43 protein-coding genes and 5 pseudogenes (2 of these 48 running past the window's edge) are annotated in these 57,671 nt (G+C 70.7%); 33 read left to right on the top strand and 15 right to left on the bottom strand.

Annotated features, from left to right (window positions below; all coding sequences use genetic code 11):
* The 10 genes from ABZ098_RS17240 to ABZ098_RS17195 form a co-directional block, all read left to right on the top strand.
* Positions 1-185: the end of a fumarylacetoacetate hydrolase family protein gene (locus ABZ098_RS17240; RefSeq protein ID WP_356592329.1), read on the top strand. Its footprint begins 805 nt before the window's first position; the window shows 185 of its 990 coding nt (coding positions 806-990); its start codon lies off the left edge, out of view; the stop codon is at positions 183-185.
* Positions 182-1,153: a cyclase family protein gene (locus ABZ098_RS17235; RefSeq protein WP_356591829.1), complete on the top strand. Its 972-nt coding sequence runs from the start codon at positions 182-184 to the stop codon at positions 1,151-1,153. Before ABZ098_RS17240 ends, ABZ098_RS17235 begins: the two co-directional genes overlap by 4 nt.
* A 113-nt stretch (positions 1,154-1,266) precedes the next feature.
* Positions 1,267-2,406 (top strand): FAD-dependent oxidoreductase, encoded by a 1,140-nt coding sequence (locus ABZ098_RS17230; RefSeq protein WP_356591827.1) that lies wholly within the window; start codon positions 1,267-1,269, stop codon positions 2,404-2,406.
* Entirely contained in the window at positions 2,403-3,422 is a 1,020-nt protein-coding gene (locus ABZ098_RS17225) for an amidohydrolase family protein (RefSeq protein WP_356591825.1), read from the top strand. Before ABZ098_RS17230 ends, ABZ098_RS17225 begins: the two co-directional genes overlap by 4 nt.
* A gap of 10 nt (positions 3,423-3,432) precedes the next feature.
* A complete protein-coding gene (locus ABZ098_RS17220) occupies positions 3,433-4,371 on the top strand; it encodes a VOC family protein (protein ID WP_356591823.1) in 939 nt (312 codons plus the stop codon).
* A gap of 92 nt (positions 4,372-4,463) precedes the next feature.
* Complete coding sequence (locus tag ABZ098_RS17215) at positions 4,464-5,429, top strand: fumarylacetoacetate hydrolase family protein (protein WP_356591821.1); 966 nt, start codon at positions 4,464-4,466, stop codon at positions 5,427-5,429.
* A 507-nt stretch (positions 5,430-5,936) separates the two neighbouring features.
* A complete protein-coding gene (locus tag ABZ098_RS17210; RefSeq protein WP_356591819.1) occupies positions 5,937-7,490 on the top strand; it encodes a serine/threonine-protein kinase in 1,554 nt (517 codons plus the stop codon).
* 311 nt (positions 7,491-7,801) lie between these two features.
* Positions 7,802-8,770, top strand: a complete 969-nt coding sequence (locus ABZ098_RS17205; RefSeq protein ID WP_356459481.1) for a PaaX family transcriptional regulator C-terminal domain-containing protein — start codon at positions 7,802-7,804, stop codon at positions 8,768-8,770.
* A gap of 427 nt (positions 8,771-9,197) precedes the next feature.
* Positions 9,198-10,082, top strand: a complete 885-nt coding sequence (locus ABZ098_RS17200) for an alpha/beta hydrolase (RefSeq protein WP_356591817.1) — start codon at positions 9,198-9,200, stop codon at positions 10,080-10,082.
* A gap of 310 nt (positions 10,083-10,392) precedes the next feature.
* A complete protein-coding gene (locus tag ABZ098_RS17195; protein WP_356591815.1) occupies positions 10,393-11,631 on the top strand; it encodes a glycoside hydrolase family 5 protein in 1,239 nt (412 codons plus the stop codon).
* Positions 11,632-12,065: 434 nt separating this feature from the next.
* Here ABZ098_RS17195 and ABZ098_RS17190 read toward each other — a convergent pair.
* Positions 12,066-12,251: pseudogene (locus ABZ098_RS17190) on the bottom strand (IS630 family transposase); the annotation flags it as partial.
* 233 nt (positions 12,252-12,484) lie between these two features.
* A complete protein-coding gene (locus ABZ098_RS17185) occupies positions 12,485-14,305 on the bottom strand; it encodes a rhamnogalacturonan lyase (protein ID WP_356592327.1) in 1,821 nt (606 codons plus the stop codon).
* 758 nt (positions 14,306-15,063) lie between these two features.
* Here ABZ098_RS17185 and ABZ098_RS17180 point away from each other — a divergent pair.
* From ABZ098_RS17180 to ABZ098_RS17140, 9 genes and pseudogenes are all read left to right on the top strand, one after another.
* Positions 15,064-16,122, top strand: a complete 1,059-nt coding sequence (locus ABZ098_RS17180; RefSeq protein WP_356591813.1) for a glycosyl hydrolase 53 family protein — start codon at positions 15,064-15,066, stop codon at positions 16,120-16,122.
* Positions 16,123-16,191: 69 nt separating this feature from the next.
* Entirely contained in the window at positions 16,192-17,262 is a 1,071-nt protein-coding gene (locus tag ABZ098_RS17175; RefSeq protein ID WP_356591811.1) for a rhamnogalacturonan acetylesterase, read from the top strand.
* Positions 17,263-17,332: 70 nt separating this feature from the next.
* A complete protein-coding gene (locus tag ABZ098_RS17170; RefSeq protein WP_356591809.1) occupies positions 17,333-18,187 on the top strand; it encodes an SGNH/GDSL hydrolase family protein in 855 nt (284 codons plus the stop codon).
* Positions 18,188-18,907: 720 nt separating this feature from the next.
* Positions 18,908-20,257 carry a right-handed parallel beta-helix repeat-containing protein gene (locus ABZ098_RS17165; protein WP_356591807.1) on the top strand — a complete coding sequence of 450 codons (1,350 nt, stop codon included), beginning with the start codon at positions 18,908-18,910 and terminating at the stop codon, positions 20,255-20,257.
* Between the two features lie 343 nt (positions 20,258-20,600).
* Positions 20,601-21,386 (top strand): annotated as a pseudogene (locus ABZ098_RS17160) (family 43 glycosylhydrolase); the annotation flags it as partial.
* Positions 21,387-22,064: 678 nt separating this feature from the next.
* A pseudogene (locus ABZ098_RS17155) lies at positions 22,065-22,430 on the top strand (carbohydrate-binding protein); the annotation flags it as partial.
* 100 nt (positions 22,431-22,530) lie between these two features.
* A complete protein-coding gene (locus ABZ098_RS17150; protein WP_356591805.1) occupies positions 22,531-24,483 on the top strand; it encodes a glycosyl hydrolase 53 family protein in 1,953 nt (650 codons plus the stop codon).
* 105 nt (positions 24,484-24,588) lie between these two features.
* Positions 24,589-25,902 (top strand): RICIN domain-containing protein, encoded by a 1,314-nt coding sequence (locus tag ABZ098_RS17145; protein WP_356591803.1) that lies wholly within the window; start codon positions 24,589-24,591, stop codon positions 25,900-25,902.
* Between the two features lie 417 nt (positions 25,903-26,319).
* Positions 26,320-27,708, top strand: coding sequence for an MFS transporter (locus ABZ098_RS17140; RefSeq protein ID WP_356591801.1), 1,389 nt, complete (start codon positions 26,320-26,322; stop codon positions 27,706-27,708).
* A 49-nt stretch (positions 27,709-27,757) separates the two neighbouring features.
* Here the strand turns inward: ABZ098_RS17140 and ABZ098_RS17135 are convergent, their stop codons facing one another.
* The 4 genes from ABZ098_RS17135 to lnt all read right to left on the bottom strand — a co-directional run bounded on the left by ABZ098_RS17135 (position 27,758) and on the right by lnt (position 32,765).
* Positions 27,758-29,677: a GAF domain-containing protein gene (locus tag ABZ098_RS17135; RefSeq protein WP_356591799.1), complete on the bottom strand. Its 1,920-nt coding sequence runs from the start codon at positions 29,675-29,677 to the stop codon at positions 27,758-27,760.
* Positions 29,678-29,750: 73 nt separating this feature from the next.
* Positions 29,751-30,551, bottom strand: a complete 801-nt coding sequence (locus ABZ098_RS17130; RefSeq protein WP_356591797.1) for a 3-hydroxybutyrate dehydrogenase — start codon at positions 30,549-30,551, stop codon at positions 29,751-29,753.
* A gap of 54 nt (positions 30,552-30,605) precedes the next feature.
* Entirely contained in the window at positions 30,606-31,085 is a 480-nt protein-coding gene (locus ABZ098_RS17125; protein WP_356591795.1) for an NUDIX domain-containing protein, read from the bottom strand.
* 66 nt (positions 31,086-31,151) lie between these two features.
* Complete coding sequence (gene lnt, locus ABZ098_RS17120; RefSeq protein WP_356591793.1) at positions 31,152-32,765, bottom strand: apolipoprotein N-acyltransferase; 1,614 nt, start codon at positions 32,763-32,765, stop codon at positions 31,152-31,154.
* A gap of 229 nt (positions 32,766-32,994) precedes the next feature.
* On the opposite strand from lnt, the gene ABZ098_RS17115 reads away from it, so the two are divergent.
* A complete protein-coding gene (locus ABZ098_RS17115; RefSeq protein WP_356591791.1) occupies positions 32,995-34,023 on the top strand; it encodes a hypothetical protein in 1,029 nt (342 codons plus the stop codon).
* Positions 34,024-34,038: 15 nt separating this feature from the next.
* On the opposite strand, the gene ABZ098_RS17110 is transcribed toward ABZ098_RS17115, so the two are convergent.
* Together ABZ098_RS17110 and ABZ098_RS17105 are read right to left on the bottom strand one after the other, a co-directional pair.
* Complete coding sequence (locus ABZ098_RS17110) at positions 34,039-34,587, bottom strand: hypothetical protein (RefSeq protein ID WP_356591787.1); 549 nt, start codon at positions 34,585-34,587, stop codon at positions 34,039-34,041.
* Between the two features lie 89 nt (positions 34,588-34,676).
* Complete coding sequence (locus ABZ098_RS17105; protein ID WP_356591777.1) at positions 34,677-35,465, bottom strand: aspartate/glutamate racemase family protein; 789 nt, start codon at positions 35,463-35,465, stop codon at positions 34,677-34,679.
* Positions 35,466-35,504: 39 nt separating this feature from the next.
* Between ABZ098_RS17105 and ABZ098_RS17100 the strand changes: the two genes are divergently transcribed.
* Positions 35,505-36,701, top strand: a complete 1,197-nt coding sequence (locus tag ABZ098_RS17100) for a glycosyltransferase (RefSeq protein ID WP_356591775.1) — start codon at positions 35,505-35,507, stop codon at positions 36,699-36,701.
* Positions 36,702-36,705: 4 nt separating this feature from the next.
* On the opposite strand, the gene ABZ098_RS17095 is transcribed toward ABZ098_RS17100, so the two are convergent.
* Positions 36,706-37,911, bottom strand: a complete 1,206-nt coding sequence (locus tag ABZ098_RS17095) for a TerD family protein (RefSeq protein ID WP_356592325.1) — start codon at positions 37,909-37,911, stop codon at positions 36,706-36,708.
* Positions 37,912-38,209: 298 nt separating this feature from the next.
* Here ABZ098_RS17095 and ABZ098_RS17090 point away from each other — a divergent pair, with 298 nt between their 5' ends.
* From ABZ098_RS17090 to ABZ098_RS17075, 4 genes are all read left to right on the top strand, one after another.
* On the top strand, positions 38,210-38,647 hold the full coding sequence (locus ABZ098_RS17090; RefSeq protein ID WP_356591773.1) for a DUF6643 family protein: 438 nt from the start codon (positions 38,210-38,212) through the stop codon (positions 38,645-38,647).
* Between the two features lie 42 nt (positions 38,648-38,689).
* Positions 38,690-39,514 (top strand): MOSC N-terminal beta barrel domain-containing protein, encoded by an 825-nt coding sequence (locus ABZ098_RS17085; protein ID WP_356591771.1) that lies wholly within the window; start codon positions 38,690-38,692, stop codon positions 39,512-39,514.
* Positions 39,515-39,736: 222 nt separating this feature from the next.
* Positions 39,737-40,342 carry a hypothetical protein gene (locus ABZ098_RS17080; protein ID WP_356591769.1) on the top strand — a complete coding sequence of 202 codons (606 nt, stop codon included), beginning with the start codon at positions 39,737-39,739 and terminating at the stop codon, positions 40,340-40,342.
* Between the two features lie 111 nt (positions 40,343-40,453).
* On the top strand, positions 40,454-42,889 hold the full coding sequence (locus ABZ098_RS17075) for a right-handed parallel beta-helix repeat-containing protein (RefSeq protein ID WP_356591767.1): 2,436 nt from the start codon (positions 40,454-40,456) through the stop codon (positions 42,887-42,889).
* On the opposite strand, the gene ABZ098_RS17070 is transcribed toward ABZ098_RS17075, so the two are convergent.
* Positions 42,859-45,195, bottom strand: coding sequence for a hypothetical protein (locus ABZ098_RS17070; RefSeq protein WP_356591765.1), 2,337 nt, complete (start codon positions 45,193-45,195; stop codon positions 42,859-42,861). The two genes, ABZ098_RS17075 and ABZ098_RS17070, sit on opposite strands and share 31 nt — an antisense overlap.
* A 292-nt stretch (positions 45,196-45,487) precedes the next feature.
* Between ABZ098_RS17070 and ABZ098_RS17065 the strand changes: the two genes are divergently transcribed.
* Both ABZ098_RS17065 and ABZ098_RS17060 read left to right on the top strand, forming a co-directional pair.
* Complete coding sequence (locus ABZ098_RS17065; RefSeq protein WP_031060176.1) at positions 45,488-46,318, top strand: DeoR/GlpR family DNA-binding transcription regulator; 831 nt, start codon at positions 45,488-45,490, stop codon at positions 46,316-46,318.
* 50 nt (positions 46,319-46,368) lie between these two features.
* A complete protein-coding gene (locus ABZ098_RS17060) occupies positions 46,369-46,839 on the top strand; it encodes an SRPBCC family protein (RefSeq protein WP_356591763.1) in 471 nt (156 codons plus the stop codon).
* 111 nt (positions 46,840-46,950) lie between these two features.
* Here the strand turns inward: ABZ098_RS17060 and ABZ098_RS17055 are convergent, their stop codons facing one another.
* Positions 46,951-48,600 (bottom strand): serine hydrolase, encoded by a 1,650-nt coding sequence (locus ABZ098_RS17055; RefSeq protein ID WP_356591761.1) that lies wholly within the window; start codon positions 48,598-48,600, stop codon positions 46,951-46,953.
* Between the two features lie 195 nt (positions 48,601-48,795).
* Positions 48,796-49,920: a PLP-dependent cysteine synthase family protein gene (locus ABZ098_RS17050; protein WP_356591759.1), complete on the bottom strand. Its 1,125-nt coding sequence runs from the start codon at positions 49,918-49,920 to the stop codon at positions 48,796-48,798.
* Positions 49,921-50,274: 354 nt separating this feature from the next.
* Between ABZ098_RS17050 and ABZ098_RS17045 the strand changes: the two genes are divergently transcribed.
* Positions 50,275-50,598: a hypothetical protein gene (locus tag ABZ098_RS17045; protein WP_356591757.1), complete on the top strand. Its 324-nt coding sequence runs from the start codon at positions 50,275-50,277 to the stop codon at positions 50,596-50,598.
* A 185-nt stretch (positions 50,599-50,783) separates the two neighbouring features.
* The gene (locus tag ABZ098_RS17040; protein WP_356591755.1) at positions 50,784-51,305 is read left to right on the top strand and encodes an ATP-binding protein; all 522 of its coding nucleotides are present in this window, start codon (positions 50,784-50,786) and stop codon (positions 51,303-51,305) included.
* Between the two features lie 590 nt (positions 51,306-51,895).
* Here ABZ098_RS17040 and ABZ098_RS17035 read toward each other — a convergent pair.
* The 3 genes and pseudogenes from ABZ098_RS17035 to ABZ098_RS17025 form a co-directional block, all read right to left on the bottom strand.
* Entirely contained in the window at positions 51,896-54,457 is a 2,562-nt protein-coding gene (locus tag ABZ098_RS17035) for an FtsX-like permease family protein (RefSeq protein WP_356591753.1), read from the bottom strand.
* A 191-nt stretch (positions 54,458-54,648) separates the two neighbouring features.
* Positions 54,649-55,413 (bottom strand): annotated as a pseudogene (locus ABZ098_RS17030) (ABC transporter ATP-binding protein); the annotation flags it as partial.
* The gene (locus ABZ098_RS17025; RefSeq protein WP_356591752.1) at positions 55,410-55,703 is read right to left on the bottom strand and encodes an SHOCT domain-containing protein; all 294 of its coding nucleotides are present in this window, start codon (positions 55,701-55,703) and stop codon (positions 55,410-55,412) included. The pseudogene ABZ098_RS17030 and the gene ABZ098_RS17025, both read right to left, overlap by 4 nt.
* 186 nt (positions 55,704-55,889) lie before the next feature.
* On the opposite strand from ABZ098_RS17025, the gene ABZ098_RS17020 reads away from it, so the two are divergent.
* From ABZ098_RS17020 to ABZ098_RS17005, 4 genes and pseudogenes are all read left to right on the top strand, one after another.
* Positions 55,890-56,453 carry a TetR/AcrR family transcriptional regulator gene (locus ABZ098_RS17020; protein WP_356591750.1) on the top strand — a complete coding sequence of 188 codons (564 nt, stop codon included), beginning with the start codon at positions 55,890-55,892 and terminating at the stop codon, positions 56,451-56,453.
* Between the two features lie 12 nt (positions 56,454-56,465).
* Positions 56,466-56,859, top strand: a pseudogene (locus ABZ098_RS17015) (cupin domain-containing protein).
* Positions 56,860-56,869: 10 nt separating this feature from the next.
* Positions 56,870-57,454 carry a DUF4865 family protein gene (locus ABZ098_RS17010; protein ID WP_356591748.1) on the top strand — a complete coding sequence of 195 codons (585 nt, stop codon included), beginning with the start codon at positions 56,870-56,872 and terminating at the stop codon, positions 57,452-57,454.
* A protein-coding gene (locus tag ABZ098_RS17005; protein WP_356591746.1) for a phosphotriesterase crosses the window boundary here: on the top strand, positions 57,448-57,671 show its beginning. The gene runs 709 nt beyond the window's last position; 224 of the gene's 933 nt are visible here — the first part of the coding sequence; its start codon is at positions 57,448-57,450; the stop codon falls past the right edge of the window. The genes ABZ098_RS17010 and ABZ098_RS17005 overlap by 7 nt, the downstream gene beginning before the upstream one ends.

The following is a 57,671-nucleotide window of genomic DNA, read 5'->3' as shown; positions in this document are numbered from 1 at the left end:
CACGGTTGGTCTCGTACATCTCCCGGACCGCCCGGCTGCTCCCCGGCGACCTCGTCCTCACCGGCAGCCCGGCCGGCAACGGCATCCACTGGGGCCGCCTGCTGCGCGACGGCGACGTGATGGACTGCTCGGTCACCGGGCTCGGCGCCCAGCGCACCCGCTGTGTCGCGGAGGAGGTCCGATGAGCGCCGACCGTATCGACCGTACGGATCCCGAGGCGGCGATCGCCGAGGCCGCGAAGGCGTACTCGAACTGGCGCCGTTGGGGCGAGGACGACGTGCTCGGCACGCTCAACTTCCTCGACGAGGCCAAGCGCCGCGAGGGCGCGGCCCTGATCCGCGACGGCGTCAGCTTCTCCTTGTCCCAGGCCTTCGACATGGACGGCCCGCAGAAGGGCTGGCGGCGGCGTACGAACCCGGTGCACACGATGCTCGCCACCGGCACCGACGCGGCTCTGGGCGGCCAGGGCTTTCCGCACGGTTTCGGTGGCGCCGACGATGTGATCGCCATGCCCCTGCAGTGCTCCACCCAGTGGGACGGGCTCGGGCACATCTTCGATCACGGCACCGCATGGAACGGCCGCCCGGCGGAGAGGGTCGTCACCTGCGAAGGCGACCTGGTCACCGGCATCGAGCACATGGCACCGCACGTCGCCGGGCGAGGCGTCCTCCTCGACGTGGGCCTGGTCATCGGCCACGACGGCGAACTGCCCGACGGCTTCGCCATCACCGAGGAGCACCTGACCGCAACAGCCGAGGCGCACGGCGTGACCGTCGGTCGTGGCGACCTGGTTCTCGTGCGCACCGGACGGCTGGCCCGCGCCCGTCGGGAAGGCTGGGGCGACTACGCGGGCGGACCGGCGCCGGGACTGAGCTTCAGTACGGCCGGCTGGCTGCACCGGAGCGAGATCGCCGGGATCGCCACCGACACCTGGGGCTTCGAGGTGCGGCCCAACGAGTTCGACCACGCCTTCCAGCCGCTGCACCAGGTCGCCATCCCCCACATCGGTCTGCTCATCGGTGAGATGTGGGACCTCGACGCCCTCGCCGCGCATTGTGCCGCCGACGGCCGGTACGCGTTCTGGCTCACCGCCGCGCCCCTGCCCATCACCGGGTCCGTCGGCTCGCCGGTGAATCCCATCGCCGTCAAGTAACGGCCTGGGCTGCCGGGCAGGCCGCGCCCGGACGGCTGCGCCACTCTCGACCGCCCGGTCGGCAACACCCCCCTGCCGTTCGAAGTCGCGCGGCACCATCTCAGGGAGAACCCATGAACGACCCCCGTGCCCGCACCGTCCTCGTCATAGGCGGCGGCGCGTCCGGCAACGCCGTGACCGTGCTGCTGCGACGGGCAGGCATCGCCGTGGAACTCGTCGAGGCCAAGCCCGACTGGAACGTGCTCGGCTCGGGCATCACCCTCCAGGGCAACGCGCTGCATGTACTGCGCGAAGTCGGCGTATGGGACGAGGTCCGGGAGAGCGGTTACGCCGTCGACGCCGTCGTCATGGCCGCGCCCGACGGGACCGTGTTCCATGTCCAGCAGCACTTCCGCACCGGTGGGGACGACCTGCCCACGATCTTCGGCATGCAGCGGCCACGGCTCCAGGAGATCCTGTGTGAGGCCGTTCGCGAGAGCGGCGCGGCGGTACGCCTCGGCACCACCGCCGAGGAACTGGTCCAGGACGCGTCAGGCGTCACCGCCCGGTTCAGCGACGGCACCGAGGGCCGCTACGACCTTGTCATCGCCGCCGACGGCGTCGGCTCCCGCACGCGCGCGATGATCGGCATCAGCGACAAGCCCGAACCGACCGGCATGGCCATCTGGCGCGTCCCCGTGCCCCGCCCCGAGAGCGTGGAGCGCATGACCCTGGCCTACGGCGGCCCGTGCTACATCGCCGGCTACTGCCCCACCAGCAAGAACACCATCTACGCCTACCTCGCCGAGGCCAACCGCGACCGTGCCTCCATCGACCCGGCCTCGTACGCGGACGAGATGCGCCGGCTGGCCGCGCCCTACGGGGGTGCGTGGCCGGAGATCGCCGCGAGCATCACCGACCCCGCCGAGGTCAACTACACCTGGTTCGAGCGGCTGCTCGTCGAGGGCTCCTGGCACCGCGGCCGGGTCGTCCTGATCGGTGACGCGGCCCATGTCTGCCCTCCCACGCTCGCCCAGGGCGCGGCCATGTCGCTGGAGGACGCCTCCGTACTGGCCGAGATGCTGAGTGAGGAGCAGGACTGGAGTTCCCTCGACGCCCTGTTGACCGGCTTCCACGAACGCCGGATCAACCGCGTGCGCATGGTGGTCGAGGCATCCGTGCAACTCGGTCAGTGGCAGCTGGACGGCGCCCGTGACGCCGACGCACCCGGTCTGATGGCCCGCACGATGTCCGTCCTCAAGGAGACCCCGTGAACCCCGTGAGTCACCGGAACAGCGCACCCACGATCGACGTCCACGCGCACCTCCTGCTCCCTCAGGTCGAGGAAGCCGTCGCCGGGCACCCCGGTCTGGCCGCGGCCCGCGACCTCGACGCCCGCCGCAACGGCCCCGAGGCCATCGCCGTCAGTGGACCGATGTTCCGGGACCGGTTCCCGAGGCTGACCGACGTCAAGGCCCGGCTCGCCGCGATGGACGCCTCCGGGGTCGACATCCAGCTGGTCTCGCCGTCCCCGTCGCACTACCACTACTGGGCCGACGAGGACCTGGCCCGTACGGTGTGGGAACTGGCCAACGAGGGCACCGCCGCGCACGTCGCCCAGGCCCCGCAGCGGCTGCACGGCCTCGGCCTCGTCCCGCTCCAGCACCCGGACCTCGCCGTCGAAGCCCTCGACCACGCCCTCGGCCTGGGCCTGCGCGGTGTCGAGATCTCCAGCCACGCACCGGGACGCGAACTGTCGGACCCCGCCTACGAGCCGCTGTGGACACGGGCCGGGGAAAGCGGCGCGATCCTCTTCCTGCATCCCTTCGGCTGCACGCTCGACGAGCGCCTCAACCGCTGGTACCTGTCCAACACCGTCGGTCAGCCCACCGAGAACGCCGTCGCCCTGTCCCATCTGATCTTCTCCGGAGTCCTGGACCGGCACCCGGGGTTGCGCATCGTCGCCGCCCACGGCGGCGGCTATCTGCCCACCCACATCGGCCGCTCCGACCACGCCTGGCTCGCCCGCACCGACACCCGCGGCTGCGCGCACCCGCCCAGCAGCTACCTCAAGCAGCTGTACTTCGACTCCCTCGTCCACGACCCGGACGTCCTGCGCGAGCTGATCCGGGTGGCCGGCCCCGACCGGGTCCTGCTCGGCTCCGACTTCCCCTTCGACATGGGCACCGACGACCCGCTCGGCGCGCTGCACGACGTCACGGACCTGCCCGCCCCCCACTTCCACGCCGTACGCGGCGGCAACGCGGCAGCACTGCTGCGTCTCACCTGAGGAGCCCGACATGACCAACCGTCTGCTCACCCACCTGCGGCACGTCGACCTCGCCGTGCCGGACTACGACAAGCAGCTCGACTTCTACGCCGGCGTCTGGGGCCTGACCAAGGTCGCCGAGGACTCCGGCATCTCCTTCCTGGCCGCCGAGGGCTCCCCCGAGCAGTACGTCGTCCGGCTGCGCAAGGCCGAGGAGAAGCGCCTCGACCTCATCTCCTACGGCGCGGCGAACCCCGCCGACGTGGACACGCTCGCCGAGCAACTCCTCGCGGGTGGAGTGCGGTTGATCTCCCAGCCGGGCAAGGTCGACACCCCCGGCGGCGGCTACGGCTTCCGCTTCTTCGACATCGACGGCCGCACCATCGAGGTCTCCGCCGACGTCGAGGCGCGCCGGCACCGTCGTATCGAGGAGAAGGAGTCCATCCCGGTCCGTCTCTCGCACGTCGTCCTGAACTCCCCCGACATCAACGCCACCCGCGCCTGGTACGAGCAGCACCTCGACTTCCGGCTGTCCGACACGATGACCTTGCCGCACATGGGCGACGTCATGCACTTCATGCGCATCAGCAACCAGCACCACTCCATGGCCATCGCCAGCGGCCCGCACGCCTCCCTGCAGCACCTCTCCTTCGAGATGCGCGGCATCGACGAGTACATGCGCGGCTCCGGCCGCGTGATGCGTTCCGGCGCCCGCAAGATCTGGGGCCCCGGGCGGCACATGGCGGGCGACAACACCTTCACGTACTTCCTCGACCCGCACGGCAACACCGTGGAGTACACCACCGAGCTCGAACAGCTGGACGAGGACACCTGGCACCCGCACATCTACGACCTGACGAAGCCCGAGAACGCCGACCAGTGGGGCACGTCCAACCCGATGAACGAGATGGTCGCCAAGGAGATGCTCAACGACGTCGACCGCGGCGTCTTCGTCGCTCCGCCGGTATGACCCCATGACACCGGGGGCCCGCCGCACTCCCCCGCCTGCCATGCCGCCGGGCCCCCGGCCTGTGTCAACCCACCCAGCTCCCTAGGAAAGCCATGCGTTTCGCCACGTACGAACAGCACGGCCGCAGCCGCCTCGCCACCGTCGAGGACGACGGCACCCTCTCCCCCTGCCCCAGCACGGGGACACTCCTCGCCCTGATCCAGGCCGGTCCCGAGGCACTGCGCGAGGCGGGCACCGCAAGCCTGGACGTGCCGCGAGGGCCGCACGTCTCCCAGGTGCGACTGCAGCCGCCGCTCCAACCGCCTTCCGTACGCGACTTCGTCACGTTCGAGGAACACGTCGAAGGTGTACGACGCAGCATCGACGGAGTCTCGGGCGCCCCGGACGCCTGGTACGACGCGCCCACCTTCTACTTCACCAACCCCTACGCGGTCATCGGCGCTCACGACGACGTCCCCGTGCCGCCCGGAAGCCGGGCACTGGACTTCGAACTCGAAGTCGCCGCGGTCATCGGCCGCGAGGGCCGCGACCTCACCCCCGAGCAGGCCCGCGACCACATCATCGGCTACACCATCTACAACGACTGGTCCGCCCGCGACCTCCAGTCCCGCGAGATGCAGGTCGGCCTGGGCCCCTGCAAGGGCAAGGACACCGCCACCACCCTCGGCCCCTACCTCGTCACCGCGGACGAACTGGAGCCCTTCCGCGACAGCGACGGATTCCTGCGCCTGGCGCTGACCGCCGAGATCAACGGCGAGGTCGTCGGCAGGGACCTGCTGTCCAACATGAGCTGGACCTTCGAGGAGATGACCGCATACGCGTCAAGGGGCACTTACGTACGCCCCGGCGACGTACTCGGCTCCGGCACCTGCGGCAACGGCGGCTGCCTCGCCGAACTCTGGGGCGTACGCGGCCGCCAGGACCCGCCACCGCTCAAGCCCGGCGACACCGTCACCCTCACCGTCGAGGGCATCGGCACCGTCTCCAACACCGTGGTGCCGGGTGCCGAACCGGTGGCCGTCCCTCGCGCCCGTACGCGCCCGCGAACGCGTCCGTGAACCGCGCACACCCAACGCTTCCTGAACCACGTGGCAGGTCAACGCATCGCTGGGTCCGCGGCGATCTCCGGCTCCATGGCACACCAGATGCACGGACGAGACGGCGGGCGTTCTGACGCTGCTCCGTTTCTACTCTCCTCGAACCGGACGAGGTGGCCGTGGATGAGTCCGCGCGGAGCTGTGCGGTCCACTGCTCAGTGACCCGGGGCCCGCACGGCCGCAGCTCTTCCGGACGTGACGTATCGCGTCCGCCTCCGTGCCTGAGCACACAGTTCGCAGCGCGGTCCAGGTCGCCGGTTCGGACCCGAGTGGGTGGCACTCACGAGCCTGCTGGAAGGCCGGCTCGCCCGCGGTGAGGGGGCTCGGGCTGCCAGAAGTTTCGCTGAGAATAGTGTGTTGCGGATGTAAAAGGTGATGCTTGGCGCGGACACCACGGATGCGGTGCTTGGTTGTGCTGGTCCGGGGGCTGAACCTGATCGGCAGTGCACATGGAAGAGGGCACGGGGCGTGGAATTGCTGGACGAGTCTGATCCGGGGACCGTCGGGGGTTATCCCCTGCTGGCGCGGCTCGGTGAGGGTGGCATGGGGCGGGTGTATCTGTCCCGGACGGTGTCGGGGCGTCCGCTGGCGCTCAAGACGGTGCGCGCCGAGTTCGGACGGGAGCCGGGGTTCGAGGAGCGGTTCGCGCGGGAAATCCGCAACAGCGACCAGGTGCGCTCCCCTTGGACGCCTGCGGTGGTGGACTACAGCCCGGTGGGCCGGCGCCCCCAGTGGCTCGCCACCGAGTACGTGGCCGCGCCGTCCCTGGCGGAGTGGGTACGGCAGTACGGCCCGCTGCCCGAGCAGAACGTACTGGCACTGGCGGCCGAGCTTTTCGGGGCGCTGGGAGCGGTACACGGGGCCGAGCTGGCCCACCGGGATGTCAAGCCGTCCAATGTGCTGCTGGGCCGCCGTAGTCCGTTGCTCATCGATTTCGGGATCGCGCGCGCGAGGGAGGACACGCGTCACACGAGGACCGGCGGTGTGATCGGTACCCCCGGCTATCTGGCGCCGGAGCAGGCGAGCGCCGGGGAATCGGGTGCGCCCGGTGATGTGTTCTCGCTGGCTGCGGTGCTGGTGTACGCGGCAACGGGCCAGGGCCCGTTTTCCCGCCCCAACGAGGAGTTCTCGCCTGCGGTGCTGCTCTACCGCATCGTGCATCAGGAGCCGAACCTCGACGGCGTACCGGCGGCCCTGATCCCGCTCTTGCGGTCCTGTCTGGCCAAGAAGCCGGAGCACCGGCCCACGCCCGCCGATGTGAGCGTTCTGCTGGAACGCCTGGGCGGCCGATGCGGTACCTGGACGCAGTTGCTGCCCGAGGCACTGGAAAAAGATCTCGCCGTGCGCGAGGAGGAGGCGGACGCGTTGGTCTCCACGACCGTGCAATCGCCCTCTGTGCCAGCCGTGTCACGTGAGCCCGAATACAGCCCGGCTCCGCCCGACGCGGGGACCGCCGTCCTGCCGCCTTCCGACGTCGTGCGACGGTGGGTGTCAAGCCGTACCGGTCGGGTGGTCGCCGGGACGACGGCCGCGGCCCTGATGGCGGCGGCAGGCACGTTCGTCGTGCAGCACTTCTCCGGCGATGACGCGTCCGGCGGAACGCCTTCGCCGTCATCCGCTGCCACATCGCTTCCCGCGGCCTGGGCAGGTACATGGGTCGGCACCGGGCCGGGCAATCCCACCCCTGACAGTGTCAGTCAGCCACGGACCGACCGGTTCACCGTCACTCTTACCCTCCATCCGGCACAAGAGGGTGAGCCGGCGGGCAAGCAGGTCAGCAACGTGACCGAAGTGAACACCGGCCTTGAGCTGGGATGCACCGAGACCCTCACATTGCGGGAGGTACGCAAGGCCTCAATGGTCTTCAAGGCTGTCACGAGCCAGCCCACCGACCCGTCGGCCGAACTGGCCTGCCCCAACGGCAATGTCTACGTCGTCACCATGACCGACCGAGACACCCTGAGCCTGAGCGACGAGGGGGACCAGTCCGCCGGGGCGCCGTCGACCCTCACCCGACGGTGACGGATGCGCCCGCCGACCGGGATGCCGAGCCCTTCCCACCCGTTACCGCCTCGCTGAGGCCGTAGCGCACCGTCACCTCCCTCCGCGGACGGACCCCCGGCCGCGAGGCGCGAAAGCAGTGGGTGAGCGACGCGGGAGCGCGCGGCGCAGCGGGAGGCAGGGGTGCCGAGCCCGCGGGGCACTGTCCGGACGCCTTCGCTTCACCGGTGCGCGGAGGTTCCGCCGGGTGGGCCGATCCCGGCGGAGCTCCGCCCGACGATCTCCCAGCCGTTAAAGTGGTGCCGATCCTGTCCACCGCGTCGGAGCCGACCTTGCCGAACCTGTCCCACCTCGAGGAGATCTTCTCCGACGAGGGTGACGGCGCCGCCGGCCCCGTGCGGTCGCCCGGTTGGCAGAGCACCGTCTCGCCACAGGGACTCGCGGTGACGTTGATCGCCGATTACACGTTCCCCGTCCGGTCCTGGTTGCCGTCGGCGGCGATCGTGGCACTGCTCGGCGAGTTCCATGTGACCCCGGGCGCCGCCCGTACGACGATCAGCAGGCTGATGCGCCGCGGGGTGCTGGAGGGCACCCGACAAGGGCGGTACAGCTCCTACCGGCTGACGTCCCAAGCCGCCGTCGATCTGTGGAGCGGCGCCAGCTCGATCGCCACCTTCACCACTCAGCCCGACTCGTGGGACGGACGGTGGACACTGATCGCCTTCTCCGTTCCGGAACAGGAGAGCACGCGGCGGCGGGCGTTGCGCACCGCTCTGCGTTGGCGCGGGTTCGCGCCGTTGTACGACGCGCTCTGGGTGTCGCCGCATCCCCTGACACCCAAGGGGCGGATCGAGGTGGCCGACCTGGCGCGGGGAGCGGTGACCGTGTTCCGCGCGCGGCAGGAGGAGCTGGACACGGCTGTCGACCGCAACCCGGTCGAGGCGTGGGACCTCACCGGCATCGCCGAGCACTACCACGCGTTCATCGGTCGTTGGAGCGGCTTGCTTCCGCACATCAGCGCCGACGGTGTCACCGGTGCCGACGCTGTGCGCGCCCGGACCGAGGTCATGCACGCCTACCGGCACTTCCCCATCCTGGACCCGTTGCTCCCCATCGGGCTGCTGCCGTCCGACTGGCCCCGGTCACGGGCGCGGGAAGTCTGCGTCGCGGTGTACGACGGGCTGCTCCAGCCCGCCCAGGACCATGTCCGTGCCGTGGTGACCCGATTCGCGGAGGGACCGCACCCCGACATCAGGGCCCATACGATCGCCGGCATGAGCGCGGGTATCGGTCACGGCTGACGAGGGACCGTCGCGAGCGTGACGGGGCGATGTGCGGAGACGCCCTAACCGCGCCGACCGCCCTCGATCTGTCGAATGCGCGTCGAAGACAACAGAGTTGGGCGCCAATGATTGACAGAGCGGCACCCGATCGGGACTCTGACTGTTGCAACCCGATGTGGGAACGCTCCCAGAGGCGTGGCACAGGTGGTTACCGGCTCGCCGTCGCCGTGTCTCCGCCCGCAAGGCAACGCCACATCGATCACCGCCACGGTCGCTGCCACAGGCAGGACCGGAACATCCTCCACCGTTCCTGATACGCCCACCTGACCACCCCCACGGCTACGACCCCACCACCTCGGTCAGTGCGACCGCCCCGGCATCACCGACGCCTCTCCCCCGGCAACTGACCGAGCAGCGCTCCGCACCCCCCACACCAGGAGTCTTCATGACCATGCAACGGCGTAGTTTCCTGACCCTGAGCGCAGCCGGAGCCGCGGGCGTAGCCCTGTCCGTGGTCGGCACAGGGCAAGCAGGTGCCGTCGCAAGGGCCGGAGCTCCGACCCAGCGGTTCGCGGTCGGCGTGCGGCCGTATGCCTGGAGCCGCGGCAGCCGCCGGTGGACCACCTACGTCTACTACCCCGCCACCGGCGCTCCCGGTGGCTCCCCGGTCACCAACGCGCCCGTCGCCCAAGGCGTCTTCCCGGTCTGCGAGTTCATGCACGGCTTCAGCAGCAGCCCGCAGAATTCCCTGGCGATCATCCGCCCTCTGGCCGAGGCCGGCTTCGTGGTCCCCGCCCCCCACTTCGCCAACCTCAGTGGCCAGGACGTCTACAACGGCAACCAGTCCAAGGACGTTTCCGAGGTCATCACCCGGACCCTCGCCCTGAACACGGCCGGAGACCCGCTGGCCGGCCACCTCAACACAGCGGTCGGAGTCGGTGTCTCCGGCCACTCGATGGGCGGCATGACCACCCACGGCCTGCTCACGGCCTGGCCGGACGCGCGGATCACGGCCGCGATCCCGATGTCCTGTGTGGACATGGGCAACCCGAGCCCGTCGGTCCGCGCCAAGGTCCTGTTCACGCACGGCGACCGGGACGGAACGTGCCCGATCTCCTCCGCCCGTCAGGCGTACCGGGAACTGCCCGCCGCCAAGGCGTTCCTCACCTTCCGCGGCGCCGGCCACAGCAACTACTTCGGCGACTCCCGCACCGTCAACACCTTCGTGGACTGGATGCGGTGGAGTCTGTACGGCGACACCGCGGCCCGCGACCGCCTTCGCTCCGACGCCACCTCCGGCACGACCACTTGGGAATCGGCCCTGAGCTGAGAAGCAACGACGCACGGCCCCCCGGGACGCGCATGCCGTGAGCGGCCCACCCGGGCCGACCGGATGGCCCGACCGTCCGCGGACGCGCACCAGTGGGACGCCGGAGCTTCGTCACAGCACGAGCGCTTCGCTGCACCGAACCACGTGCCGGAAGCCTGTGAGTCAGCGGCAGCGCCCACCAGTTGCGCACGCTGACCCGGGCCCCAGAAAACACACCCCCGAACAGCCGGGCGGCTCCGGCCGCTCGTGCTCGGGCAGAAAGGTCCACTTGGGGGTTCGACACCCTCAAGACTGCAAGAGAGGAAAGCCCATGGCTTCACCAGCAGGGAAGATCAGAGTCGTTCTCCTTGCCGTCCTGTTGGCGGTTGCCTCAGCTGTGTACGGCACGGCCCATCAGGCGTCGGCCGATACCGTGGCACAGTCGAGCGCTTCGCAGATCGTGGCCGACATGGGCGCGGGATGGAACCTGGGGAACCAGCTCGAAGCCACCACCAACGGATACCCCAGCGAAACGGCATGGGGCCAGCCGACCGTGACGCAGGCCCTCATCGACAAGGTGAGAGCGGCAGGGTTCAAGACGATCCGGATCCCGGTCTCCTACCTGGGATACATAGGACCCGGCCCGAACTACACGATCAACGCCGCCTGGCTGAACAGGGTCCAGGAAGTCGTCAACTACGCGTACAACAGGGGCCTGCACGTGCTGATCAACATGCACGGCGACGGCTACAAGAACGTCAGCGGCTCCTGGCTGATCTGCGATTCGTCCTCCCAGACGACGATCAGGGCCAAGTACGAGAAAGCCTGGCAGCAGATCGCGAACAGGTTCAAGAACTACGACCAGCGCCTGATCCTCGAGTCCATGAACGAGGAGTTCGACGGGCAGTACGGCCGTCCGACCCAACCGTGCTATTCGAACATCAACAGTTACAACCAGATCTTCGTGGACACCGTACGGAAAACGGGCGGAAACAACAGTTCGAGGTGGCTGCTCGTGGCCGGCTGGAACACGAACATCGACTACACCGCGGGGAATTACGGCTTCAAGCTTCCGTCCGACCAGTACCGCTCCCCCTCCATTCCCGCCAGTGAACGGCGGATCATGATCTCCGTCCACCACTACGCTCCGTGGGACTTCGCCGGGGAGGAAAGCGGCACCATCACGCAGTGGGGACGAGCAGCGACCGATCCGTCGCGGAAGTCGACCTGGGGACAGGAAGACTACCTGGACGCCCAACTCAAGACGATGCACGACGTGTTCGTCGCGCAGGGATATCCGGTGGTCGTCGGCGAGTACGGAGCGATCGACAAGTCGTCGTTCGATTCTTCGAACAACAGGTATCGCGCGGACTTCGCACGGGCCGTTGCGGCCACCGCCAGGAAATACGGGGCGGCCAGCATCTACTGGGACAACGGTGCAACCGGCCGGTACGGGTTCGGGCTGTTCGACAGGCGCTCCCTCGCGGTGACCCAGCAAGGCATCGTCAACGGCATCATGAGCGGCGTCACCAGCAGCGTTGCCGGCTCCGCCCTTCCGGCCGGCATGTAGCAGGGACCCGAGTCTCGGCTACGGGTGCATACCTCCGCATCCTCGTGGGCGTGCAGTTGGGCCGGGTTGGCGAAGCCACCCGGTGTGCCGACCTGGTCAACTGCGCGCCTGCCAGCTGGAGATGCCGCGCTGCTCCGCACCTGGGAGCACGTTCGGCCATCGGAGGACTGCGGTGTCTTCACATGCAGCGACCGCAGTGCGCCTGGCCAAGGAGGAACGGGGCCATCCGATCCGCCCGGCCCAGCCCGATACCGGAACCGCACACCGCGGTCGGCGCATCTGCCGCAGCCGCTTCAGTCTCGCCGCAAGCATGCGATCGATTCGTCGAACCGGACCGCATGGCTGCGACAGTCACCGGCGTTCTGCGGGTGAGTGTCGGCAGGAGCCCGGCGACGGGCAACTTTCCACGCCGATTGGCGAGTTGTCGTTGACGCGTCGACAGAAAGCACCAGCGCATGGTCTGGCGGGGCGAGGTACAGGCCGACCACGTCACGGACCTTCTCCATGACCTGCGGATCCTTCGAGGGCTCGAAGGTGTCCACCAGATGCGGCCTGAGCCCGAAGGTCCGCCAGATCCGTGCGATGGCCGACTGAGACAGACCCACCTCCTTGGCCGAGGCCCCGCCCGGACACAGCGACTTACGCGGTGAATTCCTGACTCAGGACACTAGGACTGAGACGTGTTTACGGCCAGGTGACTACGCTCCGCGCCGCCCGCTCCAAGAACACCATCGGCGTGGCGCGTGCACCGCTGCCAGTGCTGCGTTACCCGTGCCAGGTTCCACTCGTTCGACGAGCACCCAATCCCTGATGCTTGAACTCGCTCAAGCATCAGGGAAGTCGGCTGTCCGGCTCAGAGGCTGTTCGGCGGCGCGACGGTGGGGCGGGGTGGCGTGGGCATGTTGCCGCCGATGAAGAAGCTGGGGTGCGGGGGCTGGTTGTAGGCGGTGTTCTGCCAGGCCAGGGCCGTGCGGTACTGGGTGTCGTGAAGGAGGGTCGTGATCCGCGTATTGGTCTGGTGGGGCGTGGAGTAGATCCGCAGGGCCGTGTTGTTGGACGTCGGCCAGATGACCTCCTCGCGCCAGTCGCCGAGGATGTCGCCGGACAAGGACGGCGTCGACTTGGTGCCGTTGTTGGAGTGCACCCCGGAGCCGGTGAGCAGGCGGGTGTCGCCGGAGGTGCCGTACTTGTCGATGTGGGTACCGTCGAGGAGTTCGCGCATGGGGTCGCCGTCCCACCACGCCAGGAAGTTGCTGGACCCGGGCTTACGGCTGGTGACCACCGCGCCCTTGGGGTTGCGGACGCCACTCACGAGCGACGACCATGACTCGGCGCCGGCGCTGCCGGACCAGATGTCACCGGACACGCCCCGGCCGTTGTCACCGCCGGACGGGGTGGACCAGAGGATCTGGCCGGTCCTCGCGTCCGCCATCCAGGAGGACGGCTTGGAGCTGTCCTCGTCGACCTTGAACTCCTCCAGACCCGGCCTGGACGGGTCGAGGTCGCCCACGTGCATCGCGTCCCCGTGGCCGTTCCGCGTCGTCCACAGGCCGGTTCCGTTGTCGTCGACGGCCATCGCGCCGTAGACGATCTCGTCCTTGCCGTCCCCGTCCACGTCCGCGACCGACAGCTGGTGGTTGCCCTGGCCGGCGTAGCCGCTGTTGGCGTTGGAGTCGAAGGTCCACCGGCGGGTGAACTGCCCGTTCCGCCAGTCCCAGGCCGCGATCACCGCGCGGGTGTAGTAGCCACGAGCCATGATCACCGAGGGACGGGCGCCGTCCAGGTAGGCCGTGCCCGCCAGGAACCGGTCCACGCGGTTGCCGTAGGAGTCCCCCCAGGACGACACCGTGCCTCGTGCCGGGACGTAGTCGACGGACTGCATCGCCTTGCCCGTCTGCCCGTTGAACATGGTCAGGTACTCGGGGCCGGACAGCACGTAGCCCGAGGAGTTGCGGTGATCGGCCGAGGAACTGCCTATGACCGCGCCGGTTCCGTCCTTCGTGCCGTCGGCCGTCTTCATGGCGACCTCGGCCTTGCCGTCACCGTCGTAGTCGTACACCTGGAACTGCGTGTAGTGCGCGCCGGAGCGGATGTTGCGGCCCAGGTCGATCCGCCACAGCCGGGTGCCGTCGAGCTTGACGCCGTCGACGATCGTGTTGCCGGTGTAGCCGGACTGGGAGTTGTCCTTGGCGTTCGTCGGCTGCCACTTCAGAACGATGTCCAGGGCGCCGTCGCCGTCGAGGTCGCCGACAGAGGCGTCATTGGCCTCGTAGGTGTAGGGCGAGTTGCCCGGTGAAGTGCCCCCGGGCGGCGGGGAGATCGGCACGTCCTTGTACCCGGCGCGGAACTGGAGCGCGTGCTCGGACGGCGCCTGCTCGATGCCGTTCACCACCGCGCGCACCGTGTAGTCGGCCGAGTCCGGGGCGCCGGCGTCCAGGTAGTTCGTCGAGCTGGTCAGGGGCGCGGAGTTGAGCCTGGTGGCACCTCGGTAGACGTTGAAGGCCACGTCGTCGGGGTCAGTGGCCAGCCACCGCCACGACACCAGGTTCCCGCTGCCGGTGTGGACGCTGGTCAGGCCCCGATCCAGGCGTTCCACCTGCCGCGCGGTCGCGGCGTGCGCGGCCTGCGGCACTCCGGTGAGTGCGGAGAGGGCCAGTGCGGTCGCGGCCGTCAGGCCGCGGAACAGCCGCTTGCTCGAACGGCGTTGGCATCGCCTCGGGGGCGATTCGGTGCGCGGATGCCGGTGCGGGTCGGTCACGATGACCTCCGATGCGTGGGGGGATGTGAAGATCACGGAGAGGGCGGTACGACCACAGCGTGGGAACGCTCCCATTCGCTGCGAGGGTAGGAATCCGCTGATGGCCCGTCAAGCATTCTGTTGCCTTTCCCTGTTCGAGCATGTTCGGGTGCGAGCCGACGAGATGCCCGTAGGCAGCCTCTTCCCCGTCGCCGCATTCCTTCTGAAAGGGCACTTGAACTGGGATGACTTCAACCGGTTCAGGCAGCCCGCAGTCGAGGCACGGCGAGCACCCGCCCACAGGATCGCACTGCTTCTTCCACTGGATCGGTGAGCAATGGTTGACAGCTACGTGCCCGATCGAGAAGCTGCGTGATGCACCTCCGGTTCATTGTGATGCGATTGCGCACTTTCGTCGCCACACATCTGTGATCGCTCACAGCTCCGACCTCGAGAAGCGTCCCTGGCATGCCAAGGCCGCCCCCCGACACGCGCCACTCGCAACAGTCCTGCCTCAGTTGTCGCCACACCGAGGGAGGCAACATCGGCTGGACAGCACGCGCTACACCAACTCCTTGACCTGAGCGCCAGTTGCCCCCACCCCCCACCTCGCTTCGGGAAGTCGCCTTCTCACTGATCAGCTCTCCGTCGACCGCGACGTCTCACCCACGGCCGGCGGAAGGAAAGGACCCACCATGTCCCCGCAACCCCCCACACCAGCTGCCGGGCGCATCAGCCGACGCACCCTGCTCAGGGCCACCACCGCGACCGCCGGGGCACTCGCCACGGCCGCCGCGTTCGCCGAACTCGAGACGCCTGCCGAGGCGGCCGCGAGCTTCGTCAAGGGCGTCGACATCAGCTGGGCACCTCAGATGGAGGCTCGCGGCTACTCCTGGAAGAACGCGAGCGGGCAGACCCAGGACCTGCTGACGATCCTCAAGGGCTACGGCATCACCGCCGTACGCCTGCGTACCTTCGTCAACCCGTCCAACGACCCGGCCAACGGCCACTGCGGCATCAACGAGGTCGCCGCGTTCGCCAAGCGGGTCAAGGCCGCCGGCATGTCGATCATGCTCGACTACATGTTCGGCGACACCTGGAACTCCGTCGGCGTGCAGAACCCGCCCGCGGCCTGGCGGAACATGAGCTACAGCCAGATGCGCACCGCGATGGGCACGTACGTGAACCAGACCATGACGGTCATGAGGAGCAACGACGTGCTCCCCACCTGGGTCCAGATCGGCAACGAGATCAACAGCGGGATCTGCCGCCCCGTCGGCAGCGTCTCCAACGGGGCGCAGATGACCGGACTGCTCAACGCCGCATACGACCAGGTCAAGGCGGTGTCGCCGAACTCGACGGTGTGCATCCACCTGGCCCAGCCGCAGAAGTACGACGTGATGACGACGTTCTTCAGCCGCTTCGCGGCGAGCGGCGGCAAGTGGGACATGTCGGTGTTCTCCTCCTACGGCAGTGCCGACCTCGCCCCCGGGATCGTGGCGAACATGAAGAAGATCTCCGCCGCCTACGGCAAACCGTTCCTGCAGAGCGAGTTCGGTGGCCGGGTGGACCGGGTCTCCGCCACCCAGGCCTCGCTGGTCGCCTACATCAAGGCCCTCAAGGCCAACGGCGGGCAGGGCATCTTCTACTGGGAGCCGGAGTGCATGTCCCCGTTCACCGGCTACAACATGGGCGCCTGGGACTCCTCGAGCAAACGCCCCACAGCGATCATGAACGGCTTCACCCAGGCCTGAGCGACGGGCCATGGACCGCAACGCGGGCAACTCTTCGGTCAAGGATGGGGATTGAGGATTGTAATGGGCATGACATCACATCTCGAAGGTCACGGGGTCAGGCTGGGAGTGGTGGGCCTGCTGACTCTTGCGACGCTGGTCGGCACCGGTGCGGCGCATGCCGATGCCGCCACGCGGGCGCTGCCGGCCGGTTGTTCCGGCACTGCGCCGATCAAGTGTCACTACGCGGTCTCACCCGGCAACTACGACGTGACGGTCTCCCTCGGTGGTACCACCGCCGCCGAGACCGACATGTGGGCGGAGGCGCGGCGCCTGATGCTTCCGGCGACGAAGACGGCGGCCGGTGCCACCGCCACGTACTCGTTCACGGTCAACGTGCGGCAGCCGGAAGGGCAGCCGACCGGCCAGGGCGGCACAGGAAACCCCGGTCTGGACATCCGGTTCGCGGGGTCCAGCCCGCAGGTGTCGGCCGTCTCCGTGAAACCGGCGGCCCAGCCGCTGGTCGCCTACCTGGCCGGTGACTCGACCGTGTGCGACCAGCCGGTGGCCCCGTACACGGGATGGGGCCAGATGATCACGCCGGCGGTGGGGCCCGGAGCATCGGTCGCCAACTACGCGGACTCGGGGGAGAGTTCGGGCAGCTTCCTGAGGAACTCGGCGCTCTTCCCGGCGCTGTTGGCGAAGGTCAAGGCAAACGACGCGGTGTTCATCCAGTTCGGCCACAACGACAAGCAGACCAGCGCGTCGGCCTTCCGGAGCAACCTCACCTCCATGATCACGCAGGTCCGTGCCAAGGGCGGCGTCCCGGTCCTGGTGACCCCGCCGGTCCGTCGACAGTTCGACGGCAGCCGGCTCACGTCAACGGCCCTGCACGTCAACGGCGTCGGTGTGAACCTGCCCGCCGAGATGCGCTCGGTCGGGACGGCCCAGAGGGTTCCGGTGATCGATCTGACCGCCAGGAGCAAGGCGCTCGTCGAGTCCCTCGGCCCCTCCGCCTCCGCGCAGCTCTTCCTGCGCTCCTCCGTCGACGGTGTCACGGACAACACCCACTTCTCGCAGTACGGCGCGAGCCAGATGGGCGGGCTGGTGCTCCAGAGCATCCGCGAGCAGCGCCTGTCCCTGGCCGCGTACCTGCGCTGACCGCCGCCCGGCGCCAGTCCCAAGGAGGGCCCCGTTGAGGAACTTACGGATTCTCATCACGACCGCGCTCATGATCGCCTTATCGAGCGTCGGCGTCAGCGCCGCATCCGCGGCGGACCCCGCTGCCACGAACTGCACCAGCGCCTCCCATGCCCAGACCCAGGCGGCCCCGGTCCCGGTCCCTGCCGCACGGACGGTCGCCGCACCGGTCACCGTGTGGCTGGCCGGTGACTCCACCATGGCCAACCCGAGTTCCGGCCGTTGTCCGGTCGGCTGGGGCAGCCAGTTCGACGCCCTGTTCAACAGTGACGTGACCGTCAAGAACCAGGCCGTGGGAGGCCGGAGCATCCAGACCTGGCTCTACGAGGGGAACGTGAGCAGCACCAAGGGCTCGGACGGTGAGTGCCGCCTCACGTCCACCACGTACTCGTCCCGCTGGCAGGCGATGCTGAACTCGAGCACCGGAATGAAGGCAGGTGACTACCTGTTCATCCAGTTCGGCATCAACGACTCCTCCTCGACCTGCCCCCGGCACGTCGGCCCGGCCAGGTACCAACAGCTGATGACCATGATGGCGCAGGCCGCCCTGGCCCGGGGCGCACACCCGGTACTGCTCACCCCGGTCGCCGCCATCACCTGCTCCGGCGGCACAGCGACCAAGAACCGCGGCTTCGTGGCCGAGACCTTCGCCGCCGGATCCGCCACCAGGGCTCCCGTCGTCGACCTGCAGACGCTCAGTGTCTCGCTCTACAACAGCCTGCGCTTCTGCCCGAACAACGGCGACTACGGAGGCAGCGGTCCCCTGGGCACCTTCTTCTGCAACGACCACACCCACTTCGACACCTACGGCGCCCAGCGGATCGCAGGGCTCGTCGGCAGTGACGTGCGCCGCCAGAACCTCCCGCTCGCCGCGTATCTCAGGTAGCACGCGGCGGTGGGCGCGAACCGGGGCCGGTTGTTCCGCGGGGGGCCTCCATGACGGCGGACCCCAGACCGCGGTCGTCCCTGTCTGACGGTGGCGTGCGGAAGCGGCTTGGTTCCGACCGGGCCGCGGCCCGCGACGAAGGCGGGGCTGAGCCGGGGCCGGGGCAGGGGCCGGGGCGGGGGCCGGGGCCGAGCCGGGGCGGGGGCGGGGCCGGGGCGAGGGCGAGGGCGAGGGCGAGGGCGAGGGTGCGATCGACGAGGCAATCCCCGCATCAGCCTGCGGAAGTCCCAGGAGCGCGCGGTGGTCTGCCCCAGCATCCGCCACGTCTGGAGGATCCGGCCGGGCCGACTGGGCGCCAAGTTCATGACCCGGGACGGCCGGTACGTTGCCGGAGCCGTCGGCCGGTCGGCCGCCCGCCACGTGCCCTCGGTCTTCGGTGCGGCCGACTCCGGGCGAGCGAGGCCCCACCCCGCCGTGCCGATACCGACCAACTGGCGGCCGTGGTGATCACTCCGTACAAGTCAGTGATCCCACCGATCGGAGTCCTCCTGATCGGCTCGCGCCGTTTCATCGCCGACGTGGCCGTCGGCGCATGAAGTTCTGAAGAGACACGCGCCTGGTCCCGCCCTTCGAAGAGCAGCTGTCGCCTGCGCTGAGTACCCCAGGCAGGCACGAGCCCTACCGCCGCACGGGATATCACCTGACTCGGGAGATGACACTGTGAGAACCGCGAAGTTCGGCACCCCTGCCTTCCTGCTCTCGCTGGTCATGGCGAGTTCCGTCGCGATGGTCCCCGGCCCAGCGTCCGCGAGCGCCGCTGCGGCCGGAAACACCTACTACGTCGCCCCGAACGGGAACGACGCCGCAGCAGGCACACAGGCCGCTCCCTGGGCATCGATCGCCCGTGCACAGGCCGTCGCCAAGGCAGGTGACACGGTCTACTTCCGGGGCGGCACCTACGCCTACACCCGCGCGAACAGCGCCTGTTCGAACCAGACCGCCAGAGTCGACGCGATCACCCTGAACAAGAGCGGCAGCTCGGGCAACCCGATCCGGTACTGGGCCCAGCCGGGCGAGAAACCGGTCTTCGACTTCTCGCGGATGACGGACAACTGCCGCATCAAGGGATTCGATGTCACCGGCAGTTGGATCCACCTCAAAGGACTGGAAGTCAAGGGCGTTCCCCAGAACAACGACCGGAACGCCGAGTCCTGGGGGATCTGGGTGTCCGGCAGCAACGACGTCTTCGAGCAGATCGACACCCACCACCACATGGGGACAGGCCTGTTCATCAGCGGCGGGGGCGGCAACCTCGTCCTCAACTCGGACGCGCACGACAACTACGACCCGCGCAGCATCGACGGACCCGGGGAGAACGCCGACGGGTTCGGTTCGCACTACACGCCGGCCGGCCGGTCCGCGAACGTGTTCCGGGGGTGCCGCTCGTGGTGGAACGCCGATGACGGTTTCGACCTCATCTCCACGTATGCGCCGGTGACCATCGAGAACTCGTGGGCCTGGCGCAACGGGTACGTGCCGGGGACGACGACGCCCTCCGGCAACGGAGCCGGCTTCAAGTCCGGCGGCTACGGCGGTGACTACGAGGCCAACGCGCCGAAACACACCGTCCGTTTCTCCGTGGCGTTCCTCAACAAGGCGGCCGGTTTCTACGCCAACCACCACCCGGTCGCCAACGACTTCTTCAACAACACGGGCTACGGAAACCGCCCCAACTTCAACATGCTGGGAATCGACTCGCGCGGTGCCGCCGTCGGACGGGGCAACCTGCGCAACAACATCGCCTACACCGGGACGGCCACGTCGAACATGACGGGCACGAACGCGGCGTACAACTCCTGGAACCTCGGCGTCCCCCTGTCGGACTCCCAGTTCCGCAGTGTGTCGACGTCCGGCTGGGACGCGCCCCGTCAGAGCGACGGAAGCCTGCCCGTGCTGTCCCACCTCCGTCTCGCGGCGAACAGTGCCCTGATCGACAAGGGCACCGCCGTGGGACTGCCCTTCAGCGGAAGTGCGCCGGATCTCGGCGCCTTTGAGAACGACGGAAGGTGACCTCGTGAGGCAAAGACCGCGTGTCGTCGCGAAGTACTGGAGGCTGTTCGCCGCCGCGTTGCTGTCCGTGGCGTTGGCGGCACCCCTTTCGGCGAACACCGCCGCGGCTCAGACACCTGCAACGCCAAGACAGGCAACGGAGCTCCAGGACCAGGGGGCGGCTGCTGGACCGGTGGTGGAGCGCGGCCTCGAGTACCTGGTGTCCGACTACCAGACGCGCACTCCGACGAAGTACACGGCGGACTCCTGGAAGCCCTTCGCCAAGGCGTTGACCGCCGCGGCCGAGGTCGCGGACGACTCCTCGGCCACCACGTCGGACGTCGCCGACGCGAAGACGGCGCTGATGACCGCCGCCGCCGATCTGAAGGCCGCTGACGAGGGCACGTTCCACACCATCACGAACAACACGTTCTGGAACGACACCAGCGGCAACCCCATCTACTCGCAGGGCGGTGGGGTCTTCAAGTTCGGCGACACCTACTACTGGTACGGCGTGCACTACACCGGCGCCGAGCTCTACCGGGCCAACCCGACGAAGAAGTACGACGGCAACGTCAGCTTCGTCTCGGTCCCCGTGTACTCGTCCAAGGACCTGGTGAACTGGAAGTTCGAGAACAACGTCGCGACGCGCTCGACCAGGATCCAGAACGGCGCCACCCTCGGTCAGGCGGGATGGGTCGGACGCCTCGGGGTCTCGTACAACGAGAACACCGGCAAATACGTCCTCGCCACCCAGGCCTACGTCGGCGGCGGGCACGGTGTGCTGCTGCTGCAGGGCGACTCGCCCACCGACACCTTCGACTACGGCTACTTCCAGACCCAGATCACCAACTCGCCCACGACCGGCACCGGAGACCAGACCGTCTTCACCGACGAGGACGGCACGGACTACCTCATCTTCTCCAACCGGGAAGGACGGTCGCGCGGCTTCGTGGCCAAGTTCCGGGAGTCCGACTCGCTGCGGATCGAGCCGGCCGTGCAGATCCGCAGCGGCTCCGGTCGCGAGGGCAACGCCATGTTCAAGCTCGACGGCAAGTACTACCACGCGGCGTCGGACCTGCACGGCTGGAACACCTCTGTCAACTATGTCAATGAGTCGACCAGCAGCAACGTCCAGGGCTCCTACAGCAGCGAATACGTCCTCGCCGGCACCGAGATGGACTACAGCCACGTGACCCAGACCGGGTTCTTCGTGACGGTCAAGGGCACCAAGCAGAACACGGTGCTCTACGCCGGCGACCGCTGGGCCGACTTCGCCTGGAACGGCATCGGGTACAACCAGTGGGTGCCGATCACCAAGACGGGCGCACGGCCGCAGTTCCACTCGGTGAGCCAGTGGCAGTTCAACGCCACGACCGGGGAGTGGCGCGTCGGGCCGGCGAACAACTACATCCTCAACCCCGACATCCAGGCCGACCGCGTCATCGTCTCCAGCGTACGGGGATGGCGGAACCTCGGCGGTTCGGTGACCAACGTCAACGGTGGGGTGAACGGGTCTCGCTTCGCCCTCCAGGTGAGCAACAGCGGCGGCGTCGAACAGCGGATCGAGTCGGTGCCCGCAGGCACCTACACCCTGTCCCTGCACGCTCGGGGCAGCGCCGGGCAGGTCATGATCACCGGCGCCAACGGCAGCCAACGCACCCTCGGTATCCCGTCGTCGAGCGGCTGGGCCAAGCGCGAGCTCACCGGCATCGAGCTGCCCGGCGGGGCCGCCACCGTCGCCGTGCGGGCGTCGGGCTCGGGCGGTGTCACCGTCGACCAGCTCTCACTCGTCAAGACCTCTGCCGACACACCGGCGCCTCAGGGGCGTTACGAGGCAGAGACCGCGCCCGCGGAGTGCCAGGGCACGATCGACTCCAACCAGGCGGGCTATTCCGGCAGCGGATTCTGCAACGGCACCGCCGCCGTGGGCGCCTTCGCGCAGTTCACGGTGACCCCGCAGGCCGCGGGTACGGCCACCGTGGGGATCCGGTTCGCCAACGGCAGCAGCGGTGCGAGGCCGGCGAACCTCGTCGTCAACGGATCATCGGTGGGGACGATCTCGTTCGAGCCCACCGGTGCGTGGACGACGTGGACGACCAAGACGGTCACCGTCTCGCTCAACGCGGGCGGCAACACCATCCGGTTGGACCCGACCACGGCGACCGGACTGCCCAACGTCGACTACCTCGATGTCGGCTGACTGACATCCCGTGCTCTGCCGGTCTTCGCGACCCGGCAGAGTGTAGGGAACAGCCCCTGCCGCCCGTACGTGACATCGTCAGGAGAAGGACATGAGCAGAACGCGTCTGCCCCGCGCCATCGCGGTCACGACGACGTTGGCCACCATGGTGTCCGCGAACCTACTCATGGTGCCCGCACCGGCCCATGCGACCTACGGAACCGCGGACATCAAGCCGATCGAGAGCAACATCGCCGCCAAGGACTGGGCCTCGGCGACAGCCGGCAGCGGCTCGTCGAGCGCCAGGCTGGCCATCGACGGCGACCCGGCGACGTCCTGGTACCCCGGACAGGCCGGCGCCCGGCAGTGGCTCACCGTCGACCTCGGCGGAACCTACGACAACCTGCGCAAGGTCAAGGTGCTGTTCCCGGACCGTGGGGTGGCCTACCGGTACGTCGTCGAAGCCTCATCCGACGGCCGCCGGTGGAAGACCATCACCGACAGGTCCCACAACCGATCCGTGTCGCGGGGAGAAGTGCACCTGTTCACCCGGCCGGGAACGCGCTTCGTCCGGCTGAAGTTCACCGGAAAGCAGGACCACGCCCGGCCCGGGGTCAGCGAGCTTCAGGTCCTCAACTACCTACGCGACGACCTCACTCTGGGCGCCGACCTGTCCTGGATGGACGACGTCCAGGACCGGCAGTACTGGGTCGACCCCCTGTCCGAGAACCGCGGCGCCGGGCCACACCTGCTCGACGTGGTCAAGGATCGCGGCATGCAGCACACCCGGCTGCGGATATGGAACGAGCCGCGCAGCGAGAACACCGGTCAGCCGACGCCGATACCGCGCCAGGGCCCGGAACGCTCACTGGTCTCGGCGCAGCAGATCAAGCAGCGGGGCATGGGCCTGGGCATCGACTTCCACTACGCGGACTCATGGGCCGACCCGAGCAAGCAACCCAAGCCCCGCGCCTGGGCCGAGCTGGACTTCCCGGACCTGTCCGAGGCCGTGTACGACTTCACGGCCGACTATCTGAGGCGGTTGATCCGGCAGGGCACCACGCCGGAGAAGGTGGCCGTCGGCAACGAGATCATCAATGGCTTCATGTACGGCAGCGAGGCGGCCCACATCGGCACGACGAGCCCGCCCTACTTCGTCGACCAGGCGGACATCTACCAGTCCAAGCCCGGCGGAGGCCTGTTGTGGCGGTACTGGCGGTCGACCGACCCGGCGGAGCAACAGCTCTACGAGCAGGCCTGGGACCGGTTCACCACCCTGGCCGCGGCCGGGATCAAGGCCGTCCGCGACGCGTCACCGACGTCCAAGGTCGAGATACACGTGATCGTCGACAAGGACAAGCTCGACAAGACCATGGAGTTCTGGCACCAGTTCCTCACACGTGTGAAGGCGAAGGGGCAGAATCCCGATGTGCTGGCCATCTCGTACTACCCGGAATGGCACGGTACGCCCGAGGCACTGGAGCGCAACCTGCACACCATGGCCACCACCCATCCCGGCTACGAGATCGACATCGCCGAAACCGCCTATCCCGCCTCGGGCGGCGACGGCTCGCCGCTGCCCAACTCGCCCTACCCACAGACGATTCAGGGGCAGGCGGACGCCATCCGAAGGGTGTTCCAGGCCGCCAACGACGTGGTCGACAACAGAGGTTCGGGTGTGCTGGTCTGGGAGCCGGCCGGCTATCAGCCCATGTTCCGGGCCGTGCCCGGACTGTCGAACACGTGGGAGCCGCACGCGTCCATCGACGTCTTCAACGCCAGCCGCGCCAAGCACATCCTCCAGGACACGGTCTACACCGCCACCCCGGTGGGAGCCGCCCCGAGGCTGCCCTCCACCATCCGCGTGCTCACCACCGCGGACGACACGACCACACGTGTGCCCGTCCGCTGGCAGCCGTTGCCACCCGGCGCGACCGACAAGCCGGGTGAGCTGACGGTCACCGGCACGACCGCCAAAGGACCGGTCACGGCGGTCATCGACGTCGTTCACGGACGGGGCGCATCAGACTCGACCAGTTCACAGTCGCCCATCGCCGAGGGATGACCGGCGACAGCAACACCTCGTCGCTCCCAGACACCCCAGACGACGAAGCCCGGCCGAACGCCGAACGCCGAACGCCACCGCCACCTCCGCCCCCAAGGAGTATCCATGGCCATGCAACGACGTACGTTCCTCAGGATGAGCGCCGCCGGAGCGACGGGCGTGGGTCTGTCCCTGCTCGGCACGGGCCAGGCACCAGCCGCCGTCGGACCGTCCGACACGGCGCCCACCACACCGTTCGCGGTCGGTGTGCGCCGATACGACTGGACCCGTGGCAGCCGCCCCTGCACCACCTACGTCTACTACCCCGCCACCGGCACCCCCGGCGGCAGTCCCGTGACGAACGCCCCGGTCGCGGGAGGTGTCTTCCCCGTCTACAACTTCACCCACGGCTACGGAAGCAGCCCGCAGAACTCCCTGTTCATCATCCGGGCCCTGGCCTCGGCGGGCTTCGTCGTCCCCGCCCCGCACTTCAACCACAACTTCAACGACGTCAACAACGGCAACACCTCCAAGGACGTCTCGCAGATCCTCACCAACACCCTCGCCCTCAACGCGAGCGGACCGCTGGCCGGGCACCTCAACACCGGGATCGGCGTCGGCGTCTCGGGCCACTCCCTGGGCGGCATGACCACCCACGGTCTGCTGACCTCCTGGCCCGACAGCCGGATCGTCTCCGCCAACCCGCAGTCTTGCGTGGACATGGGAAACCCGTCCAGCTCGGTCTCCGCCAAGGTCCTGTTCGTCCACGGTGACCGGGACTCGACCACGTCGTACTCCTCGGCCCGGCAGGCGTACACGGAGATGACCTGGCCGAAGGCGTTCCTCACCTTCGTCGGCGGCAGCCACACCAGCTTCTGGAGCGACCAGCGCTTCCCGAGGACCGTCGTCGACTGGGCCCGCTGGACGATGTACGGCGACACCGCCGCACGGGACCGCCTCCCGGCCGACGCGGCCGGGTCCAACACCAGGTGGGAAGCCCGGCTGGGTGACTCGCCCGGCGGCCCAGGCCTCTACACCCTGCTGGCCCAGCACAGCGGCAAGGCCGCCGAGATCAACGGGGCCTCCACCGCCGCCGGCGCACAGCTAGTCCAGCGGACAACCAGCAGTCGCCCCAACCAGCAATTCGAGTTCGTCGACGCCGGCGACGGCCACGTCCGCGTCAAGGCACTGCACAGTGGCCTGTTCCTCCAGGCCGCGGGCACCGCGACCGGCGCGGATGTCGTCCAACAGGCCGATACCAGCGCCACCAGCCAGCAGTGGCGCGTGGTCGACCACGGCGGTGACGTGATCAGCCTCGTCAACCGGGAGTCCGGCCTGGCCATGGATGTCTGGGAGTACTCGACCGCCGACGGCGCCCGCATCTCCCAGTACACCTACAGCGGCAACCCCAACCAACGCTTCACCCGCCGCCGCGTCTGACCGGAACGTGTCGGGGCACCGCCCGGACAACAGGGCGGGCGGTGCCCCGGCATGGTGCCGACAATCCTTCGCGCACCCCTCTGAGAGGCACGGGGAGCGAGTCGCAGTGTGGCCCGCTCCCAGCCCGGTACGGCACCCGGGTGTTCGGGGGCGGGGGCCGAAGGTCGCGGTGTCGTCAGACGTCGGCCCACCCACCAGCCACCATGAGGGCACCGCACCGTAGTCAACACGCACCCCGGACAGCGTCCGATCTGCCGCCGATCAGACTCTCGAAACGGCCCACGAACCATCTACATAGGGGCGGCACGCACACATCGCCCGCGAACTATGTAGTCCCACCACATGTGCCCCTGACCTGCGCGTTCCTACCGTGTTCCGAACCGACCCGTCCCAACGGCACACGAGGAAGTGGCGCACATGACCTCCGGAACCACCGCTCCCCCACCCCCCGCCAGCCTCAAACGCATCGTCGCCGCCAGCCTCATCGGCACCACCATCGAGTGGTACGACTTCTTCCTCTACGGCTCCGCGGCCGCCCTGGTCTTCAACAAGCTGTTCTTCCCCGACTCCGACCCGCTCGTCGGCACCCTGCTGTCCTTCCTGACGTACGCCGTCGGATTCGCCGCCCGTCCGCTCGGCGCCCTGGTGTTCGGGCACTACGGCGACCGGCTCGGACGCAAGAAGCTGCTGGTGCTGAGCCTGCTGCTGATGGGTGGGGCGACGTTCGCGATCGGGCTGCTGCCGACACACGCGACCGTCGGCACGGCCGCTCCCGTGCTGCTGACCGTGCTGCGCCTGGTCCAGGGCTTCGCGCTCGGCGGGGAGTGGGGCGGAGCCGTACTGCTGGTGTCCGAGCACGGGGACGCGCGGCGGCGCGGTTTCTGGGCGTCGTGGCCGCAGACCGGCGCGCCGGCCGGGCAACTCCTCGCCACGGGTGTGCTGTCGCTGCTGACCGCCGTGCTGTCGGACACCGCGTTCGGAAGCTGGGGCTGGCGGATCCCCTTCCTCCTCTCCGGCGTCCTGGTGATCGTCGGTCTGTGGATCCGGCTGTCCGTCGACGAATCCCCTGTGTTCAAGGAGGCGTTGGCCCGGGCGGAGGCCCGCAAGGCGGCCCGGGGCGGCGCCGCCGAGAAGCTGCCGCTCGTCTCCGTGCTGCGCCACCACTGGCGCGACGTGCTGATCGCGATGGGCGCCCGCATGGCGGAGAACATCAGCTACTACGTCATCACCGCGTTCATCCTCGTCTACGCCACCACGTCGGCCGGTGTCTCCAAGCAGACCGCCCTCAACTCGGTGCTGATCGCCTCCGCCGTGCACTTCGCGGTGATCCCCGCCTGGGGCGCCCTGTCGGACCGCGTCGGCAGGCGCCCGGTGTACCTGCTCGGCGCGGTCGGCGTCGGCCTGTGGATGTTCCCGTTCTTCTCGCTCGTCGACACCGGCGGCTTCGCCAACCTGATCCTCGCGGTGACCGTCGGACTCGTCATGCACGGTGCCATGTACGCGCCCCAGGCGGCCTTCTTCTCCGAGATGTTCGCGACCCGGATGCGGTACTCCGGTGCCTCCATCGGCGCCCAGTTCGCCTCCGTCGCGGCGGGCGCCCCGGCCCCGCTCATCGCCACCGCGCTGCTGTCCGACTACGGCAGCTCCACCCCGATCGCCCTGTATGTCATCGCCGCGGCTGTGCTGACGGTCATAGCCGTCGGCGTCGCCAAGGAGACCCGCCACCGGGACCTGTCCGACGTCGAGCCGGACGCCGAGCCGGAGCCCGCGGCCCCGTCCCCCGCGGCGGACGCCCGGATCGTCTGACCCCCCGTCCCGCGCCCGACCGGCCCCCGTACGCCCGTGCGTACGGGGTTCAGGTCCGTGTCGGCGCCGACAACCGGTGCAGCCGCAGCGCGAGTTGTATCTCCAGCGCGCGGGCCGGGCTCTGCCAGTCCTCGCCGAGCAGACGGCCCACCCGCTCCAGGCGCTGGGCGACGGTGTTCACATGGACGTGCAGCTCGTCCTTGGTGCGGGCCGGGCTCATCCCGCACGCGAAGTAGGCGTCGAGGGTGCGCAGCAGGTCGGTGCCCCGCCGGTCGTCGTAGGCGACCACCTGGCCGATGGTGCGGTCCACGAAGCCCGCGATGTCCCGGTCTCCGGCCAGGAGCAGCCCGAGGAACCCGAAGTCCTCGGCGGCGGCTCCGTCCCCCGAGCGGCCCAGGAGGCGCAGCGCGTCGAGGCAGCGCCGGCCCTCCTCGTAGGCGGCGGCCACGGCGTCCAGGTGGACGGCGAGGTCACGGACCGGGGCCGAGGCGCCGACGGTCACCGCCTCGTGGACGGCTGTACCGAGGTGCCCGGCGGTGCGGCGGGCCAGTTCGGTGGCCGTGTCCCCGGCGGTGAGGGGCAGCAGCAGGACGGTGCCGCCGTCGCGGGCGGCGGCCAGGCCGTGCCGGGTGGCGGCGAGGTGGGAGGCCGCGGACCACAGGCGCCGGCGGGCGGCCGCCTCCTGGTCGGCGTCGGCCGCGGGGCCGTCGAGTCGGGCGGCCAGCACGACGTGGGTGGCGTCGAGGTCGGCGTCCAGGCGGGCGGCCCGCTCGCGCAGCAGCCGGGGGTCCCGGTCCCGGGCGTCGAGCAGGTCGTCCAGGAGCTCGCCGCGCACCCGTTGTTCGGCCTCGGCGGCGGAACGTCTGGCCAGCAGGAGCAGCGAGGTGACCATCGCGGCCCGCTCCAGGGTGCGCTGGTCCACGGGGTCGAGCCCGGGGTGGCCGCGCAGCACGAGCGCCCCCAGGAGCTCTCCGCCGGCGGCGACGGCGGCGATCCAGTCGTCCCCGTGCCGTACGGCGTGGCCCTCGGCGCGGGACGCCTCCAGTGCCTCGGAGGGTGCGATGTCGGCGAACTCGACCGTGCCGTCGAGGATTTCGGAGACGGCCGCGGCCACGTCGTGCACCCCGCCGCCGCGCAGCACCAGTTCGGCGAGCCGGTCGTGGACGTCGGAGGCGCGCTCGATGACACCGCTGCGATCCCGGATGATCTCGTTGGCCCGCTCCAGCTCGGTCAGGGCCGAGCGGGTCTCGGTCAGCAGGTTCGCGGTGTCGATGGCGGCCGCGGCCAGGGCGGCGAACGATCCGAGGAGCGCGATCTGCTCCCGCTCGAAGACCCGGGCCCGCCGGTCCGCCGCGAACAGCACGCCGATGACGTGGTGCCCCAGTGTCAGCGGCACGCCGAGGATGGCGACCAGGCCCTCGTCCCGTACGCCGGAGTCGATGGTGAGGGTGTGCTGGAAGCGGTCGTCCTTGAAGTAGTCGTCGGTGACGTAGGGGCGGGCGGTCTGGGCGACCAGTCCGCCGAGCCCCTCGCCCATCCCGAGCCGCAGTTGCTGGAAGCGGGCCGCGACCGAGCCCTCCGTGACCCGCATGTAGGTGTCGCCCCGCACCGGGTCGTTCAGGCTGAGGTAGGCCACGTCCGTGCCCAGCAGGGAGCGGGCGCGCTGCACGATGGCCCGCAGCACGGCGTCGAGGTCCCGGAGCCCGGCCAGGTCGTGGGCGGTCTCGAACAGCGCGGACAGCTCGGCCTCCCGCCGTCGCCGGCCCTCCAGCTCGGAGCGCACGCGCAGGGCAACCGCCTTGGCCTCCTCGAGGGCGGCGATCCACTCCGCAGGCCTTCCCTCGGCGCGGGCGATCAGCACCGGCTGCTCGTAGGCGTCGGCGGACGCGCCCCTGGCGAGCAGGTCGAGGAAGGGGGCCTCGGCACTGCCGACGGGGCGCTCGACGGACTGCGTGTGATCGCTGGACATGCCCTCAGGATTGCTCATCGCACGCTCACCCCGTCAGGCCTGTGGAAAACTCCGGTCCGGCACCGTTCGGTGCTCAGTGCGCGGTCCAGCCGCCGTCGAGGACGAGCGAGGTACCGGTGACGAAGGACGCCTGCGGGCCGCACAGGTACGCGACGGCCTCGGCGACCTCCTCCGGCTCGATGAGCCGCTTGAGCGCGCTGTCCTGGAGGAGCACCTCGGAGACCACCCGTTCCTCGGGGATGCCGTGCGCCCGGGCCTGGTCGGTGATCTGCCGCTCGACCAGGGGGGTGCGCACATAGGCGGGGTTCACACAGTTCGAGGTCACGCCATGGGGGGCGCCTTCGAGGGCGGCCGTCTTGGACAGACCCTCCAGACCGTGTTTGGCGGCCACGTAGGCCGCCTTGTAGGCCGAGGCGCGCAGACCGTGCACCGAGGACACGTTGACGATCCGTCCCCACCCCTGTCCGTACATGTGGGGCAGGGCGCCGCGGATCAGACGGAACGGTGCCTCCAGCATCACGGTGAGCACCGTGTGGAACACCTCGGGCGGGAACTCCTCGATGGGGCGCACCAGTTGGAGGCCCGCGTTGTTGACGAGGACGTCGGTGCCCGCGGCGGCGTGCTCGGCGGCGTCCAGGTCGGTGAGGTCGAGGACATGCGGTTCGAGGGTGCCCGCCAGTCCGGCGGACCGTTCGGCGAGCGCCTCCAGTCCGGCGGCGTCCCGGTCGACCGCTCTCACCTTGGCCCCGGCGGCTGCCAGCCGCAGCGCACAGGCGCGGCCGATGCCGCCGGCGGCGCCGGTGACGAGGGCGGTGCGGCCGCCGAGGTCGAGCGTGGGGGCGTGGGGGCCCGGGAGGGCGCTGCTGCCGGTCATGCTCCGACCCTAGGCAGCGCCCCGCCCGGACCACATATGGTCACACCCCATACTTCACTCGGAAGTCGTGGGGTCGAACCATGTGGGTGCGTCCATCAGCGCCTGCTTGATCCGCAGCATGCCGAACTCGTCCAGCGCGGGCAGCGCGTCCACCGCGAACCACCCGACGTCGAGTGACTCGTCGTCGTTGACCCGCGCCTCGCCGCCGAGGGCCCGGCAGCGGAACGTGATGTCCATGTACTGGCAGACGTCGCCGTTCTCGTAGGTCACGGGCTTGAGCGCCTGGACGACGATCACCCGCTCCACGGCGCAGCGCACGCCCGTCTCCTCCTCGACCTCCCGCACCGCGCAGGCCGCGGGCTGCTCCCCCGGTTCCGGGATGCCGCCGATCAGCGACCACTTGCGGGTGTCCGAGCGGCGGTTGAGCAGCACTCTGCCGTCGTCGTCGAGGACGACGGCGCTGACGCCGGGGAGCCAGAGGGGGTCGTGACCTATGGACGTCCGAAGCGTGCGGATGAAGTCAGGGGTAGCCATGAAGCGACCCTAACCGGCGTCGACGACACCCTGGTGATCTTTCGGTGGGCGCAGGATCGGCGTACGTCACACGCCCTGGGAGCGGCGTCCGCGCAGTCCCGAGCCGATCGCCCAGCCGAGCCCGCCCGCGGCGATCAGCACCAGGGCCAGCTCCGGCAGGGTGCCGAGGCGGGTCGCCGGCGTCTCCGTCGACCTGAGCGGCACCTTCTGCACCAGCGAGGCGGGCACGAACATGCCGGTCTTCTGGGTGATCCGCCCGTCCGGCATGATGATCGCGCTGACGCCGCTGGTCACCGGCACGGTGACGGTCCGGCTGTGCTCCACGGCGCGTACCCGGGACATCGCGAGCTGCTGGAAGGTCATCTCGCTGCGGTCGAAGGTCGCGTTGTTGCTCGGTACGGAGATGAGCTGTGCGCCGTCGGTCACCTCGGAGCGCACGGCCCAGTCGAAGGCGGCCTCGTAGCAGGTGACCAGGCCGACCTTGGCGTCGGCCATCTGGAACACGCCCGGCTTGGTGCCGCGGCTGAAGTCCTGGTGGACCATGGAGGTCCAGTTCTTGTTGATCGCGCCGACGAGCCCGCGCAGGGGCAGGTACTCGCCGAACGGCTGGATCTGCCGCTTGTCGTAGGTGTCGGTGGGGCCCTTGACCGGGTCCCACAGGATCTGCTCGTTGTAGAGCTTGCCGTCCCGCTCGACGACGCCGCCGACGGAGATCGGCGCGTCGATGGCCTTGGCCGCCTGCTCGATGACCGCGGCCGCGTCCGCGTCGGCGTAGGGGTCGACGTCGGAGGAGTTCTCCGGCCACAGCACGATGTCCGGCTTCTCGATCTTGCCGGCCTTCACCTCGGCGGCCAGCCGCTCGGTCTCGCGCGCGTGGTAGTCGAGCACGGCTCGCCGCTGGGCGTTGAACTCAAGCCCCGCGCGCGGCACGTTGCCCTGGATGGCCGCGACGGTCACGGTGCCGTCCTCGGCCTTGTCGCTCACCAGTGTCCGGGCCGCGAGCGCTCCGACCACCGGTACGGCCACGCTCAGCAGGGCGACGGCGGCGGCCGGACGCCGTACGGCACCGGTGCGCCGCCGCTCCACGACCAGCCGCGCGATCTCGTACAGCCCGAAACCGCACAGCACGACGGCGAAGCCCAGCACGGGTGTGCCGCCCAGCGCGGCGAGCGGCAGGAAGACGCCGTCGGCCTGACCGAACGCGATCTTGCCCCAGGGGAAGCCGTCGAACGGAGCACGCGCGCGTGCCGCTTCTCCGGCGATCCACACGGCGGCCGCCCACACCGGGGCGCCGGGCAGCTTCGAGACGGCGGCGACGCCCACGCCGACCAGCGCGACGAAGATCGCCTCGATCGCCACCAGGGCGAGCCAGGGCACGGGACCGACCTCGACGCCGGTCCACACCAGCAGGGGCAGCAGGAACCCCAGGCCGAAGAGATAGCCGAGACCGAAGGCCGCCTTCCAGCCACGGCCGCGCAGCACCCAGCCGAAGACGGCGAAGGCGGGCAGGGCCAGCCACCACAGGGTGCGTGGCGGGAAACTGACGTAGAGCAGCACTCCGGAGAGCGCCGCTGCGGCGGCCGGGACGAGACGGCGGAGCCGGGCGGCCCAGCGGGAGGCGGGCGCGGACTGCGGTTCCAGCCGGTCCGACTCGTCCACGGAAGTTGCGGTGACGGTCACTCCGGGAGTGTACGGCGGTTGACCTCGGCGTCCACAGCGCGGTCCGCCTGCTGACCGTGGCGCCGCTCACGCGCCCGCGCCGCGTGGATCCCGCACAACTCGTCCACAAATCACCCATCAGCGGTTACGGTGTGCCGAAGTCCCTGCCGTACGCGCGCAGAGCGTCCGGGCCGCGGGGGCCACAGGTCGGGGGACCGGCGTTTCGGGGGGCGGGGTGGGTTCCACGGGGATGGCGTCTGTGGCCGGTTCCGAGGAGGAAGGCGACAGACGAAACGTTTCCGACGTGGTGGGCGTACTGGTGCTCGGCGCCTGCGCCGCCTGGTCGCTGATCACCGCGGCCGCCCACGACGGGCGTCCGGAGGGCGTGCTCCTCGCCCTGCTGGCCGTCGCCGCGGGATATGCCGCCGGCCGGATCTCGGGGGCGCTGCTGCCGGTCGCCGCCCCGTGCGCCGCCGCCCTGACCGGACTGGGCCTGACGGTCGGCCTCCCCCATCTCGCCCCCGGACCGGAGATCGTCGGTCCGCTGGGTCACGCGGGCGCCACCGCCGCCCTCCTGACGCTGGCCACCGGCGCCGCGTGCTGCGCCGCCTGGACCACCGGCTCCCCCGCCCTGCGAGCCCTGCTGCGGCTGTTGGCCGCCGGCATCGCGGTGGCCTCGGCCGCCCTGGGTTCGGTGCCCGGACTCATCACCTGCACCGCGGTGCTGCTCTGCTCGCTGGCCTCGGGCCGGATGCGCCACCGCGGTCCGGGCATGGCCGGTCTCGTCCTTGCCGCGGCCGCGGTGACCGGCCTGACCTGGGCGGTGGCCGCGAACGCGGTACCGGACGGGCTCGCCGGGGCACTGCGCGGCCGGCTCACCCCGCACCGGATCGGCCTGTGGCACGACGCCCTCCACCTGGCCCGCGAGGACACCGCCCTCGGGGTGGGTCCTGGCCGCTTCGGGGAGCTCAGCGCGACGGCGGCCCAGTCCGTGCTGCCCGACGGGAAACCGCACTCGGCACCACTGCAGATGGCCGCCGAGCAGGGCGTGACCGGGGTGCTGCTGCTGGCGGCGGCGTTCTGCTGGCTGTTGTACGCGCTGTGGCGCTCTCCCCGCCCCACGCCGGTCGTCCTCACCGCGGGCGCGGCTCTGACGGCGCTGGCGGCGATCGCCGCGGTCGGCAACGCGCTGAGCTTCACGATGGTGTCGGTGGGCGTCGGGTTCCTGGCGGGTCTGGCGACGGCCCTCCCGCTCACGGACGGACCGGCCCGCAGGTGACCGGTCGGTCCGGTCTCAGGGGCGCGGACCCGCTGCCTTGGGCCGCAGCCGGTCGCGGATGATGCGCACGGCGGCCTCCGCGTCGTCCACGGTGACCGTGAACGTGTGGCCGTCCCAGAGTTGAAGGACGAGACCCTCACCACGGCGTACGACGACGGCGGTCCCCTTCTCGGGGCGCCAGCGGTAGCCCCAGCCGCCCCAGTGCCGCGGCGTGACGTGCGGGACGAACTCGGCTCCGGCGACGTGGGCGAGCGGGATCCGGCGGCGCGGCACGCCGATGTGGCCGCAGCGCACCTCCAGGAAGTCCATGTCGACCCTGAGCGCGACATGGACGAAGGCGAGCGTGAGGAAGAGGACCAGCAGTCCTGCCGCGATGCAGCCGACCACGGACATGACGAGCGGCGCGATGCCGGAGGTCCACGCCGAGTCGACGGCGAGCTCGATGCCGAGCGCCACGATCGCGGCGCCCCCGCACGCCAGCAGCCATTGGATCCGGTTGGAGGCGCGGCCGGTCCAGACGTCGGTGTGGTGCGAGGTGTGCTCGCCGTGGAGGTGGTCCCTCATGCCTACGAGATTACTCAGGTTTCGCCGCGCGGGTAGGTCGTCGCACAGAGTGACTGCTCCGGGCGGGGCATTCCGGCCGCCCGTGCCGCTCAGCGGGCGGGGGTGGCCGTTCGCAGGAGCCGGCCCTCCGCGTAGGCCAGGGCGGGCGCGGGCAGGGTGGTGCCCTCGCGTCCGCTCAGCAGCACCGTGAGGGTGCCGGTGGCCGCGGCCTGGGGCGCGGGCTGCTCGCCGATCCGGCGCAGCGCCTGGGCGGCGACCGCTCCGGCGGAGCCGTGCAGGACGAGCGGCGGACGGCCGGGGCGCTGCACGGCGGCGCGGATGCGCTCGGCGACCAGTTCGTAGTGGGTGCAGCCGAGGACGACGGTCGTCACGTCGGCGGGCGTCAGGGCGGCGGCCGCGGCGACGGCGGCGTCGATGGCCGCCTCGTCGGCGTGCTCCACCGCCTCGGCGAGGCCGTGGCAGGGGACCTCGGTGGCGGGCACGCCGTCGGCGAACTCCTTGAGCAGGCCGCGCTGGTACGGGCTGCCGGTGGTGGCGGGGGTCGCCCAGATGGCGAAGGGGCCGCCGGCCGCCGCGGCGGGCTTGATCGCGGGCACGGTGCCGATGACCGGCAGTTCCGGTTCGAGGCGGGCGCGCAGGGCGGTCAGGGCGTGCACGGTGGCGGTATTGCAGCCGATGATCAGGGCCTCGGGGTCATGCGCGGCGGCGGCCTCGGCGAGGGCCAGGGCGCGCGCGATGATGTCGTCCGGTGTCCGGGGGCCCCACGGCATGCCGTCGGGGTCGAGGGAGAGCACGAGATCGGCGTCGGGGCGCAGTCGCCGTACCGCGGCGGTGGCCGCCAGCAGACCGATTCCGGAGTCCAAGAGCGCGATCTTCACCCGGCCACGATAGACGATGAGCCCTTGGGGGCCGGTTGCGTGGGGCAGACTGCGCGCGTGAGCGCCGTCGCGTGGATTGCCGCCGTATCCCTCGCCGCCTGGTTGTGGCTGCTGCTGTGCCAGGGCTTCTTCTGGCGTACGGACGTGAGACTGCCGCCGGAGCGGGATCCGGAGGCCTGGCCCTCCGTGGCGGTGGTGGTGCCGGCTCGCGACGAGGCCGAGGTGCTGCCCGCGAGCCTGCCCTCTGTTCTCGCCCAGGACTACCCGGGGCGCGCGGAGGTCTTCCTCGTCGACGACGGCAGTACGGACGGCACCGGGGAGCTGGCACGCGAGCTGGCGCGTCGGCACGGCGGACTGCCGTTGACCGTGTCCTCTCCGGGTGAGCCGCCGGCCGGGTGGACGGGCAAGCTGTGGGCCGTACGCCACGGCATCGGCCTCGCACGCGCGCGTGGGCCCGAGTACCTGCTGCTGACGGACGCCGACATCGCCCACGGGCCGGACAGTCTGCGGCGGCTGGTCGCCGCCGCGCACGCCGGCGGCTTCGACATGGTCTCGCAGATGGCACGGCTGCGGGTGGAGAGTCTGTGGGAGCGGCTCGTGGTGCCGGCGTTCGTCTACTTCTTCGCGCAGCTGTATCCGTTCCGGCGGATCGGCAGGCGGGGTGCGCGGACGGCGGCTGCGGCGGGCGGCTGTGTCCTGCTGCGCGCCGAGACCGCCGAGCGGGCGCGGATCCCGGACGCCATCCGGCACGCAGTCATCGACGACGTGGCCCTCGCGCGGGCCGTCAAGGGGGGCGGCGGCCACATCTGGCTGGGTCTCGCCGAGCGGGTGGACAGCGTGCGCCCCTATCCCCGGCTGCACGACCTGTGGCGGATGGTGTCGCGCAGCGCGTACGCCCAGCTCCGCCACAACCCCCTGGTGCTGCTGGGCACGGTGGCCGGGCTCGCGCTGGTCTACCTGGTGCCGCCGGTCACCGTCGTCACGGGCCTGGCGACGAGAAGCGCGGCGACCGTGGTGCCCGGGGCCCTCGCGTGGCTGGTCATGACGGGGACGTACGTGCCGATGCTCCGCTACTACCGGCAGCCGCTGTGGCTCGCTCCCCTGCTGCCGTTCACCGCGTTCCTCTATCTCCTCATGACGGTCGACTCGGCGGTGCAGCACTACCGCGGGCGGGGCGCGGCCTGGAAGGGCCGGACCTACGCCCGCCCGGACGCGGTCGTCGGCGAGGAGCGCTGAGGCCTCACTTGCGGCCCGGCGTCCAGTTCATGCCCCAGCCGTAGGCCTGGTCCACGGTCCGCTGCGGGCTCACCCCGCGCTCGGGCACCAGGTAGCGGGCCTCGCGCTGGACGACCAGGTCGTCGCCGGTGCTGGTGATCAGGGCCAGCGCGCACACCGTCGAGGGCACGGTGCACTCGTCGAGGGAGAAGTCGATGGGGGCGCCGTGCTGCGGCTGGAGGGTGACCGTGGCGTGCAGGTCGGCGAAGGAACGCGCCCCCTCGTAGATGGTCACGAAGACGAGGATGCGCCGGAAGTCCCGCTTGTGGTCGAGGTTGACGGTGAGGTTCTCGCCGCTTGCGACGGCACCGGTGCGGTCGTCGCCGTCGAGGTGGATGTACGGCGGCTGGTGCAGGGCTCCATAGGCGTTGCCCAGCGCCTGTACGACTCCTTTGCGGCCGTCGGCGAGCTCGTACAGGGCGCACAGGTCGAGGTCGAGGTCGGCGTGCATGGCCACCGCGCGGCCGCGTTTGCCGCCCCAGCCCGAGAACTGTTTGTGCACCTGCCAGTTGAGGTTCACCCGCATCGCACCCGAGGTACCGCCCTGTTTGGCGAGGGAGACGGAGGGGGCCGCCTTGGTGAGCGTGATTTTGGAGAGGCTGACCGGTGGTGAGGAAGGGGTCGGTGGTGGCGCCACGGGTGCCGCCCGCTGGGGCTCGTCCACGGTGATGCCGAAGTCCGTTGCCAGGCCTTCCAGTCCGCTGTCGTAGCCCTGACCGACGGCGCGGAATTTCCAAACACCCTGACGGCGATAGAACTCCCCGAGGACGAAAGCGGTTTCTACGGTGGCACCCGTGCTGTCGAACCGCGCGGCCACGTTGCCCCGCGCCGCATCCCGCACCTCGATGTAAAGATCCGGGATGCGGGCGAAGGTCCCGCCGTCCGCGGAAGCGGCGAGTACGACGGTCTCCACCGACGGCTCCACGCGCGCGAGATCGACGAGCAGTGTGTCGGTCACGCGGCCGCCGTCGGTCCGTTTGCCCTCGTGGCGGACGGCTCCGGAGGAGTGCTGCGGCTGGTTGTAGAAGACGAAGTCGGCGTCGGAACGGACCTTTCCGCCGACGAGCAGCAGGGCCGAGGCATCCGCGTCGGGGACCCCCGGTCCGGTGCGCCAGCCCAATTCGACGCGCAGTGCCGTCGCGGGCACCGGAGCGTTCGATCCTTTCGGCATTGACATGTCCGCCCCCATCGGGTGTCGGCAGGCCAGGACGCGCCCCGGCGGTCCTTGGAGTTCTTACCCGCTCAACTTATTCCCCCGGCACGGCGAACTCCCATCCCACGCACAGGAAGATCGCCGGCCAACCCTCGGTAACCCCCTCGGAACTCGGCCTTTACAAGGATGGGACCTGGATTGGCGTCCTTTTTTGCCGAGTTCGCTCGCATTGGGGGTCCCACGTCACTGCCGACACGGAAAACAACCCTCTTATCGGTCTCCCCAACCAGCACATCGTGGGCTTAACTTATGTGCCATGACCTCCCCCCGCTCCACTTATGGCGGCGGCTACTACTCCGCCTCCTTCCCGGACACTCCGATCTACGACTCACTCGTGGCCGAGCGGGGCACCCCGCAGATCGCCCCGATCCGGGTCCCGGCCGCGTACGACGTCCCGGCAAGCCACCTGCCCGCTCTGCCGTCCGCGCTGCCCGCTCTCCCCGCGGGCCCCTCCCAGCCCTCCTACGGTTACCCGCAGGCGCAGCAGCCCTCCCCGCTGCAGCAGGCGCCCGCGGCGTACATCCCGCAGCAGGCCGCCGCGCCCCGCGGTTATCCCGGTCCGCAGCAGCAGCCGCGTCCGGCCGGTCCGGGCATGGCCACGGGCTACGAGGCCATGCGCCCCGCGGCTCCCCGGCCCGCTCCGGCGGCCCCCTACCACGATCCGTACAACAACCAGCAGTACCGCGCGTACTGATTTACCTCCCCGACTGTCGGTGCCGCCTGGCACGATGGCCCCATGGGGAATGCGCAGCTGCTGTCGATACATGTCCATCCGGTCAAGGCGTTCCGGGCTCTGACGCTCCAGGACGCCGAGGTGGAGCCCTGGGGGCTGGCCGGAGACCGGCGCTGGACGCTGGTCGACGACGGGGGAAAGGTCGTCACCCAACGACAGCAGCCACGCCTCGCACTGGCCGCCGCCGAGCTGTTGCCCGGCGGCGGCGTCGTTCTGTCCGCGCCCGGCATGGATCCGCTGACCGTGGCGGTCCCCGAGCCGGGCGAGACCGTCACGCTGGACGTCTTCGGGGACAAAGTCGAAGGGGTGCCCGCCGACGCGGCCGCGCACGCGTGGTGCAGCGAGTACCTCGGCGCTCGGACCCGCCTGGTCCACATGGACGATCCCGCCACCCGCCGCCCGGTCGAGCCCGAGTACGCGCTGCCGGGCGAGACCGTCACGTTCGCCGACGGGTACCCACTTCTGCTCACCTCCGCGGCGTCCCTCGACGCCCTCAACTCCCTGATCTCCGACGGCCCGCACGCGACCGAGGGCCCCCTGCCGATGAACCGTTTCCGGCCCAACGTGGTCGTGGGCGGCACCGACGCCTGGGCCGAGGACGACTGGTCGCTCGTCGCCATCGGGGACGTCACCTTCCGGGTGGCCAAGATGTGCGGGCGGTGCGTGGTGACCACCACCGACCAGGACCGGGCCGTCCGCGGCAAGGAGCCTCTGCACAGCCTGGGACGGCACCGGCGCCTCGGCGGCAAGCTCGTCTTCGGACAGAACCTGGTCCCCCGGTCCCGTGGCACGATCCGGGTCGGCGACCCGGTCACGATCCTCGAATAGGAAGCGGGCGGAGGGTCGGGACAGCGGCCGATGGACGAGGTTCCGCCAGAGATCCACTCCGGCCCGGGCCCGGGAACACCGCCCGGGGGCCCGCACGTTGGAGCCTTCGTGAGGAGTTCATGAGAGGACCCGGCCGCAGGTGATTTCGCTCTCTCTTCGGCCGGTCCCGCGCGTGGACGACTCCGTCGGGGGTTATCACGGAGCGGGAAGGGGGTGCGGACGGTGCGAGCGATCAGTGGACTCTGGCGTTGGCGGCACAATCCGCTGCGCCGTGGGACCGATCTGGCCGAGGCGTGGCTCGGCCTCCTGGCCCTGCTGCTGATCCTGGTCGCCGCACCGGTGATCGGCTCCCTCACCGGGACCGCGGCCCAGGACGCGCTCCAGCGGTCGGTCCGTGAGCAGCACGATTCCCGTCGGCTGGTGACGGCGACCGTGCTCCGCGAACTGGAACGCTCGCCGCTGGACGCCGACCCCGAGGCCGCCTCGGGGCGGGCGCCGCGCACCCGGGTGGTGGCCGACTGGACCGCGCCGGACGGCACTTCGCGCCAGGGCACGGTCATGGCCGCCCTCGAGACCCCGCACCGCGGCGACCACTTCACCCTGTGGACGGACCTCCAGGGCCGCACGGCGGCCCGGCCGCTGGACCCCGCCACCGCCACGACCCATGCCGTCCTCGCGGGCACAGGCGCGGCCCTGCTGACCGCGGGCCTGGTCGAGGCTGGCAGACGGCTCGCCGTCTGGCGCATGGTCCGCCGCCGGTACGCCCGTTGGGACCAGGCCTGGGACCGCGCGGGCCCGGACTGGGGCCGGACCGGCACCGGTAGCTGACGGCCTTACGGCTCTGGTCAACCCACCACCCGCGCGCACGCTACGGTGGACCGGCCGAGGTCCCTCGGCAGCACAAACCCGCGTACTACGAGGTGGGGGCACGGCAACGCCATGGCACAGGGCACGGTCCAGGTGACGCACACCGGTACATCGCGGTGGCGGCGCCGCACGGGTGAGTACGCGTCGCTCGCCGCCGCCCTGGAGGCCGCGGCGGACGGGGACGTCCTCACCATCGCGCCCGGCACCTACCGGGAGAACCTCGTCGTGCAGCGGTCGGTGACCCTGCGCGGGCCCGAGGGGTCGCCCGGCTCCGTGCGCATCGCGCCCGTGGACGGCGTGCCGTTGACCGTGCGCGCCTCCGCCGTGGTGCAGGACCTGCACGTGGAGGGCCAGGACGCCGCCGCGCCCGCCGTGCTCGTCGAGGAGGGCACACCCGAGCTCACCGACATCCGGGTGGTCACCCGGTCCGCGGCCGGCATAGAGGTGCGCGGCGGCGCGCGCCCGACGGTGCGCCGCTGCACCGTCGACAACCCGGCCGGCATCGGCATCGCCGTACTGGACGGTGCGGGCGGGGTGTTCGAGGAGTGCGAGATCGTGGCGGCCGGCCAGTCCGGCGTCGCGGTGCGCGGCGGCGCCCACCCCCGCCTGGAGCGCTGCCGCATCCACCACACCGCGGGCGCGGGACTGGCGGCGACCGGCGAGAACTCCGCGCTGGAGGCCGTGGGTTGCGAGGTCTACGAGGTCCGCGGCAGCGGGGTCCAGATCACCGGCCGGGCCACCGCGCACCTCACCGACTGCGATGTGCACCGCACCACCGGCGACGGCGTCACGCTCGACACCGACGCGGTGCTGACCCTGGCCGACTGCCGTATCCACGACATCCCGGAGAACGCGGTCGACCTGCGCTCCCGCTCGGTGCTCACCCTGACCCGCACGACGGTCCGTCAGTTCGGGCGCAACGGCCTGTCGGTGTGGGACCCGGGCACGCGCGTGGACGCCAACCAGTGCGAGATCTTCGACAGCACGGGCGACTACCCGGCCGTCTGGGTCAGCGACGGCGCCACCGCCGTACTGGACTCCTGCCGGGTGCACGACGTGCCGGACGCCCTGTTCGTCCTGGACCGCGGCTCCCGCGCGGACGTCGTCGACAGCGACATCTCGCAGGTGCGCAACACCGCCGTGTCGGTGAGCGACGGTGCCACCGCGCAGCTCGACGACTGCCGGATCCGGGACGCGGCCACCGGTGCCTGGTTCCGGGACCACGGCAGCGGCGGCACCCTCAACGGCTGCACGGTGGACGGCACCCAGACCGGCGTGATCGTCACCAAGGGCGCCGACCCGACGATCGAGCGCTGCACGGTCGACTCCCCCGCGGAGGCGGGCTTCTACGTGTCGGCGGGCGGCCGCGGCAGCTTCCTGAACTGCCGGGTGACGGGCAGCGGCGGGTACGGCTTCCACGTCATAGACGGCTGCCGTGCGACGCTCAGGAAATGCCGCACGGAGCGCTGCGCGCGCGGGGGTTACGAGTTCGCGGACGCGCCGGACGCTGCCGCGGGAGCCGGTCCCGTGGTCGAGGACTGCACCAGCGACGAGAGCGGCGGTCTGAACCCGCCCGCGGCCCGGGAGACGGTCGTACAGACGGAGTCCCGCTCCCCCGGTCTGCTGGGGTCGATCCCCGGGCAGCGTGTCACCGAGCAGGAGCCGCTGGTCGCCCCGGCCGAGCCGGAGAAGCCGTCGCGCACCTCGAAGGACGTCCTCGGCGAGCTCGACGCGCTGGTGGGCCTGGACAGCGTCAAGCGCGAGGTGCGGGCGCTCACCGACATGATCGAGGTGGGCCGGCGCCGCCGGCAGGCGGGTCTCAAGGCGGCGTCCGTCAAGCGCCACCTGGTCTTCACCGGCTCCCCCGGCACCGGCAAGACGACGGTCGCCCGGCTCTACGGCGAGATCCTCGCCTCCCTCGGTGTCCTGGAGAAGGGACATCTCGTCGAGGTGTCCCGGGTCGACCTGGTCGGCGAGCACATCGGTTCCACGGCGATCCGCACCCAGGAGGCCTTCGACAGGGCGCGCGGCGGAGTGCTGTTCATCGACGAGGCATACGCGCTGTCGCCGGAGGACTCGGGCCGGGACTTCGGCAAGGAGGCCATCGACACGCTGGTGAAGCTGATGGAGGACCACCGGGACGCGGTCGTGGTGATCGTCGCCGGCTACACCGCCGAGATGGAGCGGTTCCTGTCGGTCAACCCCGGTGTCGCGTCCCGTTTCTCACGGACCATCACCTTCAGCGACTACAAACCCGAAGAACTCCTCAGCATCGTGGAACAGCAGGCCGAGGAGCACGAGTACCGGCTGGCTCCGGGCGCCGCGGACGCCCTGCTGAAGTACTTCACGGTGCTGCCCAAGGGTCCCGCCTTCGGCAACGGCCGTACCGCGCGCCAGACCTTCGAGGCGATGGTGGAGCGGCACGCCAGCCGGGTCGCCCAGGTGGACGACCCGACCACGGACGACCTGACCCTGCTCTACGCCGAGGACCTGCCCGGATCGTCCTGAGACCGCTGGCCCGGCACGTCCGGCTGGAGGCGGCCCAGCAGTCTCGCCCGCTCCTCGGCGAAGACCGGGTCGGCCTGGTAGTCGGAGTGGCCCAGGATCGGCGCGGGCAGCGGGTGCAGCTCGGTGCGGCCGTAGGCGAGCGGGTCCTTGAGGGGCTCCCGGTCCACCTCGGGGCCGCAGTCGCCGGGCAGCCGGACCGGGCCGCCGATCGGGTCGGTGAGCCGGTACAGGTTGCGCCAGCAGTCCACGTCGTGGTGCAGGGCGCTGAGCGCGGCCGGCCCGAAGTGGGCCGGGAACCAGCGGCCGTAGAGGCGCTCCAGCGGGGAGCCGTAGGTCAGCAGCGCGACGCGCTTGCGGACGGTCGGCTCCAGTTGCCAGGCCGCCGCGGCCGCGAGCACGCTGCCCTGGGAGTGTCCCGAGATGACCAGCCGACCGTGCGTGGCGCGGATCCAGGTCGCGATCCGCCAGGTCAGGTCCGGTACCGCGCGCTCGGCGTAGCAGGGCGGGGCGAAGGGGTGGGCGGCGCGCGGCCAGAAGGTGCCCACGTCCCAGAGGATGCCGATGGTCCGGCGCGCGGAGGGGTCCTTGTAGGCGCGCCGGCCCCAGGTGACGAACAGGATGAAGCCGAGGCCGATCAGCCAGGAGCCGAGGGCCTGTGCGGTGTCGGCGGCGCTCTGGACGAAGGGGTACGCCCCCTCGGCGGCCCCGGCCGGTGTCCTGCGGGAGGTCAGGGCGCCGACGAGGGCTGCGGCTCCGAGGAGCAGGGTGCTGGCCGACGTGACTCCGAGGAGGCGGGGTCCCCGGTCCGTCAGCGCCGCCATCGCGCGGGTGCGGGCGATGCGGCGGGTGCGTGCCGCGTCCTTGGGCTCGGCGGGGTACTCGCTCTCGACGGTGGCGACCTGGGTCAGGCCGGAGCGCCAGGTGCGTCGGCCGAGCCAGGCGCAGTGTCCCAGCAGGACGACGAGGACCAGCGGGATCACGGACGCCTGCCAGGTCAGCAGGACCGGCGGGCCGGGGATGCCGGTGCCGGTGCCGTCCAGCCAGTCCGCCACGCGCTGCGAGACGCCGCCGGACATCACGCCGCCCAGGGCGCAGGCCAGCGTCGCCACGGCGGGTCCGGCCAGGCCGCGCATCGCGGCGCGCGGGTCGGGGTGCGTGCGGTACAGGAGGTGCGCGACCACGGCCAGGGCGACGACCAGCAGTCCCTGCACGAAGGCGATGCCGCCGAAGGTGGCGTCCCCCGACAGCCGGCCGTGCGACTGCCAGCCCGGCCGCTCCCAGCCGGCGTACACCGCAGCGAGGGCGAACAGGAGGAGCGCGGCGAGCGGCAGGCGCCGTACGAGGTGCTCGTCGAGCTGCCGGTCGAGGTACTTCTCGCTGCGGCCGCGTCGGCACACCACCCAGACGACGGCGAACCCGGCGGCGACGAGAGCGGCCTGCAGCAGCCTGCCGAGCGTGTCGAGGAGCGCGGGGCCGCCCGGCGCGCGATCGAAGCGGGCCGCCGTGGAACTGACCGCCGCCGCGATCGTCACCAGGCCAGCGGCGGTGTGCGCGGCCCGCAGGCGGGCGACCAGGCGGCGGCCGTACCAGAAGCCGGGGCGGCCGAGCGCGGTGCGGCCGTGGTCCTCCTCGGGCTCGCCGGCGCGGGACATGGGCTGCTGGGACTCGTAGGCGCTCCAGGTGCGGTGGGACAGGTACCAGAGCAGGCCGGTCAGCGCGGCCGGGACCAGGGCCGCGAGGGCGAGGCGGCGGCCCGGCCTGCTCCACCAGCCGTCCTTTGACACGTCGGGCGACAGGAAGCCCAGCCAGGTGTGCGACTCGGCGCACGCGCGTGTGCCCGCGCACTGCCAGGCCGCGAGGTCCAGGGCGACCTCGCAGGCGGCGGCGACCAGCAGAACGGTCAGGGTCAGGCCGGCGAGCCGTACCAGCAGGCCGTACAGGCGGACGGTGCGTTTGCGGCCGCGGGCGGTGGGGCGCATCCAGTGGGCGAGGTTGACCACCATGAACGGCAGTAACAGCAGCCACAGGGCGCGGGTGCCGTTGCCGGAGGTGAGGTTGCACCAGACGTACGCCTCGGGCACCGGGCCGGTGCTCGCGTCGCGTGGTCTCCGCTCGGCGTCGACGTCGTCGGCGCGCCGGAAGACGGCCGCGACGTCGTCGCCGGTGATCCGCACCGTGCGCGGGTCGTCGAGCATCTTCTCCGGCGTGGTGCCGCCCACTCCGTGGACCAGGAGTTCCAGGGCGGTTCCGGATTCTTCGGGCCGGGCGGGCGAGCCGTCCGTGCCCGTGGTCGTGACACGTTCCACTGTCTTCGCACTTCCCCCGTGACGCGCCGTCGGCATCTGTCCGTGCGGGCACAAGGATCTCCGCTCGGCGCGTCGCGCACACCCCTTGTCACCGAATCTCCCCGATCCGGATGACACGCCGGGCCCGGCTGTCACCCCGGTGACATGAGCGCGACGGGGCGGTCGGTGGCGCTCCGGGTGGGGGCCCGTGCGAGTATGGGACGTCCCGCGCACCAGGGACGGGCAAAATGTGCTTGTGGGAGAGGGTGCGCAGGGCATGTCGGACAGCCGCGGCGAAAGGACCGGAGCGTACGTGAGTGAGAATCAGAACCTCCTCGCGGAGCAGCGGCGCGCCCTGATCCTGGACGAGGTCCGGCGCCGAGGCGGGGTGCGCGTCAACGAGCTGACCCGCAAGCTCGGCGTGTCGGACATGACCGTACGGCGCGATCTCGACGCGCTGGCCCGCCAGGGTGTACTGGAGAAGGTGCACGGCGGCGCGGTCCCGGTGGTGGAGGCGAGCACCCACGAGCCGGGCTTCGAGGCGAAGTCGGGTCTGGAGCTGACCGCCAAGGAGGACATCGCCCGCTCCGCGGCGGAGCTGGTCGCCCCGGGCACCGCGATCGCCCTGTCGGGCGGTACGACGACGTACGCGCTGGCCCACCATCTGCTCGACGTGCCGGATCTGACCGTCGTGACCAACTCGGTGCGGGTGGCCGACGTCTTCCACGCCGCGCAGCGCACCACGGGCCCCCGTCAGGGTGCGGCGACCGTCGTGCTGACCGGCGGGGTGCGCACCCCGTCCGACTCTCTGGTGGGGCCGGTGGCCGACCAGGCGATCGGGGCGCTCCACTTCGACGTGCTCTTCCTCGGTGTGCACGGGATATCGGTCGAGGCCGGCCTGTCGACGCCGAACCTCGCGGAGGCCGAGACCAACCGGCGGCTCGTGCAGTCGGCACGGCGGGTCGTGGTGGTCGCCGACCACACCAAGTGGGGCACCGTGGGCCTGAGTTCGTTCGCCTCGCTGGAGCAGGTCGACACGCTGGTGACGGACGCGGGGCTGCCGGCGTCGGCGCGCGCGGAGGTCTCGGAGCATCTGCGGCGGCTGGTCGTGGCGGGCGAGTCCGTTGACGGTACAGACATCTGACTGAGCGTCAACTAGGCTGACTCTCCCGTTCACACCCTGGGGGGTTGGCCATGGCTCACCAACTGCGCGAGGTGGGGCTCGACTTCATCGAGACCGCACCCGTACGGATGGTGTTCGTGCAGGAGATGTCGGCTCCGCCCGAGGAGGTCTACCGGGCGCTCGCCGAGGACGTACCGGGCTGGGAGGAATGGTTCTCGGCGGTGACGCTGGCCCGCTCGACCGGGGACGGTTCGACGCGGGAGATCCGCCTCAAGGGCGGCGGGCGCTTCCAGGAGACGATCATCGCGGCGAAGGAGCCGGAGGTGTACGCCTACCGGGTCGACGTGGCCAACGCGCCCGGCGCCCGTGCCATCGCCGAGGAGTGGCGGCTCGTGCCCGCCGGTACGGGCACGAGTGTGCGGTGGACCTTCGCCGTGGACGGCACGGCGGCGTTCCGGGTCGTGGTGAGGCTCGGGCGCGCCGGGCTGGGGCGGGCCTTCCAGGACGCGGTCCGGAGGCTGGACCGGCGGCTCGCGCACTAGGACCTGTCGTTTGGAGCAGGCCCTGGGGATCAAGATCAGGACCAGCGGCTCGCAGGCTCGTTCCGCGTTCGCGATCACCGGTCGGGCCGCCCGGCTCGTGGGAGCGCGGGACTAGTCCTTCCTGGTGAAGGTGCCGAGGCCGGTCGTGTCGAGGTTCTCGACCCGGACCTTGGCCGCGCGCCCGCCGGACCCGACGGTGAAGGTCACACCGGACAGGCCGACCGCGTTTTCTCCGGTGGTGCGGTAGCTGAAGGTGTCACCGTCGTAGTGGCGCAAGGGGAACCGTTGCTTCTTGGGGCCGAGTTGCATGGTGAGCTCGTCCCCCTGGGCGCTGACGGTCATCGGGCCGTAGTACTCGTTGGCGTACGTTCCGGTGTAGGCGCTGTTCGCCTTGGCGGGTGCGGGTGAGGCCGGCGGCTTGCTGTAGTCGACCTCGGAGCGTTCTCCCGCGGTCGCCTGCTTGAAGATCGGCCCGAGGAACGTCAGCCAGTCGACTGTCGGTCCGCCCGTCTGCGCGGTGTCGAGGAACGTGGTGGCGATCGCCTCGGGCACGCCGATGGGCTCGCCGTTGGTCAGGACGACGATGCCGAGCTTCTCCGACGGCAGCAAGCTGACGTGGGTGGCCGCCCCCAGCGCGAAGGCGCCGGAGTGGCCGAGCTTCAGCCTGCCCTGGTCGTCGTAGCTCACGTTCCAGCCGAGCCCGTAGAACCCGGCTCTGCCCGCGGGAGCGTGCGGCGGTTCGGACACGATGTGCGGCAGGTGTGTCTGCTCCAGCGCGTCGGCGTCGACGACCTTCCGCCCGTCGAACGTACCGTTGCCCAGTTGCAGGCGCAGCCACTTCGTCATGTCCCGGACGGTGGAGCTGGCCCCGCCCGCCGGGCTCTGGGCGTCAGCGTCACGCACGTGCTCGGCACGCCAGGTGTCCCCGCTCCTCACATGCAGGACGGCCTTGTTCTCCGCCTTCTCGTAGTCGGCGAAGGAGGAGCTGGTGGAGTCCATGCCGAGCGGCTCGTACAGCTTCCGGGCGGACAGCTTCTCCCAACTGGTCCCCGCTGCCCTCGCGGTGGCGACGGCGGCTTCGGTCAGCCCGAAGTTGGTGTACGCGTAGTGGGCACGGAAGGGAGCCAGCGCTTGGTAGCGGAGGTGGTTCAGGATGTACGAGCGGTCGTAGCCGAGGTCCTCCAGGAGGTCTCCGGCGTGGTCGGGCAGTCCGCTGCGATGCGAGAACAGGTCGGCCAGCGTGACATGGCGGGTGACCCACGGGTCCTTCAGGGTGAAACCGGATTCGTGCTCGACGACCGGGTCGTCCCAGCCGACGGTCTTGTCCCCCACGGCCGCGGCGACCACGGTGGAGGCGAGGGGCTTGGAGACCGAGGCGAGCTGGAAGACGGTGTCCGCTCCGACCCGGCTGTCCGTGCCTGCCTCCCGGACGCCGAAACCCTTCAGGTACAGCACCTCGTCGTCGTGCACCACACCCACGGCCACCCCGGGCACACCGGTGCGGCGCATGGCGTCGCGTACGACGCCGTCCAGCCGGTCCACCGCGGTCTCGACCTCGGCCCGGGTGAGCTGTGACGGTGGCTGGGCGGGTGGGACGGTGGGCAACGGCGACGTCGCGTCGGCCGCACGGCCGACCGCCGCTGCGGTCGTGTCGGCATCGGGCCCGGTGCAGCCGACGGCCAGCGCCGCCACCAGGCCCAGTGCCGCGACGGAGCGAAGTGGCCGGCGGCTTGTGCTGTCGAGTCGGGGCATGGATTCCATGTAAATCCCTCCCCCGGTGCCTGGCGCGCCTTCGCAGGCCGTTCGGGGGGTCCGTCACTCGTCGTCCCGTTTGGCCCTCCAGCCCCACGCTTCGGCCGGACGGCATACCCTGACGTGCTTGTCGGCCGGCTTGACCGACCTGCGGCACACCGGTGAAACCAGTGCGGAGCGGCAGGGCCCGGGCCGGCGGCGGGCTCAGTCGGGCCAGACGCCCGTCTCCAGCAGGGTGGCGATCGCCGCCGTGTACGGCTCGATGTCCAACCCCTGGTCGGCCAGCCACGCGTCCGAGTAGTACTTGTCCAGGTACCGGTCGCCCGGGTCGCAGAGGAGGGTGACGACACTCCCCCGACGCCCCTCGGCCACCATCTCGGCGATGATCTTCAGCGCGCTCCACAGTCCGGTGCCGGTCGAGCCGCCCGCCCGGCGACCGATGGCCCGCTCCAGGGCGCGGACGGCGGCGACGCTGGCCGCGTCCGGGACCTTCATCATGCGGTCGATCGCCCCGGGCACGAAGCTCGGTTCCATACGTGGCCGGCCGATGCCCTCGATGCGCGAGCCGCAGTCGCACGTGACGTCCGGATCGCCGGTGCTCCAGCCCTCGAAGAAACAGGAGTTCTCCGGATCGGCCACACAGATGCGGGTGTCGTGCTGCATGTAGTGGACGTACCGGGCGATGGTCGCCGAGGTGCCGCCGGTGCCGGCCGTGGCGACGATCCACGCGGGCTCCGGGAAACGCTCCAACTCCAGTTGCCGGAAGATGGATTCGGCGATGTTGTTGTTGCCGCGCCAGTCCGTGGCCCGTTCAGCGTAGGTGAACTGGTCCATGTAGTGGCCGCCCGTCTCCACCGCGAGGCGGGCGGACTCCTCGTACATGGTGCGCGGGTCGTCCACGAAGTGGCACCGGCCGCCGTGGAACTCGATGAGGCGAATCTTCTCGGCGCTCGTCGTGCGCGGCATGACCGCGATGAAGGGCACGCCGATCAGCTTCGCGAAGTACGCCTCGGACACGGCGGTGGAACCACTGGACGCCTCGATCACCGGGCGGCCCGGCCGGATCCAGCCGTTGCACAGGCCGTAGAGGAACAGCGAGCGGGCGAGCCGGTGCTTGAGGCTGCCGGTGGGGTGGGTCGACTCGTCCTTGAGGTACAGGTCGATACCCCACCTCTCCGGGAGCGGGAAGCGCAGGAGGTGCGTGTCGGCCGAGCGGTTGGCATCGGCCTGTACCTTGCGGACGGCGTCTTTCAGCCAGCCGCGGTAGGCGGTGTCGCTCCGGTCGATGTCGGGGGTGTCGCCGGTCCGGGTCTGCTGAGGGGTGCTCACGACGGGGCTCCTAACACTTCGCGCCGACGGCGCGTCGCGCGGCCGATGCCTCGATCATAGACACCTTCCGCACGCTTCTCACCTGCATAAACACCCCTTTGAGAGCCTCAAAGGCACTCTGGGGTCACAACGGCGCGGGACGGCGGGGGCGCATTCGGACGAGTGCTCCGGGCGCTTCCGGCGAGATGTCATGCGTACTGGTGCTCGACGCCCCTGGCGGGCAGACTGCACCGGGCGGGACGGACGTCTCGAACGGGGGCGCGCACACTGGATCACGATCACGACAGATGCCGGCTCTCGGTCCACGCGGGAGCACGGGCCGGCACACCGACGCGCACAAGGGGGCGGGACGGCATGGCGGAGCCGGAGTTCACGGCTACGGGCGTGCGGATCGGGAAGCGGCTGCGATCGCTCACCCGGGCCGGTCAGGTCCGGATCAACGACGGCAGACTGGAACTGCTCACCAGTTACGGCAGCGAGATCGACAGCGCGCCGGTCCAGGCGGTGCGCGCTTCCAAGCCCTGGTTCGCTTCCGACGACCGGGCCCTCGCCGACCTCAACGGCAACCGGTACCTGCTGACCCTGGGCGAGCACGATCCCGCTCCGGGCGAGCCGGGGCCGCCCGCGGCACGCCGGTTCATCGAGGCCGTACGCAGGGCTGCGGGGCGTAGCGACTAGGTCACCGCGAGTTGCGGTGATGCGCCTCCTGCGTCACGCTGGTCTCACATCACTCTGGGTTTACCGGCGATCACGCTGCAAACCAGCCCGCCGGGCACGACAGCAGGCGGCCGCTTCACGCAGGCACCTGCTGGATCGATCCGAACTCCGTGTTCTTCCGGACCTCACGTCGGGGAGTCGCAGCCGTGATCAGTCACCCAAGCAGGCATTGCACAGTGGAGCTTCAGGCTCTGCCGTCGCGGATCGGCCAGGTCCGCAGAATCCTTTCCGCACAGTTGCGGTACTGGCATATGGATCCCCTCATAGACCGGGCCGTGCTCGGTGTGACGGAGCTGTTGACCAACGTCCACCGCCACGCGCAGCCCGACAAGACGTGCACCGTGGAGATCGAGCTGCTGCTCGACCGGCTCATGGTCTCGGTGCACGACCACGACCCGCGTCTGCCGGTCGTCGCCGACATCAAGGACACCGAGCCGCTCGCCACGTGCGGACGGGGGCTCGCTATGGTCGCCGCGGTCAGCGAGAGCTGGGGCGTACGGCCGGACGGCGAGTCGGGGAAGATCGTGTGGTTCACGCTGCCGACGCCCGCCGCCGCGCGGCCGCCGCGGCGCACCGTCCTCGACAAGAGCGCGCTCAGGTTCACCGAGGTGCGGGCCGACGGACGCAGGCCCGAACACGCTCCCGCCCGGTCCGCCGTTGCCGGCTGACCGGGCGGTGACACCTTCTCTTCCTGCTCGTTCGGCCGCGGGGCGCCATAAGGCGGCGCCGGGACGACGGTCGCTTCCAGTCCTACGGGCCACCACGCGTTCGTCGCCCGCGACAACTGCGGGACCCTCCGGCTCTGTTCAGGCGGGCGAGCGGGCTCAGTTCAGTGACCGGCGGTGGACCCTTGCCCGTGTCGCCGGGGCGCGAGCGGTCGTATTGCGGCGGGGTGGGACAGGCGGGTCGGGCGGGTCGGGCGGGTCGGGCGGGCGCAGGCTCGCGAGGGCTCCCGCGCGATCGTCGTTCCGAACACGGGCCCCCTGTGTGGCTCTGTCGCGGCTGACGCCCCGGCTCAGGTCGGCAAGGGCCGGTGGGCCCTTGGCCGTATCGTACGAACTCGGCTCAGCGAGCGCCGGTGGGCCCTTGACCGTCTGAGTCGGTGACGATCCCTCGTAGTCGTCGAGGCGGGACGGCGGGCGCGGGCTCGTGAAAGCCTTCGCGCGTCGCCGTCCCGGCGTCGGCCCGCTCGTCCCGCGCTACCCCGGGGCCCACGCCCCGGCTCAGCTCGGCGAGCGCTGGTGAGGTCTCGCCTCTGTCACTCCGTCGCGATTGCCCGGAGTACGTCGAGGCGGGCGGCGCGGCGGGCCGGGCGTAGGCCCGCGAGGGCTCCGGCGGTGAGGCCGACCAGGGCGACGACGGCCAGTTGCAGGGGTGGTACCGCGAAGGCGAAGGTGCTGTCGCTCGTGCCGTCCGAGGCCTTGACCAGGACCCAGCCCAGGAAGGCGCCCAGGGCGAGTCCGCCGACCGTGCCGAAGGCGGCGACCAGGATCGACTCCCAGCGCACCATGGCGCGGAGCTGGGAACGGGTCTGGCCCACGGCCCTCAGCAGGCCCAGTTCGCGGGTGCGCTCGTGGATCGCGAGGGTCAGTGTGTTGGCGATGCCCAGCAGCGCGATGAGGACCGCGAGGGCGAGCAGCGCGTAGACCAGCGTGAGCATCATGTCGATGCCTCCAGCCGAGGACTGCGCGTACTCCTCGCGGGTCTGCACCTCGGGATGGCCGTACCGCGCCGCCACCTTCTGCACCGCCGCCTTGCCCTCGTCGGTGCTCACGCCGTCCTTGAAGGAGACCGCGACGAGCGTGTCGGAGTCCTGCGTGCGGTGCGGGGCCCATGCCGCTCGGGTGATGACGTAGTCTCCCGCCAGTTCGGACCGTCCGTAGACCGCGCGGACGGTGAAAGTGCCCTTCTCGCCGTCGGTGAAGGTGAGCCGGGCCTTGTCCCCGGTCGTGAGGCCCTGTTTCTCCGCCTCCGTGCCGATGATGGCGATGCCGTCGGTGCCGAGGTCGCGCAGGGAGCCGCGGACGGTGCCGAGATCGAAGGTGCGCTCCAGTGCGAGCGGGTCGGTGACGGTCAACGCCCGTCCCTCGCCGTTGACTTCGGCGACACCCCGGCCGAGGCCGACAGCCGTGTCCACCTCGGGAAGCGACTCGAGCGCTCCGGCGAGACGGGGGCTGAGGCCGCTGCCGCCCGCGCCGAACGACGGGGTGCTGACGGCGACATCGCCCGCGAAGGACCGGGACACGGTCTGGTCCATGGTGGCCTTCAGGGACGCCCCGAACACCGTGAACAGCGAGACCACGGCCACGCCGATCATCAGCGCGCTCGCGGTGGCGGCCGTCCGCCTGGGGCTGCGCAGGGCGTTGCGCCGGGCGAGGGAGCCGGTGACGCCGCGGAGCCGGTCGAGGGGACCGCCGAGGACGCGTACGGCTGTCGTGGAGGCGACCGGGCCGAGGACCACGAAGGCGACGAGGGCCAGGACCGCGCCGGTTCCCGCGAGCCAGATGGACGGTGACACCAGGACGCCGGTGAGGGTGACGGCCACCGCGAGCGCGGCCAGGCCGGCCCCGGTGACCGCACGGACGCGGGAGGCGCCCGACTGGTCGACGGCCGTCTCGCGCAGTGCGGCCAGGGGTGCGGTGCGTCCGGCACGTACGGCGGGCAGCAGCGCGGAGCCGAGGCAGACCACGACGCCGACCGCGAGCGGCAGCACCATCGACAGCGCGCTGATCACCAAGTCGCCTTCGGGGAAGGGAAATCCGATCGCCGGGAACAGGCTCTGGAGACCCGCGGCGATCCCGATGCCGCCGGCGATGCCCGCGGCGGAGGCGGTGACGGCCACGGCGCTCGCCTCGGTCAGCGTCGACGCGGTGACCTGGCGACGGGAAGCGCCGAGGGCCCGCAACAGGGCGTTCTCACGGGTGCGTTGGGCGACGACGATCGCGAAGGTGTTGTGGATGGAGAAAGTGGCGACCAGGAGGGCCACGCCCGAGAACACCAGCAGGAACGTCGTGAAGACGGCCAGGAACTGGCTGGAGATCATGTCGGTGTTCTCCTCGGTCGACTCCTGACCGGTGATCGCCTCGACTCCCTTGGGCAGTACGGGAGTGAGCCGGTCGACGAGTTCCCGCTGGCTGACACCGGGACCGGCGCGCACCTGGATGCTCGACGCCTCGCCCGGCCTGGCCGTGAGGTACTTCTCGGCGTCGGCGCGGGTCATACCGGTGAAGGTCACCTGGGCCATACCGTCCTCGCCGCCGAAGGTCGCGAGGCCGACGATGGTCACCTCGACGGGGTCGGGCGTACGCAGGACCGTCGTGTCGCCGATCTTCAGGCCGCCCCTCTCGGCGGTGCCTCGGTTGACGACGACCTCACCGGACCGCTCCGGGGCACGGCCTTCGGCGAGTTGATACGGGTTGAGCTCCGGGTCGTCGATCCAGTTGCCGGCGAGGGTGGGCGGGCCCTGGCCGCCGATGGGCTCGCCGTCGGCGCCGACGAGTTGGCCGGCGCCCTGGATGTCCGGGACGGCGGCCGCGACGCCGGGGACCTGTTCCACGGTCCTGACCAGGTCGGTGGCGACCGGTTCGCGCACGCCCTCGCTCTCCCCCGGCGTGGTGATGGCCCCAGCGCTGCGGACCACGGCGTCGGTGCCGCCGGTCGCGTTGCCGAACATGGTGTCGAAGCCGGCGCGGAGGGTGTCGCCCATGACGAGGGTTCCGGCGAGGAAGGCGACGCCGAGGAACACGGCGAGGAAGGTTCCGGCGAAGCGCCGCTTGTGGGCGCGCAGGGAGGACACGCTCAGGCGGAGTGACGCGTTCATGAGAGATCCTCCGTCCGCGTCCGCGAGGGAGCCTGGGTCCGAGAGGGCGCCTGGGTCCGCGAGGACGTCTGAGTCCGCGAGGGCGCCTGGGTCCGCGAGGGGACCTCCGGCCCGGACGGCGCTTCCGTCCGCGTGGACGCCCCCGCCCGCGACGGCGGCTCCGTTCGCACGGACGGATCTGTCCGCGACGGCGAGGGCGCCTCGAAGGCCTTCATGCGGTCCAGGACCCTGTCCGCGGTCGGGGCTTCCATACGGTCCACCAGGCGTCCGTCGGCGAGGAAGACGACCTCGTCGGCGTGGGCGGCGGCGACCGGGTCGTGGGTGACCATGACGACCGTGCGGGCGGTCCGGCGCACGGTCCCGCCGAGGAGGCCGAGGACCTCGCCGCCGGAGCGGGAGTCGAGGTTGCCGGTGGGCTCGTCGGCGAAGACCACGTCGGGTCGGCCGGCGAACGCCCGGGCCACGGCGACGCGTTGCTGCTGACCGCCGGAGAGCTCGGCCGGCCGGTGGTGGAGCCGGTCGCGCAGGCCGACGACGTCGATCAGGGCGTCGATCCACTCGGGGTCGCCCCCGACACCCGCGAGGTCCAGCGGCAGCCGGATGTTCTCCTCGACGGTCAGCGTCGGCACCAGGTTGAACGCCTGGAAGACGAAGCCGACGCGGTCCCGGCGCAGCAGGGTCAGGCGACGGTCGTCGAGGGAGCCGAGGTGGGTGTCGCCGATGTAGGAGGCGCCCTCGGTGAGCGTGTCGAGGCCGGCCGCGCAGTGCATGAGGGTGGACTTGCCGGAGCCCGAGGGCCCCATGATCGCGGTGAAGCGGCCGGCCGGGAAGTCGACGCTCACCCCGTCCAGGGCCCGCACGCCGGTGGCGCCGCTGCCGTACACCTTCACGGCGTCGACCACGCGGGCGGCCGGGAGCGTCCTCGCCGCAGCGGTCGTGGTGGTCGTGGCGGTCATGCCGCACCGCCCTTGCCCGCCGTGCGGCCGAACTGCTCGTCCAGGACGGACAGTCGGCGCCAGTACTCGTCCTCGTCGATCTCGCCGGAGGCGAAGCGGCGGCCGAGCACGGCGATCGGCGAGTCGCCGGAGGGCCGGGCGTCGGCCATGGCACGCCACGGTCCTCGACGGCCGCGCCAGACGGTGCGGCGCAGGACGGTGACGACGCCGAGGACGACGGCCGCCCAGATCAGCGGGAAGAAGAGGATCCACGGGCCCGGGCCGCCGTCCCAGTTCGCGAGAGTCTGCATGTCGGTTCATCTCCCTGGAGTGCTGCGGGTGTCGTTCGGTGATGCTTCGAGACTGGCTCCGGGGAGAGGGCCGAGTCGTCGTACGGCCAGCGGCAGTGCGTGTACCTCCCGGGGAGTACGCGGGTCTGTTCCGCCTGCTCCCCGAGGGTCTCGACTTCTGTAACTACTAGTATGTACAGTGAGCGCATGAGCACCTCGGACCGACTGATCGAGTCCACCCGTGAGCTGCTGTGGGAGCGCGGCTATGTGGGGACCAGCCCCAAGGCCATCCTGGAGCGCGCGGGCGCCGGACAGGGCAGCATGTACCACCACTTCAAGGGCAAGCCCGACCTCGCCCTGGCCGCGATCCGCCGGACGGCCGAGGAGCTGCGGGCCACCGCGGAGGGAGTACTCGGCGGCCCTGGCACGCCGTACGAGCGCATCGAGGCGTATCTGCGGCGCGAGCGCGACGTGCTGCGCGGCTGCCCGATCGGCCGCCTCACGATGGATCCGGACGTCGTCGCCAGCGACGAACTGCGCGCGCCGGTCGACGAGACGATCGACTGGATCCGTGAGCGCATCGCCGGGATCGTCGAAGAGGGCAAGGAACAGGGCCAGTTCGCTGCCTCACTGGACGGCGAGGAGATCGCGGCGACCGTCCTCGCGACGGTCCAGGGCGGCTATGTCCTCGCCCGCGCGTCCGGTTCGCCCGCCGCGTTCGACACCGGAGTGCGAGGCCTGCTCTCGCTGCTCACACCCCTCTCGTCGTAAGGAAGTAGCTACGTGCGGATCACCCGACAGCGCCCCGCAACCCGGCAGGGGGCGGCCGAGAACTTCACCGGGACGGTGTGGCTCGACGAACTGGCCGCACCGGCCGCCCCGTCCCGGTTGCGGATGTTCGACGTCCGCTTCGCCCCCGGCGCGCACACCGCGTGGCACCGCCATCCGCACGGCCAGGTGCTGTACGTCACCGAGGGCGAGGGCCTGGTGCAGCGCAGGCGCCGCCGCCGAGCCGATCCGGGCGGGCGACACGGTGTGGATCGAACCGGGCGAGTGGCACTGGCACGGGGCCGGGCCGCGCACCTCCATGACCCATCTCGCGGTCGTCGAGGCCGCGGAGGACGGCTCGACGACCGACTGGGACGCGCATGTCGCCCCCGAGGACTACCCCGCCTGAGGAGACGCCGATGCACGCCATGCAGTACGAACTCACCCTGCCCGCCGATTACGACATGGACGTCATCCGCGCGCGCGTGGCCCGGATCGGGCACCTGCTGGACGACTGGGAGGGGCTCGGCTTCAAGACGTACCTGGTGCGCGAGCGCGGGGCGAACGGCTCGCCCGTCAACCAGTACGCGCCCTTCTACCTCTGGAACACCGTGGAGGGCATGAACACCTTCCTCTGGGGAGGCGCCTTCCAGGGGCTCAGCGACGACTTCGGGCGGCCGTCGGTACGGCAGTGGACAGGGCTGTCGTACGAGGAGGGCGGCGCCGCCGGCTCCCCCGCCCGGTGGGCCGTGCGGCGGCGGCAACCGGTGCCCGAGGGCGCGGAGTTGGCCGGGGTGACGGCGGACGCGGTGGGTGAGGTGGAACGGCTGGCCGGGGAGGACGGCGCGGTGTGCGCGGCTGCCGCCGTGGACACCGCGCGCTGGGAGCTCGTCCACTTCTCGCTCTGGACGCACGAGTCGCCCAAGGCGGACGGCGAGGTGTTCGAGGTGCTGCACGTGTCGGCGCCGGGCCGGGAGCGGCTGCCGCGGGGACGACAGTGGTGAGGGCGGCCGCGGTCCGTACGGTGGCCGGTGACGTCCCCGCCGAGCAGCTCGGTGTGTGTGACGCTCACGATCATCTGTTCTTCGGCAGTCCCCAGCTGCCCGGGCAGGAACTGCGGAGTCTCTCCGCCGCGCGGGCCGAGCTGACCGCGTTCGCCGCGCTGGGCGGTGGCGCCGTGGTGCAGTGGACGCCGTACGGGCTGGGGCGGCGGGCCGCCGA

This window comes from Streptomyces sp. NPDC006335 (assembly GCF_040612795.1).
Classification (GTDB): Bacteria; Actinomycetota; Actinomycetes; order Streptomycetales; family Streptomycetaceae; genus Streptomyces.
The sequence above is the reverse complement of the archived record's forward strand: the minus strand, read 5'-3'. Positions and strand labels throughout refer to the sequence as shown.

Coding starts and splice junctions, on each gene's coding strand:
- ABZ098_RS17150 (WP_356591805.1), top strand. CDS start 22,531: ATGAGCAGAACGCGTCTGCCCCGCGCCATCGCGGTCACGACGACGTTG.
- ABZ098_RS17110 (WP_356591787.1), bottom strand. CDS start 34,587: ATGAGGGACCACCTCCACGGCGAGCACACCTCGCACCACACCGACGTC.
- ABZ098_RS17195 (WP_356591815.1), top strand. CDS start 10,393: ATGGCTTCACCAGCAGGGAAGATCAGAGTCGTTCTCCTTGCCGTCCTG.
- ABZ098_RS17130 (WP_356591797.1), bottom strand. CDS start 30,551: ATGACCGGCAGCAGCGCCCTCCCGGGCCCCCACGCCCCCACGCTCGAC.
- ABZ098_RS17200 (WP_356591817.1), top strand. CDS start 9,198: ATGACCATGCAACGGCGTAGTTTCCTGACCCTGAGCGCAGCCGGAGCC.
- ABZ098_RS17010 (WP_356591748.1), top strand. CDS start 56,870: ATGCACGCCATGCAGTACGAACTCACCCTGCCCGCCGATTACGACATG.
- ABZ098_RS17075 (WP_356591767.1), top strand. CDS start 40,454: ATGGCACAGGGCACGGTCCAGGTGACGCACACCGGTACATCGCGGTGG.
- ABZ098_RS17175 (WP_356591811.1), top strand. CDS start 16,192: ATGACATCACATCTCGAAGGTCACGGGGTCAGGCTGGGAGTGGTGGGC.
- ABZ098_RS17090 (WP_356591773.1), top strand. CDS start 38,210: ATGACCTCCCCCCGCTCCACTTATGGCGGCGGCTACTACTCCGCCTCC.
- ABZ098_RS17125 (WP_356591795.1), bottom strand. CDS start 31,085: ATGGCTACCCCTGACTTCATCCGCACGCTTCGGACGTCCATAGGTCAC.
- ABZ098_RS17095 (WP_356592325.1), bottom strand. CDS start 37,911: ATGCCGAAAGGATCGAACGCTCCGGTGCCCGCGACGGCACTGCGCGTC.
- ABZ098_RS17085 (WP_356591771.1), top strand. CDS start 38,690: ATGGGGAATGCGCAGCTGCTGTCGATACATGTCCATCCGGTCAAGGCG.
- ABZ098_RS17025 (WP_356591752.1), bottom strand. CDS start 55,703: ATGCAGACTCTCGCGAACTGGGACGGCGGCCCGGGCCCGTGGATCCTC.
- ABZ098_RS17235 (WP_356591829.1), top strand. CDS start 182: ATGAGCGCCGACCGTATCGACCGTACGGATCCCGAGGCGGCGATCGCC.
- ABZ098_RS17220 (WP_356591823.1), top strand. CDS start 3,433: ATGACCAACCGTCTGCTCACCCACCTGCGGCACGTCGACCTCGCCGTG.
- ABZ098_RS17055 (WP_356591761.1), bottom strand. CDS start 48,600: ATGGAATCCATGCCCCGACTCGACAGCACAAGCCGCCGGCCACTTCGC.
- ABZ098_RS17060 (WP_356591763.1), top strand. CDS start 46,369: ATGGCTCACCAACTGCGCGAGGTGGGGCTCGACTTCATCGAGACCGCA.
- ABZ098_RS17020 (WP_356591750.1), top strand. CDS start 55,890: ATGAGCACCTCGGACCGACTGATCGAGTCCACCCGTGAGCTGCTGTGG.
- ABZ098_RS17215 (WP_356591821.1), top strand. CDS start 4,464: ATGCGTTTCGCCACGTACGAACAGCACGGCCGCAGCCGCCTCGCCACC.
- ABZ098_RS17035 (WP_356591753.1), bottom strand. CDS start 54,457: ATGAACGCGTCACTCCGCCTGAGCGTGTCCTCCCTGCGCGCCCACAAG.
- ABZ098_RS17045 (WP_356591757.1), top strand. CDS start 50,275: ATGGCGGAGCCGGAGTTCACGGCTACGGGCGTGCGGATCGGGAAGCGG.
- ABZ098_RS17135 (WP_356591799.1), bottom strand. CDS start 29,677: ATGTCCAGCGATCACACGCAGTCCGTCGAGCGCCCCGTCGGCAGTGCC.
- ABZ098_RS17230 (WP_356591827.1), top strand. CDS start 1,267: ATGAACGACCCCCGTGCCCGCACCGTCCTCGTCATAGGCGGCGGCGCG.
- ABZ098_RS17180 (WP_356591813.1), top strand. CDS start 15,064: ATGTCCCCGCAACCCCCCACACCAGCTGCCGGGCGCATCAGCCGACGC.
- ABZ098_RS17115 (WP_356591791.1), top strand. CDS start 32,995: ATGGCGTCTGTGGCCGGTTCCGAGGAGGAAGGCGACAGACGAAACGTT.
- ABZ098_RS17140 (WP_356591801.1), top strand. CDS start 26,320: ATGACCTCCGGAACCACCGCTCCCCCACCCCCCGCCAGCCTCAAACGC.
- ABZ098_RS17170 (WP_356591809.1), top strand. CDS start 17,333: ATGATCGCCTTATCGAGCGTCGGCGTCAGCGCCGCATCCGCGGCGGAC.
- ABZ098_RS17145 (WP_356591803.1), top strand. CDS start 24,589: ATGGCCATGCAACGACGTACGTTCCTCAGGATGAGCGCCGCCGGAGCG.